Source organism: Paenibacillus thermotolerans, from assembly GCF_028745515.1.
Taxonomy (GTDB): Bacteria; Bacillota; Bacilli; order Paenibacillales; family YIM-B00363; genus Paenibacillus_AE; species Paenibacillus_AE thermotolerans.
Genome location: NZ_JAQZSG010000012.1, coordinates 1 through 57,671, shown reverse-complemented (window position 1 = coordinate 57,671; position 57,671 = coordinate 1). Strand labels below are relative to the sequence as shown.

Annotated in this window: 46 protein-coding genes and 1 other RNA gene (1 of these 47 running past the window's edge); 12 read left to right on the top strand and 35 right to left on the bottom strand. The window is 52.7% G+C overall.

Translation table 11 applies throughout. The features are described 5' to 3' along the window. From PT964_RS12060 to PT964_RS12050, 3 genes are all read right to left on the bottom strand, one after another. Positions 1 to 981, bottom strand: partial view of a glycoside hydrolase family 9 protein gene (locus PT964_RS12060; protein WP_274363602.1) — the 5' portion only. It extends 657 nt beyond the left edge of the window; the window shows 981 of its 1,638 coding nt (coding positions 1-981); it begins with the start codon at positions 979 to 981; the stop codon falls past the left edge of the window. 74 nt (positions 982 to 1,055) lie between these two features. Continuing rightward, positions 1,056 to 1,685 carry a ThuA domain-containing protein gene (locus tag PT964_RS12055; RefSeq protein WP_274363601.1) on the bottom strand — a complete coding sequence of 210 codons (630 nt, stop codon included), beginning with the start codon at positions 1,683 to 1,685 and terminating at the stop codon, positions 1,056 to 1,058. Between the two features lie 92 nt (positions 1,686 to 1,777). After that, entirely contained in the window at positions 1,778 to 2,725 is a 948-nt protein-coding gene (locus tag PT964_RS12050) for an aldo/keto reductase family protein (RefSeq protein ID WP_274363600.1), read from the bottom strand. Between the two features lie 221 nt (positions 2,726 to 2,946). Between PT964_RS12050 and PT964_RS12045 the strand changes: the two genes are divergently transcribed. Continuing rightward, a complete protein-coding gene (locus tag PT964_RS12045) occupies positions 2,947 to 3,660 on the top strand; it encodes an SDR family NAD(P)-dependent oxidoreductase (RefSeq protein WP_274363599.1) in 714 nt (237 codons plus the stop codon). An 8-nt stretch (positions 3,661 to 3,668) separates the two neighbouring features. Here the strand turns inward: PT964_RS12045 and PT964_RS12040 are convergent, their stop codons facing one another. The 4 genes from PT964_RS12040 to PT964_RS12025 form a co-directional block, all read right to left on the bottom strand. Further along, entirely contained in the window at positions 3,669 to 4,253 is a 585-nt protein-coding gene (locus PT964_RS12040; protein ID WP_274363598.1) for a CBO0543 family protein, read from the bottom strand. A gap of 110 nt (positions 4,254 to 4,363) precedes the next feature. After that, on the bottom strand, positions 4,364 to 4,648 hold the full coding sequence (locus tag PT964_RS12035) for a YciI family protein (protein WP_274363597.1): 285 nt from the start codon (positions 4,646 to 4,648) through the stop codon (positions 4,364 to 4,366). Between the two features lie 111 nt (positions 4,649 to 4,759). Continuing rightward, positions 4,760 to 5,851, bottom strand: a complete 1,092-nt coding sequence (locus PT964_RS12030; RefSeq protein WP_274363596.1) for a hypothetical protein — start codon at positions 5,849 to 5,851, stop codon at positions 4,760 to 4,762. 84 nt (positions 5,852 to 5,935) lie between these two features. Then, a complete protein-coding gene (locus PT964_RS12025) occupies positions 5,936 to 6,685 on the bottom strand; it encodes a pseudouridine synthase (RefSeq protein WP_274363595.1) in 750 nt (249 codons plus the stop codon). 119 nt (positions 6,686 to 6,804) lie between these two features. Between PT964_RS12025 and PT964_RS12020 the strand changes: the two genes are divergently transcribed. Together PT964_RS12020 and PT964_RS12015 are read left to right on the top strand one after the other, a co-directional pair. Further along, positions 6,805 to 7,365 carry a thioredoxin family protein gene (locus PT964_RS12020; protein WP_274363594.1) on the top strand — a complete coding sequence of 187 codons (561 nt, stop codon included), beginning with the start codon at positions 6,805 to 6,807 and terminating at the stop codon, positions 7,363 to 7,365. Then, entirely contained in the window at positions 7,362 to 7,835 is a 474-nt protein-coding gene (locus tag PT964_RS12015) for a PCYCGC motif-containing (lipo)protein (protein WP_274363593.1), read from the top strand. The genes PT964_RS12020 and PT964_RS12015 overlap by 4 nt, the downstream gene beginning before the upstream one ends. Positions 7,836 to 7,891: 56 nt before the next feature. Here the strand turns inward: PT964_RS12015 and PT964_RS12010 are convergent, their stop codons facing one another. From PT964_RS12010 to PT964_RS12000, 3 genes are all read right to left on the bottom strand, one after another. Continuing rightward, positions 7,892 to 8,329, bottom strand: coding sequence for a DUF309 domain-containing protein (locus PT964_RS12010; protein ID WP_274363592.1), 438 nt, complete (start codon positions 8,327 to 8,329; stop codon positions 7,892 to 7,894). Next, a complete protein-coding gene (gene yjbM, locus PT964_RS12005) occupies positions 8,326 to 9,132 on the bottom strand; it encodes a GTP diphosphokinase (protein ID WP_274363591.1) in 807 nt (268 codons plus the stop codon). The genes PT964_RS12010 and yjbM overlap by 4 nt, the downstream gene beginning before the upstream one ends. Before the next feature lie 66 nt (positions 9,133 to 9,198). Further along, positions 9,199 to 10,299 carry a quinone-dependent dihydroorotate dehydrogenase gene (locus PT964_RS12000; RefSeq protein ID WP_274363590.1) on the bottom strand — a complete coding sequence of 367 codons (1,101 nt, stop codon included), beginning with the start codon at positions 10,297 to 10,299 and terminating at the stop codon, positions 9,199 to 9,201. Between the two features lie 186 nt (positions 10,300 to 10,485). Between PT964_RS12000 and PT964_RS11995 the strand changes: the two genes are divergently transcribed. Continuing rightward, the gene (locus tag PT964_RS11995) at positions 10,486 to 10,629 is read left to right on the top strand and encodes a hypothetical protein (protein WP_274363589.1); all 144 of its coding nucleotides are present in this window, start codon (positions 10,486 to 10,488) and stop codon (positions 10,627 to 10,629) included. Between the two features lie 334 nt (positions 10,630 to 10,963). Here the strand turns inward: PT964_RS11995 and PT964_RS11990 are convergent, their stop codons facing one another. The 9 genes from PT964_RS11990 to PT964_RS11950 form a co-directional block, all read right to left on the bottom strand. After that, entirely contained in the window at positions 10,964 to 17,602 is a 6,639-nt protein-coding gene (locus PT964_RS11990; RefSeq protein ID WP_274363588.1) for a hypothetical protein, read from the bottom strand. Between the two features lie 60 nt (positions 17,603 to 17,662). Continuing rightward, entirely contained in the window at positions 17,663 to 18,250 is a 588-nt protein-coding gene (locus PT964_RS11985; RefSeq protein ID WP_274363587.1) for a FecR family protein, read from the bottom strand. A gap of 187 nt (positions 18,251 to 18,437) precedes the next feature. Further along, positions 18,438 to 20,024 carry a stalk domain-containing protein gene (locus PT964_RS11980; protein WP_274363586.1) on the bottom strand — a complete coding sequence of 529 codons (1,587 nt, stop codon included), beginning with the start codon at positions 20,022 to 20,024 and terminating at the stop codon, positions 18,438 to 18,440. 33 nt (positions 20,025 to 20,057) lie between these two features. Then, complete coding sequence (locus PT964_RS11975; protein ID WP_274363585.1) at positions 20,058 to 24,485, bottom strand: FecR family protein; 4,428 nt, start codon at positions 24,483 to 24,485, stop codon at positions 20,058 to 20,060. Positions 24,486 to 24,508: 23 nt separating this feature from the next. Continuing rightward, positions 24,509 to 26,332 carry a CHASE2 domain-containing protein gene (locus PT964_RS11970; RefSeq protein WP_274363584.1) on the bottom strand — a complete coding sequence of 608 codons (1,824 nt, stop codon included), beginning with the start codon at positions 26,330 to 26,332 and terminating at the stop codon, positions 24,509 to 24,511. 688 nt (positions 26,333 to 27,020) lie between these two features. Next, complete coding sequence (locus tag PT964_RS11965; protein WP_274363583.1) at positions 27,021 to 28,202, bottom strand: FecR family protein; 1,182 nt, start codon at positions 28,200 to 28,202, stop codon at positions 27,021 to 27,023. 290 nt (positions 28,203 to 28,492) lie between these two features. After that, positions 28,493 to 28,729 carry a ferredoxin gene (locus tag PT964_RS11960; RefSeq protein WP_274363582.1) on the bottom strand — a complete coding sequence of 79 codons (237 nt, stop codon included), beginning with the start codon at positions 28,727 to 28,729 and terminating at the stop codon, positions 28,493 to 28,495. A 117-nt stretch (positions 28,730 to 28,846) separates the two neighbouring features. Continuing rightward, the gene (locus tag PT964_RS11955) at positions 28,847 to 29,311 is read right to left on the bottom strand and encodes a P-loop NTPase family protein (protein ID WP_274363581.1); all 465 of its coding nucleotides are present in this window, start codon (positions 29,309 to 29,311) and stop codon (positions 28,847 to 28,849) included. Continuing rightward, the gene (locus PT964_RS11950) at positions 29,308 to 30,621 is read right to left on the bottom strand and encodes a DNA polymerase IV (protein WP_274363580.1); all 1,314 of its coding nucleotides are present in this window, start codon (positions 30,619 to 30,621) and stop codon (positions 29,308 to 29,310) included. The genes PT964_RS11955 and PT964_RS11950 overlap by 4 nt, the downstream gene beginning before the upstream one ends. A 207-nt stretch (positions 30,622 to 30,828) precedes the next feature. Between PT964_RS11950 and cimA the strand changes: the two genes are divergently transcribed. Beyond that, positions 30,829 to 32,451, top strand: a complete 1,623-nt coding sequence (cimA, locus tag PT964_RS11945) for a citramalate synthase (RefSeq protein ID WP_274363579.1) — start codon at positions 30,829 to 30,831, stop codon at positions 32,449 to 32,451. Between the two features lie 80 nt (positions 32,452 to 32,531). Here cimA and PT964_RS11940 read toward each other — a convergent pair whose 3' ends face one another. Beyond that, positions 32,532 to 33,065 (bottom strand): TlpA family protein disulfide reductase, encoded by a 534-nt coding sequence (locus tag PT964_RS11940; RefSeq protein ID WP_274363578.1) that lies wholly within the window; start codon positions 33,063 to 33,065, stop codon positions 32,532 to 32,534. A gap of 152 nt (positions 33,066 to 33,217) precedes the next feature. Between PT964_RS11940 and PT964_RS11935 the strand changes: the two genes are divergently transcribed. Next, a complete protein-coding gene (locus PT964_RS11935; protein WP_274363577.1) occupies positions 33,218 to 34,543 on the top strand; it encodes an MFS transporter in 1,326 nt (441 codons plus the stop codon). Between the two features lie 47 nt (positions 34,544 to 34,590). Here PT964_RS11935 and PT964_RS11930 read toward each other — a convergent pair whose 3' ends face one another. Genes PT964_RS11930 through PT964_RS11920 form a run of 3 tightly spaced genes read right to left on the bottom strand, consistent with a single transcriptional unit; the run spans position 34,591 to position 37,769 of the window. Continuing rightward, positions 34,591 to 35,328, bottom strand: a complete 738-nt coding sequence (locus tag PT964_RS11930) for an exonuclease domain-containing protein (protein WP_274363576.1) — start codon at positions 35,326 to 35,328, stop codon at positions 34,591 to 34,593. Continuing rightward, a complete protein-coding gene (locus tag PT964_RS11925; RefSeq protein ID WP_274363575.1) occupies positions 35,325 to 36,383 on the bottom strand; it encodes a DUF294 nucleotidyltransferase-like domain-containing protein in 1,059 nt (352 codons plus the stop codon). The genes PT964_RS11930 and PT964_RS11925 overlap by 4 nt, the downstream gene beginning before the upstream one ends. 33 nt (positions 36,384 to 36,416) lie before the next feature. Then, on the bottom strand, positions 36,417 to 37,769 hold the full coding sequence (locus PT964_RS11920; RefSeq protein ID WP_274363574.1) for an ammonium transporter: 1,353 nt from the start codon (positions 37,767 to 37,769) through the stop codon (positions 36,417 to 36,419). Between the two features lie 282 nt (positions 37,770 to 38,051). Between PT964_RS11920 and PT964_RS11915 the strand changes: the two genes are divergently transcribed. After that, positions 38,052 to 38,468 (top strand): MerR family transcriptional regulator, encoded by a 417-nt coding sequence (locus PT964_RS11915; RefSeq protein WP_274363681.1) that lies wholly within the window; start codon positions 38,052 to 38,054, stop codon positions 38,466 to 38,468. Positions 38,469 to 38,498: 30 nt separating this feature from the next. Further along, positions 38,499 to 39,188, top strand: a complete 690-nt coding sequence (locus PT964_RS11910; protein ID WP_274363573.1) for a zinc metallopeptidase — start codon at positions 38,499 to 38,501, stop codon at positions 39,186 to 39,188. A 314-nt stretch (positions 39,189 to 39,502) separates the two neighbouring features. On the opposite strand, the gene gltC is transcribed toward PT964_RS11910, so the two are convergent. Both gltC and PT964_RS11900 read right to left on the bottom strand, forming a co-directional pair. Beyond that, positions 39,503 to 40,411, bottom strand: a complete 909-nt coding sequence (gene gltC, locus PT964_RS11905) for a glutamate biosynthesis transcriptional regulator GltC (protein WP_274363572.1) — start codon at positions 40,409 to 40,411, stop codon at positions 39,503 to 39,505. After that, a complete protein-coding gene (locus tag PT964_RS11900; RefSeq protein ID WP_274363571.1) occupies positions 40,412 to 41,035 on the bottom strand; it encodes a rhomboid family intramembrane serine protease in 624 nt (207 codons plus the stop codon). Positions 41,036 to 41,397: 362 nt separating this feature from the next. On the opposite strand from PT964_RS11900, the gene tpx reads away from it, so the two are divergent. Further along, positions 41,398 to 41,916 carry a thiol peroxidase gene (gene tpx, locus PT964_RS11895; protein WP_274363570.1) on the top strand — a complete coding sequence of 173 codons (519 nt, stop codon included), beginning with the start codon at positions 41,398 to 41,400 and terminating at the stop codon, positions 41,914 to 41,916. A 43-nt stretch (positions 41,917 to 41,959) separates the two neighbouring features. On the opposite strand, the gene PT964_RS11890 is transcribed toward tpx, so the two are convergent. From PT964_RS11890 to cshA, 4 genes are all read right to left on the bottom strand, one after another. Further along, positions 41,960 to 42,349: a DUF1499 domain-containing protein gene (locus tag PT964_RS11890; protein ID WP_274363569.1), complete on the bottom strand. Its 390-nt coding sequence runs from the start codon at positions 42,347 to 42,349 to the stop codon at positions 41,960 to 41,962. A gap of 177 nt (positions 42,350 to 42,526) precedes the next feature. Continuing rightward, positions 42,527 to 42,710: non-coding RNA, 6S RNA (gene ssrS, locus PT964_RS11885), on the bottom strand. A 78-nt stretch (positions 42,711 to 42,788) separates the two neighbouring features. Then, a complete protein-coding gene (locus PT964_RS11880) occupies positions 42,789 to 43,622 on the bottom strand; it encodes a YesL family protein (protein ID WP_274363568.1) in 834 nt (277 codons plus the stop codon). Positions 43,623 to 43,760: 138 nt separating this feature from the next. After that, positions 43,761 to 45,377 (bottom strand): degradosome RNA helicase CshA, encoded by a 1,617-nt coding sequence (cshA, locus tag PT964_RS11875; protein ID WP_274363567.1) that lies wholly within the window; start codon positions 45,375 to 45,377, stop codon positions 43,761 to 43,763. 263 nt (positions 45,378 to 45,640) lie between these two features. Between cshA and PT964_RS11870 the strand changes: the two genes are divergently transcribed. Further along, entirely contained in the window at positions 45,641 to 46,462 is an 822-nt protein-coding gene (locus PT964_RS11870) for a YitT family protein (protein ID WP_274363680.1), read from the top strand. A 398-nt stretch (positions 46,463 to 46,860) separates the two neighbouring features. Here PT964_RS11870 and PT964_RS11865 read toward each other — a convergent pair whose 3' ends face one another. The 5 genes from PT964_RS11865 to PT964_RS11845 all read right to left on the bottom strand — a co-directional run bounded on the left by PT964_RS11865 (position 46,861) and on the right by PT964_RS11845 (position 53,027). Then, positions 46,861 to 47,814: an ABC transporter permease gene (locus PT964_RS11865; protein ID WP_274363566.1), complete on the bottom strand. Its 954-nt coding sequence runs from the start codon at positions 47,812 to 47,814 to the stop codon at positions 46,861 to 46,863. Positions 47,815 to 47,818: 4 nt separating this feature from the next. After that, positions 47,819 to 48,892: an ABC transporter permease gene (locus tag PT964_RS11860; protein WP_274363565.1), complete on the bottom strand. Its 1,074-nt coding sequence runs from the start codon at positions 48,890 to 48,892 to the stop codon at positions 47,819 to 47,821. Further along, positions 48,885 to 50,417 carry an ABC transporter ATP-binding protein gene (locus PT964_RS11855; RefSeq protein ID WP_274363564.1) on the bottom strand — a complete coding sequence of 511 codons (1,533 nt, stop codon included), beginning with the start codon at positions 50,415 to 50,417 and terminating at the stop codon, positions 48,885 to 48,887. Before PT964_RS11855 ends, PT964_RS11860 begins: the two co-directional genes overlap by 8 nt. Positions 50,418 to 50,523: 106 nt before the next feature. Next, positions 50,524 to 51,621 (bottom strand): BMP family lipoprotein, encoded by a 1,098-nt coding sequence (locus PT964_RS11850; RefSeq protein WP_274363679.1) that lies wholly within the window; start codon positions 51,619 to 51,621, stop codon positions 50,524 to 50,526. 233 nt (positions 51,622 to 51,854) lie between these two features. Then, entirely contained in the window at positions 51,855 to 53,027 is a 1,173-nt protein-coding gene (locus PT964_RS11845; protein WP_274363563.1) for an MFS transporter, read from the bottom strand. A gap of 192 nt (positions 53,028 to 53,219) precedes the next feature. Here PT964_RS11845 and PT964_RS11840 point away from each other — a divergent pair, with 192 nt between their 5' ends. Beyond that, positions 53,220 to 54,380, top strand: a complete 1,161-nt coding sequence (locus PT964_RS11840; RefSeq protein WP_274363562.1) for a putative glycoside hydrolase — start codon at positions 53,220 to 53,222, stop codon at positions 54,378 to 54,380. A gap of 106 nt (positions 54,381 to 54,486) precedes the next feature. On the opposite strand, the gene PT964_RS11835 is transcribed toward PT964_RS11840, so the two are convergent. Beyond that, positions 54,487 to 56,517: a beta-galactosidase gene (locus PT964_RS11835; protein ID WP_274363561.1), complete on the bottom strand. Its 2,031-nt coding sequence runs from the start codon at positions 56,515 to 56,517 to the stop codon at positions 54,487 to 54,489. Positions 56,518 to 56,637: 120 nt separating this feature from the next. Between PT964_RS11835 and PT964_RS11830 the strand changes: the two genes are divergently transcribed. Further along, positions 56,638 to 57,468, top strand: coding sequence for an AraC family transcriptional regulator (locus PT964_RS11830; protein ID WP_274363560.1), 831 nt, complete (start codon positions 56,638 to 56,640; stop codon positions 57,466 to 57,468). Positions 57,469 to 57,671: the final 203 nt, after the last annotated feature.

The following is a 57,671-nucleotide window of genomic DNA, read 5'->3' as shown; positions in this document are numbered from 1 at the left end:
CCGGTACAGCTCCGCGGCCGCCCAATATCGCTCGTCCTCGGTCATTCGGTCCCCGTATTCTCCCGTCGAAATTTCCGGCGGATTTTTGAAGCCTGCGGCGGACGGTTCCGTCTCCAGCCGCTTCCATGCCCGCTCCGCCGCCGCTAAACACCGCTCGGCGAACGCCGCATCAAACGGCTTATACATTCGCGAAGCCATTGCCGTCGCAGCGGCGAACGTACCGGCCGCCGTCGCGGAAACGGGGGAAAATACAAGCTCAGCCGTATCGTCCTCGGGCATTACGTCCAGACCCGGAAACCGTCTCGTCGTTACCTTGTGGAACACGGCTCCGTCCGAATCGCGCTGCATCTTGAACAACCATTCCAGCTCGTATTTCACTTCGTTCAAAATATCCGGAATACCGTTGCCCGATTCGGGAATACGGATCTCGTCTTCAAAGACGCCGGGAAAGCATTCGAAGGCGAGCAGCAAATCGGCGATCGCCTTCGCGGCCGGGACCGTATACTTGCCGTAGTCGCCCGCATCGTGCCAGCCGCCGCAGCTCGGGAGCCGCTCGTTCCCCGCGCCGTGTACGAGCCCTTCCGCCAAGTGGCATGCCTTGTGGCCCCACGGCCCCGCATATCGCTCCTCGAGCTCCGTGCCGCACCGCTGGAAGTAAAAGCTCTTGAGCAGCGCATGGTTTAGAGAACGGTACGGTCTTTCCGATATTTCAAAAGGATGGGACGTATCGCCCGCTGCCGTTCGTATGTAATAGACGCCTTCCTTGCGCAAATCGCCGAAATCTCCCTCGGCCGGCGTATCGCCGCTGATCGGATCGAATGGCTTGCTGCGCGTGAGCCCGGCATAGACCGCTTGGCCCGTCGACGCATCGATCACCTCAAAAGGACCCTCGGCTCCGTTTACGATAAATCGTTTGCGGTCCTTCGCCCGATAGCCGATTTGATTGATATGAACGTTTCCGTTCGCCGCCGCTTTTTCCATCTTCCCTGCTCCCCCTTAATCCGTTATGCCCCCATCCCATCCCGACCCGACCCGTTCTGGTCAGCCTGGACTGGTCAACCGACGATTACGGCCCGAAGCCAGCCCAGCTGCGTCTCGTCCATCAAAGAAGCCGACGTATGCCCGGGGGTATAGCAGACGACCGTACCCGCCCCGTGGCTATGCCGCCAGCCCGCCGGAGATTCTCCGTCCACCGACTCTGCGCGTAAAAACACGTTTGTATGCTCCGTATCGCATGCCACGAAATAATGCTCGTCCGGCGCGGAATACGTTCCGTCCAAAGCCTCCGAAAGAGCCGTATACGTTACAACCTGATGCTCGTTCGGATGATACTCGAAATATCCTTTAAGCAGCTTGTAATAGGCGCTTTCGGCCCGATAGCCCGCCAGTCCCGAATGCCATGCGACCCATTTGCCGCCTTCGCTTACATATCGTTCGATCGCTTCCTCGACGGCTTCAGTCATCCATTCCACAGGCTCCGGAGCCGTAGGATTCACTTTGCCCTCTTTGTAAAGCACGACCGCGTCCGGAGCGTCTTTCAATGCATCCGCCAGAAGCTCGGCGGGAATGACGCTCAGCTTTACGCTCTCCGACGCAAGCTCCGTCTTCAGCGCCGCCCGCAGCGCCTCTTCGATCGCCGCCCCGTCATGCCAATAATCGCCCGCTACCGCAACAATCGTCTTCATTCGCCCTCTTCCCCCATTTCGCAAAAAATCACCGGCTCCAGCGGCAAATGCAGTAAACCAAGCTGCCGGAGTCGGTGATGTTCTGCCATCGATTATGCCAAAATGCCTTCGATCTTCTCTACAACGTCCTGCGGCAGCACGATGCCGGCTGCCTTCGCGTTCTCAACGATTTGCTCCGGACGGCTCGCGCCGACGATCGCGCTGGCTACGTTCGGCAGACGAAGCACCCATGCGAGCGCGAGCTGGGAAAGCGTAACGCCGAGCTCGGCCGCGACCCCCGACAATTGCTCGACCTTGGCCAAGTAGTCGTCCGTCAACAATCCGCCGATCCACATATTTGCGGTAGGGTCAAGCGCCCGGCTTCCTTCCGGATGTGCGGCGCCGCGCTTATATTTGCCCGTAAGCACGCCTTGCGCAAGCGGCGAAAACACGACCTGCGAAATCCCGTTGCTCGCGGACAAAGGCACGATTTCTTTCTCGATGTAACGGTTAAACATATGATACTGCGGCTGGTTCACGACGATGCGGTCCAGCATGTAACGGTCGGCCGTGCCGAGCGCCTCCTGAATTTGTGCCGCCGTCCACTCGCTCACGCCGACATAAAGCACCTTGCCGGAGCGGACCAAATCGTCGATCGTCCGCAGCGTTTCGTCCACCGGCGTTTCCGGATCGTAACGGTGACAATAGTAAATATCGACATAATCGAGGCCCAGCCGCTTCAAGCTTGCGTTCGCCTGCTCCATCACATGCTTTCGGGATAAGCCGCGGTCGTTCACGCCGTCGCCCATCGGCCAAAACACCTTCGTAGCAAGAACGTAAGATTCTCTCGGGTACTTGCGCAGCGCGGCTCCTACGACTTCTTCGGCCTTGCCGCGCTCGTATACGTTCGCGGTATCGAAGAAGTTGATTCCAAGCTCGTATGCCTTGTCGATAATTTGCTCGGCTGTGTTCGCCGCTACGGAGTTTCCGTATGTAAGCCAGCTCCCTAAGCTGATTTCGCTTACCTTGAGACCCGTTCTTCCTAATTTACGATATTTCATCCGTTTTCTCCTCCTATAATAAAAATCTTTCGTAAGCGCATTCAATTTGGGCGGACGGCGATTGCCGCTCCCCATCGTTCGGTCCTTTATTACATCACTATTATAACTCAAGAGGGTTTCAAAGCAGCGACATATATGTGATACTATTGCTATATTTTTTATATATTCCTCGAATACGAATTCACGAAGCAGTCAAATTTTTGACAAAGGGATGATGTTGTATGGTGCAAACGGCACTCGTAACCGGAGCCGACCGAGGTTTAGGGAGAGCGCTTACAGAGATTTTGCTGCAGGAAGGGTTCCATGTGTACGCGGGACAGCATATGCCGCAGTGGGGGGAGCTGTCCGCGATGAAGGAAGCGTTCGGCGACCGCCTCTCCGTCGTGCCGATGGACGTGTCCGATCTTGAATCGGTTAGCCGCTGCGCAGAGCGGGTGGAGAAGGAACGCGGCAGTCTTGATGTGCTGTTCAACAACGCGGCGATCTTCATCGACCGATCGGCGGACTTATTCGGCAGCATCGACTACGATGCCGCCATGAAGATGTACGATATTAACGCCCTCGGGCCGCTTCGCGTAGCGCACCGGTTTGCTCCGCTGCTGTTGAAGGGCGAGCGCAAGGCGCTGGCCAACATATCTTCCGAAGCGGGCAGCGTCGGAGCTTGCTGGAGGACGAAGGAGTTCGGTTACTCCATGTCCAAATCAGCCGTCAATATGCTTTCCGCCACGCTGAAAAACTTGCTCGAGCCGATGGGCGTAACCGTATGGGCGTTTCACCCCGGCTGGGTCCGGTCTTACATGCTCGGAGTGCTGAACGAGGACGCCACGGTCGAGCCGCTCGACTCCGCCAGAGGGCTAATCGACATCGTCCTCAAAGGTAGATCGCCGGGCGATCCGATGTATTTGGACTATGAGGGCAACGCGCTCGTCTGGTAATTGTTCGCCTACACATAGGTGATGTTTTCTTTCTTTTCCGCCCAGTATACGAACAAGTTCGTGATCCATTTCGAAAGAAGCATAATCACGACGTATCCGGCAAAAAGAGTAAAGTAGTTAGTTCCGCGCATCAGCAATATAAAGTCGAAATACGAATAAATCGGCTTAAATCCGAACGCAAACGCAGCCGACAGCAAGCCGACATACAAATAGTAATTTTTTTGACGGGTAATCGTCCATTGATACGCAAGCATATAAGCGACAGGCACGAACGAAGTGTCCAGGCTGAGGGTGATCGGCATCGGCGCATACAATTGATACGGATACTCCCATAATCCGTATTTGACTCCAAGTACGTCTAAGTAAGCGTACCAAGCGTGGACGTTAAACCCGTAAAAGCCGATTTGCAGCGCTCTTCTTTTATCGATTGCAAAGAATAGAACGATCAGCGGTACGATCGTCATCGCGGCATGCACCCAAAACGGCCACGTCTGAAAGCCGGAATAACGGTTCCAATAATCGTTCCACAGGTTCGTATGTTCGATTTGCAAGTCTACAATGCGGTCTAAGGCCCTTCTTTGTTCTTCCGGCACACCGGTCACCATCCTTATATCGGTAATCTCCCCCTTACTAATTGGAAATATGTATAATAAAAGCGCCCCCGATCGCCGATCAGGGAGCGCTTTTTCGCTCAGGAGGAGGTTTACCCCTCCAGATTGCCTTTCGTCATCGCCCACTCGCGAATTTCGTAACGACGGGCGTTATGTACGATATACGGATCGTTCAGCACCCAGTCCTTCACCTGCTCTTCGCGATCGGCAATATAAATGACCATGCCGCCCCAACCGTCCAAAAACCGCCCATACGAAAAAATGTGCCCCTCATCCCGGAGCTTCGCCAAATAGTCCAAATGCGCCGGCCGGTATTCCGCGCTTTTCTGCTCATCCAGCATCGGTAAAAATACGACATAATACTTTTTGCCGCTCATTGCTGCAGCCCCTTCCACATCGGTTTACTACGGAATATACCGCATCTTCGGCCAAAAGAAAAGCTCGCCGGGCGTTTGCGTCGCCTCCGGCAAGCTTTGTTAACGGAGCAGTCAATGCACTTGTTCGCTTTCAAAATGCATCTCGTCGATCTTTTCATTCCGGTGAAGCACCGACAAGTTCAGCTCTTTGAAATCCTTCTCTTTGTCCAGCTCCCGCATCAGCAGCGTAGCGATCGTCTCGCGTTCCTCCTCGGAGCACAGCTCCCGGAAATCCATAAAGCCGGAAAGCTGCCGGTTCGCGATATCGACGGTAGCCGTTCCGATCGGCAAGCCGCCCTTCGCCTGATTATAAATTTCATACGTCAGCATGTCGCCGTCGTCCCTTGCCAGCGTCACCGTAAACTCGTCGCCCATCCGATCGCCGTCCGCTTCATACTCCTGCAAATCGAGCAAATCCTCGTGCGTCAGCTCGATCGTTTCGATTTCTTTGCCTTTATGCTTGACGCTGATCTTGAACTCGTCGACCTCATTTTCATCAAAATCGGAAACGACAAGATCGGTCACCGCTTCGATTTCTTCGTCGTCGGGATGGACCATGAAATTGATTTCGCCGGTACATGCCAGGCCGCGGAGCTTAAAGAACGCTTCCGCCACCCAAATCTTATTTTGGTCGTAAACGTGGTACTCCACTTTATTGCGCTGCTCCCCGACGATCACAAGCTCGTAAACCGCCGGCTGCCTCATCTCGATCCGGTCGATGTCCCCCGGATCGTCGCCGAGAACTTCATCGTCGTCATCGCCGTCATCGTCGTCGAACAGCAGCACGTCGCCCTCTTCCCAATCCTCCGCCAGGTCATCGAGCTCATAATCGGTTTGCGCGTCGTCGTCCATTTCCTTCGCTTGGCCCAGCTCGTCGCGGTCCGTCGCAATGATGTGATCGTACGGGCTGTTCGTGACGACAACGTCGCAATCGGCCGCACGAACGGCAACAATCAAATCTTGAATGTAGTTTTGCACATAGCGCACAACACGGTGTTTTTCCTTCGCAGAGATGGACGTACGGTCCAGCTGCACCGAGCCCCCGATGCGATCGCCTTCCCGATACACAAGGGTCATGCTGCCTGCGTACCGTCCGTTAATGAGAATATCGTGAATTTCCCCGCCCGCCGTTTTTAAATCCGGCCGCATTACAATATTGGTCACAGTTCGCACCCTCCAGCTCGTTAGACTAAAGCAAACAAGACATAGGGTTCCCTTATATTGTTAGAGGTATACTGAGCGTGATATTCATTTGCTTCCGTAGGTCAGGAGCGCGGCAAGCTCCTCTTCCGTCAGCTCCCGCACTTGCCCAAGCTCGAGCCGCTCGTCCAAGCGAAGGCTGCCCATGGACAATCGTTTCAAATAGACGACCTTCTTGCCGACCGCTTCAAACATTCGCTTCACCTGGTGAAATTTGCCTTCCGTAATCGTCAGCTCGATCCGCGACCGCCATGCCCCGGAGCTTTCCTCGACCGATAATATGCGAAGCTGCGCCGGCAGCGTTACATACCCGTCGTCCAGCGTCACTCCCCGCTCGAATGCGGCGCCGTCCTCCTCGGTTACATGGCCCGCCACCTCCGCGAAATACGTTTTGGGAACGTGCTTCTTAGGAGAAAGCAGCCGATGAGCGAGCTGCCCGTTGTTCGTAAGCAGCAGAAGCCCTTCCGTATCTTTATCGAGCCGCCCGACCGGGAACGGATCGAAGGCGGCCTGATCGGGCGCCAGCAGCTCGACCACCGTGCGGTCCCGCCGGTCCTCGGTTGCGGAAACGCAGCCCGCCGGCTTATTCATCATCAAATAAATAAACTCGCGGTAACGGATTCGCTCCCCGTTAAAGAGGATGACATCCTCATCCGGGTTAACCTGCATCCCGCTGTCCGTCGCAACCTTTCCGTTTACCGTCACCTCTTTATTTTTAACCGCTCTCCTGATTTCGCTTCTCGTGCCGCGGCCGATATGCGTCAATATTTTGTCAAGCCGCTGCTTGCCGTTTGCCATGCCGTTACCCTCCGCCATTTTGTCCGATTTTCATATTTCATCCATAGTTCCTGTCCGCTTGATGTAGTATAATAGTAACAATTTTGAGATAAAACATTCGCAGAAAGTGGGGGGACTTGATGAAATCTAACCCGAAATCCAACTCGAAATCAAAATCAAGATCAAAGCCGATTATTACCCGCAAATTGATCGTTTATGTAGTGGTGTTTGCCGTACTCGTCGGGCTGCTGGCGTTCGTTAACGCCCAGACGCAGCGCGCCGAGAGCGATAACGTCTACGGCATTCCTAAATCTCAGCTTTCGAGCGCGACGCGCAAGCTGTTGGACGACCCGAATTATCAGAACATTATTTTGCCCGCGCAATTGGAACAAAAAATACAAGACAAGGAATCGTTCTTCGTTTATTTCTTCTCGTCCACCTGCCCGTTCTGTCTTGAAACGACGCCCAAGCTTAAGCCGATGATCGCGGATGCCGGGGTGAACGTACCGCAATTCAACCTCGAGGTGTATCAGGATTCATTCGCCAAGTATAACATAGTGTATACGCCTACGCTGGTTTATTACGAGGACGGAGTGGAAAAGGACCGCATCGAAGGCGGTTTGATCGAAGGCAACGATACGAATACGGAAGCGACGTTTAAAGATTTCTTCGCCAAATATAAGGACAAGGCCTCGTCATGAGCAGCCGCAAAGCATGGAGCATCTTCGCTGTCTCGCTGATTGTCTTGTTTGTATTGTCGGGCTGCGGCAGCGGCTCCCAAGGCAATGCCGGCGAAAGCGGCGGCGGGCACGAGGGACATACGGAGGATGCCGAGAAGTACGAAACGACCGCTTCCATCGATGTGCTTCCCTCGTTCTTGGATCATTATTCGCCCACTACGAAGGACCTTTACGCCAAAGCCGCTCTTCATAAGGATTTGCTTTCCGAATTGTACTGCTACTGCGGCTGCATGGAGTACGACGACCCGCATGATTCGTTGTATAGATGCTACATTGCTGAGCAAACTGCGGACGGCGTCAAATGGACCGACCACAGCGCCATGTGCGGCGTCTGCCTCATGGAGGTGCGTGACGCGGTCAAGATGGCCGATGAAGGCAAAAGCGCGGACGAAATTAAAGCTTATATCGACGCCACATACGGCGGCGCATAATCAATAAAACGGCTCTCTCCTGAAAATAATCGGGAGGGAGCCGTTATTTTGTTCGTTTAGTGCCCTTCATCGCTTTCAGGAGGCACGAAGGCGGCCACCTGTTTGCTAAGAGACGGATCGGCAATTTCGATATCGAGGTCGCGAAACGGAAACGGAACGGTGTCGTGCCGCTTCAAATTTGCGAGATGTCGCCTTGCGTCCTGAACCAGCCGGTCTAAGCGGATGCCGAGCAGTTCCGGCTCCCGCTCCTCCAGCTTGGCGATCGCTGCGGTCAGCAGCTTGACGCCGCCGTCGATATTGCCTCCGCGGTGATGGTATAAACCAACGGCGACTTGAAGCAGGCCTTGGTAGAGCGGGTCCCGCCCCTCCTCGAGCCACAGCGCCTCCATCACCTCGTGACATTCGAAATAATCCCGCTCCACATTAAAGTAATATAAAAAAGCGACGTAAAGCGGGTCGTAATATGTTTCTTGCGTAGCAGCGGCATTCGTCACGTTCCACGGCTCTCCTTCTTGGCGGCCAACAGCGCGGAACGAATCTCCTCAGCCAAATCTCTCACTCTCCAGCTGTCTTCGGTTCCCCATAAATCCGTGAAGCGCTCTTGAAATTGGCTTGCTTCCTTGGCCATATTGTAAAAGTACAACTGCTGAATATCGTGCAAAATTTGGGCGACCAGCACCGATTGGTCTTCAAACAGCTTCTGCGCCTCGACGATTTCCTCACGGATGGACGACATTTCCTCATCCAGCCGAAATGCGGCCTCGGCGGCGCGCTGCAGCCGCTCTTGGATATGCTCCGGGAGGTTCTTCTTGAATTTGTAGCTGAGCGAATGCTCGATCGTAGCCCAGAAATTCATCGCCAGCGTCCGGATTTGAATTTCCGCCAAAATTTTCTTCATGCCGAGCGCCGTCTGCACCGGATATTCCACGATCATATGGTAGCTTCGATAGCCGCTCGGCTTGTTGTTGCGAATATAATCCTTCTCGTAGAGCACCTTCATATCCTTGCGCTCCCGGATCGACTGCATCATAATCTCGATGTCTTCGACAAACTGGCACATAATGCGGATGCCCGCAATATCTTCAATTCCTTCTTCGAGCTTATCCATCGGCACGTCGAGCCTCTTCGCTTTCTCCAATATGCTCGAAACTTTCTTGATTCGGCCTGTGACAAACTCGATCGGCGAGTATTCCTCACGCTTCTTCATTTCCAGGCGCATGGATTTAAACTTAACCTTCAGCTCTTCCACCGCTTGTTCATACGGAATCAAGAACTTTCCCCAATCTCTTCCGTCCATTGCGTTACCTCCAATTGCCGTCTGCCTTAAAACTAGTCCGTCCGGCCGGAGACAAGCCGACTGCGCTTAGGCGTCGCGCCCTACCGCTTCGGAAAGGTGCTTGAAGCCGTCCGCCTTCAGCCGGTTACGAAGACCGTCCGCAAGCGTGCGGACAAGCCCCGGACCTTCGTATACAAGGGCCGTATATACCTGAACCAGCGAGGCTCCGGCCCGTATCTTTTCATATGCGTCATCTGCGGTAAAAATACCCCCCGAGCCGATGATCGGCAGCTTTCCGTCCGTCAGCCGGTACACGTCGCGGATGATGGCCGTAGAGCGTTCCTTCAGCGGCTTGCCGCTTAATCCGCCCGATTCGCTTCGATTCGCGTGCGTCAGTCCCTCTCGAGAAAGCGTCGTATTAGTAGCAATGATGCCGTCTACTCCGGCTGCCATCACCGCTTCCACGGTTCCCTGCAGCTCCTCCGGCGTAAGGTCCGGCGCGATTTTCACAAAGATCGGCTTCAGCTTCGGCCCTTGCTCATGGCGCTGCGCTTGCACAGCCCGTTCTTCTACGACGGCTTCGAGCAGCCGCCGCATCTCTTCCCCGTGCTGCAGACTGCGCAGCCCGGGCGTATTCGGCGAGCTGACATTCACGACGAACGCGTCGCCGCGGTCGTACAGAATGCGCAAATTCGCCGTATAATCCTCATGCGCCAGCTCGTTGGGCGTTGTCTTGTTTTTGCCGATGTTGATCAGCAGCGGCACGGACAAGTTCGTGTGCGCCAAATTGCGCGCCATCGCTTCCGCCCCGACATTGTTAAAGCCCATCCGATTGATAAGGGCTTGGTCCGGCGGGAGGCGAAACAGCCGCGGCGTGTCGTTGCCCGGCTGCGCCTTCGGCGTTACCGTGCCGACCTCCACGAAGCCGAAGCCGATCGCGGCGAAGCCGTCCGCCGCGCTGCCGTTCTTGTCGAGCCCGGCCGACAAGCCGATCGGGTGCGGGAAGCGCAGCCCGCACAATGTCGATTCGAGCTCCGGCGAAGCCTCCGGAGCTCGGTATATGGCGCGAAGCGCCGCAAGCGCGCCCGGTATTCGCGCGGCGCGGCTTAATCCGCCGACCGTCAGGTGGTGAGCGCGTTCCGGATCGAGTTTAAACAGCAGCGGTTTCGCAATTTTCGTATACAGCATAAATTTGATTTCCCCGTTTCACCTTAAACAGTCAACAGTAATAGTGTAAATATTTTTCCAACAAAAAGAAAGCGAACAAACCGAAAATGGCCGCTCGCCCCCCAAAAACAAGCCGTTGATTGGGTGTAATGAAACGTTTACAATATAGGCATAGACGTTATCATATGCTGCAGGGAGAGATTATTTATGGCTAAGTGGAAAACGACTCCCCCGGTCCGCAAGCCGGATAAGAAGAACGAATCCAACAAGAAAGCGCTCCAATACACTGCCATCGCCGTCGGCGCACTTATTGTTATTCTTGCCGTGCTGGTCGTATTTACGAATAATTGATGCTATAAAAAACGGAGTGACTGCCGCAATGGCAGTCACTCCGTTTTTTATAACGAAAAAGAAGGCCCTCAGTTCTGTGAACCGAGGGCCGCAGATTAAACCTCCCCAGCTGAAAGCAGTAACACTACAGGTTGCTATTCGGCCCAAAACTGTGGTCTCAAATTTTTTAGCAACACCTGGAGTTGCTATTTCCCGATTTCTACCTCTTTGACCGAGCTTTTGGGGTCATTAGTAACTTATAGTATGGCTATTTTCCTGTACAACGCGAAAAACAAGCCATTAGCAACTCATAGTGTTGCTATCTCATGTGCATCGAAAATAGCTATCCCTGTCATCATAAATACATGGTCGGATAAGGGATGTGCGGCATTTCCGTTACAGCGGCCGGCATCGTACCGCCGTTCCACGCCTCGATTCTAATCATGTACATATGACCGAAGCTGACCCCTTCCAATTCGCAATACAAATTTGCAAGGTCGGTCACGGATTCATATAAAACGCCGTCGACAAACACTCGATATTCCGTTGCCCCCGAATACTCCGACCATTCAATATCCATCCATGAGTACGGTCCGTCACTGCCCGAATAGATTGCGACGTCAGGAACTTCGGCATAGCTTTCCGTCACCCATTGTTGCTTGTCTCTGGAAACAACGGCGCCATCGATGTCCAATGCAATAACTTCTATGGTGTTCGCCTGCCCATATTTCACATTTTCCAACGTCGTCGTAGTTAAGTTCGTTACGATACTGCTAATGCCATTGAACGTTACTTTATAGTTTACAGCGCCGGGAACGGCATCCCACGTTACATTGTAGATAAGTACGGGACCGAACGTTTCGTTATACCCATACGTCGCTTCCGTCACTGTCGGATTGGCCGTCGAAGGCGTTGTGAAGGCAATCGTTTTGGACTGTGTCGTGCCGCCGACCGATTCGATCACAACGGAATAATCGGTCTCTGGAATCAGGTCCACGAGCTCCCATTCCGATTTCCCAATTGTGAACGGCATACCGTTATTCACCGTCAAGCGATACGAATCCGCCCCGAACACCGGGTTCCACTTCACTACCGCGGACTTTGCATACACATCCGCCATTGCATGAATGTCGGAGCCGAATGTAAACTTCACGAATCCGCTGCCGATCGGCCTCATATAGTCGCTATCATTAAGACCATATGCTGTTACAACAAGTTTATATTCGACATTGGGGGCTAAAGTCGTGTCAAGTGCAATATCCCCGGCTTCAACTACAACCGCTGTCTGGTCCGACGGAGTAATTCGAATATCCGAATCCAGCATGACAGAACCTTTGTATAAATCAAGCCTATACTTCGTCTGCGGCTGATATAAATCAAATTTAAGCGCAATCGAGCTTAAATTTGCTCTCGTCACTTGAATGCCGGTTACGTTATCCGTTTTCGCCGGAACGATTAAATCTACAGTTGTCACATCGCTGTCTTGATTAAATACTAGCGGCTCCGCATCATAAGGGTTGGAAGTATAGCCTGTGCCGCTAGAAGTATAAAACCAAACGTTAGTTTCGCCTGCCATGTTATATTGCAGCGTGTATTCCGTACCGAATGGTACGACCATTGAATAATCAATCGGTTGTCCCGGCAGCACACTGAATGCCTTCGTCACATTCAGTTGTCCGTTATCGACAGTAACTACAACAACGGCTTCCGCATCAGGATCCCTGTATTGCGCAGACAGCTCAATTGTCCCGGAGACAAGCGCACCTTTCTGTACTGAAACGTTGATATCCGTCGAGTCAGGTGGGAATCGCAGCTCTACCCCATCCGAATCCAGCAAGACCCACGAAGCAACCCATCGGACTGGGTTAGAATCGGGGGACATCACCTCGTATCCGACGCTATAATTGCTGTAACCGTCAACGATGATGACCGAATAAGAAGCGGTGTCTTCTCCCGGTTTAATCCAAACATTATGGTATTCAGCGTTGTAGTCGGATTGTTTCGCTACGATCTTAATGATCGCCCCCTCGGGGCCGGAAGCCTCCGGTAAGGTAACCGTTCCGCTGATCGTTTTTACGGTGCTTTCCGCTGACAAAGTCCAGAATTTTTCGGACGGCACTGAAAGATTGCCATTCTCGTCTACCGCGATAAATTGATAACTGTCCCCTGCTTCAATTGCATCGGTGGGAATCGTATTTACACCTGCATCAACGTCTTTGAGCAATGTAAAAGCTTCTACGTTTTCCAGATCGCTCAAGTCAAATCCGTCACTTGCCATCTCATCGGAAATTACATCCGATCGTCCGACATACAGGCGGCCGGGCTCCGAAACGTACACATTCCACTCGTTTTTAACGACAACCGTCGATGTTCCCAAGTATACGACGGTCGGCGGCGTATGATCAGGCTCGACTTCAGGAACAGTAATGGTTGCCACACTACGTGCAATCACCAAATAATTTTTGATCAAGCTTACCTGGATATCGTACGTCCCTGGCGCCATTTCTCCAAGCGTGTAAGTTTGAGGGCCTTCTCCCGTTACCGGCTTGGCATTATAAAATTCAGGATAAATGACCTCAACCTTATCCTCGCCCATAGAAGTCCAACTGATCGTCGGATATTGTACTTGGAAATCCGTAATAAACCGCTGCCCAACGAACCAATACATACCTTCGGCAATCGTGGCGCCGAGGGCATCCACCGCTCCAATGTAGACCGAATACCCCGTTCCGACGCTTAGAGAACTTTCAAAATTATACTCATTCGCCGAAACTTCAACCGGAATGTACCCAATTGCATCGCTTTCGAGAACATATTTCACCGCACCATCGACTGGAGTCCACGCAATGGAGTTCTCCTCTGCGTGATACTCGAAGCCTTCAATCGAAGGAATCAGAAAATACGTAATCGATTGACTAGCAATAATTCCGCCGTTTTCATCTAACGCCTTGACATCAATTTGCTTTTCACCCGGCGATTGATTTTCAAACGAATAGAACGTGTATTCCGTCTCCGACTGTTTCAAGCCGTTTAAATATACTTCGTACTTCGCCGCATTCGTGATTCCGCTCCATTGGATTGTAATATCATTCGGAGTATCCCCTTGATAAGCATCCAGGGCAAGCCACTGGTTGCCGATACCCGCTCTGGCCTTTATATCGTAGTACGGTGCAACGCTTGTGCCGAACGACATCAATACATCGGGAGCATACATTCCTTCCGCAGCAACCCAAACCGATAAAGAATCGGGCTTAGCCGACATTTTCGTAACATAAAAATAAGTATCATATTCGCCATCGTAGAACGAAATATAGTAGTAGACGCCATCTACCTTCGCCCGAACGAACGTCTCGCCGATCCAGTTTATCAGGCGTGCATCCTCAATGACAGCATCTTTCACGTTGAAATTGATTTTGAAGCCATACTCCTCATCGTAGCCGACAATCACAGCGGAAGGCACCGGGGCTAGCGCATCGCTGATTACGAATCGAAGCACCCCAACGTTCCCTGCCGCGCCGACCGGCAGCAGCACGGTTTTTGCCTCCGAAATGTCGAGCTCAACCCCTGCTTTTACTACCAAATCCACACTATAGAACAATTCCGGCACAGGCGGACGGGAAGCTGTAAATACACCTTCAACCCCAAATGCGGCATCGAAAGCATCTTCGATAGCAGCCAAATTAGCGTCGTCCGTATAGTCGATCGAGTTGAAGTAAATGGAAACCTTGTCTCCACCAACCAGCTTTCCGTCTTCAGTGCTTGTTACTTGCGTCGCCTTCAACTCGGCTTCGAGCGTTACACTATTATCCTCTCTTGATTCCGAAGCATCGTCATAAATCGGCGAAACCCGCGGCACCGAGGCTTCGACAGAGTCTACAATCGGATATGCCAAAATGTTCGCCGCACCCGCCGGAATTGCCGCATCGTCAAGTGAATAATTCGTGTAATTGCCTGTTATCACCGTCTCGGCAATCATAGTTTCGGAAGCTTTTGTGTTCCACGGCGTACCCCAGTACAGTCTGAAGCTTGTCGCGGCCTGATCTTCAGCTCCGCGAATAATTTCAATATTTCCTGATAATTTTCCGGAGAGCGGGTTCGAATCACTCAGAGAAGCGCTCGTCTTCTCCAGTTCGACCAGATCGACAATCGTTTGGTAAACCGATGAAACGGATGTTTTCGGGCCGTTCACCGTGAACGCTACTAAGCTTTCGGCCCCTGTCGGAATCGTAACTGCCGGCAACAAATAAGACACGATTCCCGCACCTTGGATCGTTGCGATCGGCTCCATTCCCGGCAACTTGTTGCCTTCTCCGTCACCCCAATACAAAACGATGCCGGATTGAGCGAAGTTATTTCCTATAATTTTAACCGTCCCCGCGATTCTACCCGTTGCTGTGTCTATGTCGTTAAATTCGATCAAGCGTGGCTCATACGGATCGTAGAATTGTTTCCCGGGAACCGTTACGTCTAAGGTGACATCGTTTCCGGTCAAGCTCGGAACGGTCAAATCGCCATCATTTTTGCCGAAGCTGCTTTCTTCCGGAACGTTGTAAGATAGTTGATACCCGTCACCTTGCGGAACGACAAATTCATAATGAACCGGCGAACCGCCCGGCACCGCTTGCATCCTATGTCCTAAATCATAAGTTTCGTTGCGGATCCGCAGCACTACATACACCGGCTTTGTGCTGTCCCGGTTCTCTGCCGACACCGAAACATCGCCCGAAAGCTTGACACCCGTCACAATATTGACCTGTACCCCGCTGCTGCCCGCCGCGTACGTTCCGGCCAAAATATTGTAGGGAACCCAGCGCTCGGTTTCCGAGGTATATTCATACAGGAAGTATTGAAGCATGTAATTTGCATCGCCCGAATAGACAGGCAGCGTAAACGAAGCTTCCTTGCTCCCCGCCGGAACGATCACATAAACATATGATAGATAAGGAACCGAACCCGGCCCACCGCTGTTCAAATAGCCTTCAATAGCAAGGGTCACCGGGTGCGATACCGATTGCGGCAATGTTATCTTACCGGTAATGGAAGACAATGCTGCATCCTTGTCGACAACATAAAAATCCCTTGACGGGTACGAAATATTCCCATCGGCATCCGCCGCATAGATTACAAATCTGCCGACCGGAAGCGTCGGTTCGATGACCGTTCTGCCGGCCCCAACCGTTACCTTCGCTTTCGCTTGGACAATTAGCGTTTCTAAATTCGGCAAGACTGGGGAAGTCCCTATCAGATCGTCCATCGGCATAACATAAAGCGTAGCAGGCTTATTTACCGTTACCTGAAGGCTTACTTTTCCCTCTTTCATCAACGAGACGCCTTCATATGCAACGTAAGGATTGTACGCCCCATATACACTATCGTGAATGTCGATTTCCGCTTTCGCATCCAATCTGATGCTGCCATTAGCGGAGAACGCGATCAGCTTTTTCGCGCCGTTCGGAATCGTCAAGTCGCCCGGAATTTCGTAAATGGCATATTCGGCAGCCCCCGCCTTGTTAACAGACGCTATGAACGAGCTTGCGCCGAGCAGGTTTCCATTGGCGTCTCCCCAATGCAGCTCATAACCGGTAAGGTTGGATTCATCCAACGCGCGGAAAATGCGAACAGTGCCGCTAAGTTTGCCCTCTGCCGGATTCATGTCAATAAACTCGATTCCGCGAGGCGCCGATGGGTTTCCGGGAACCGGCTTCAGGTCAATCAACGAGGTCCATGCTGCGTTCACCGATTTCACAGCGCCGTTCACTGAGAAGGCCAAAATCGTTCCCGCCCCGGAAGGAATGCTTGTTCCGTTAGGAATTGCGTATTCCACATACGATGATGTTCCTGTCTTGCTGACATTCGCAATTAAACCGCCGGTCGATGCGTTGGCCAAAATGTCGCCGACGGCGTTTCCCCAATACAATTGATACCCTGTCACATACTTCTCGTCCATTGCGCGGGCAATCCGAACGGTTCCTCCGATTTTGCCGTCACTAGAATCCGTATCAACGAACGTAACTGATTCCGGCTTCGTCGGTACTGCCACTACCAAGTTATAAACAGAAGACTTCGCAGAAATTCCGTTTGCTCCGTTCGCCACTGCGAATACGACATAATTGCCCGCAGGCAAACCGGCCGTACTGAACGTTACGCTACTCGGAACCGATTGCTGAATGGCCTTCTTTGCCGTATTGGAGGATACAGCCGCTTCAAATGCCGATACGCTTGCATTTATGTTCTCCGGTACCAAATAGAGGGTACCCGGAAGGCTGCTTCCCGCAACGATGGAATCCCCGATATTTACATGGCCGGCAGGCGTCACCAATGTCACGACCGGCGGAACCGGCGTTACGACGGGCGGCGTTGTTACCGGTGGGGTCGTTACAGGTGGGGTCGTAACGACAGGCGCCGGAGTATTGATTTGCGTCTTGTTTTGATTAAACTGCTGCCTCTGCTCTTCGTTCAACCGGCTCACATAATTTTGTTCCGCCTGTTGGGCGATCCGGTTTTGCGCTTGCTGATTTTGCTGGCTTTGCTGTTGTTGCCGATTCGTAATTTCATTTAGCAATGTCTGATTTTGTTGTTGATTTTGTTGCAGCTGCTGCTGGGTTTGCTGCCTTTGCCGCTGCATTTGCTGCTCAAGCCGAGCCGCTTGCTGTTGCTGCGCAGGAGTCAGTGCAAGCGGGGCGGCGTTGGTGTTGATCGGAACGCCTGCTTGTCGTGAAATCTGGCTTACTTGTTGAGGAGAAAGCACGCCTTGCTGAACCGCCTGGGTCGCGACAACATCCGCGAGACGATCCACATTGCTTGCATACTGAGCAAACTCTTCATTGTTCGTTACGCCTAAATTGGGATTAGGCTGTCCGCTATATAAATTCGCTAGAAGCTGCTCATTCTCTTCTCTAATTTGCCCCGCATTCTGAAGCATGGCCGCCGTCGCTGCCGGGTCTACCGTTCCTACAAGTCTTGCCGGGTCCATGAACGAAACCGCACTGTTCACCATACCGCTCGCCGTATTTACAAAGAAGCTCCCTTGCTGCGCAGGATAAAGAACTACAGGTTACTGAGGAGTCGGCGTTGCAGAGCTCCCCTCTGCCCTCTGTGGAACGATCGTTGCTTGCACGATGCCCGATGCCACGGCGATATCCGTATTGCCGGTAATATTATTTACTCCGACCAAAAAGTTCGTTCCCCGAACGCCCATAACCGCCGTCGGTGTTTCAATCTCAAACGTATCTTTCTCTTTCAGCTTTCCTGCTTTTACATAAGCGGAACCCGAGACCATCGATACGTTGGTTTTCTTCCCGCCGCCGGAATCCTTTAATTTAGACAAGCACAGTTGAGCGTTCGCGCCTATGGTCATCTCGTCGTCATGATCGATGACCTTCAGCGTAACGCTTGACTTTTTCCCTGTTCGCAGGAAGTCTCCTTGATTCAAAGCCATGCTTTTATATGCTTTGAACTCTTTGGAGCCTCCCGATTTTTTTACAAACACTTCACCTGATAAACTGACAATTTGCGCAACTCTCGAGCTTTCGCTTGCAGCCGATACGGATGACGCGAAAGCGCCGAACACGGCGTGCGCAATAACAACAAAGATCAGTGCATGCGACAGCTTACGTAAGAGCCATCGGTGTCTCTTATTCACAAAAATACTCCCCTCAAAAGTTGTATCCACCCGTTCACGGTTAGGTACTGCTGCCCACGTATGTACCTTCTATCAAATAAGACAATTTTACCATTTTAGCATCGACATGTAATTAAAAAAATGCCTCTTTTAATAGATTCTCTCTACTAAAAGAGGCACTTATTTCTCGGGAAATAGTTAATGTGGTTTATTGCGTTTTTTCCCTAAGGATTACAGTCTGAGTTGCAGCATCCCACTCAACGTCTAAGCCGAACTGCTCGCTGAAAAAACGAATCGGCACGTACGTTCTATCGTCTTTTATATAAGGCGCTACGTCAATTGTCGTTACGACAGGCTCACCGTCACCGGTCTTGGAAGTAATCTCAGCCTTGCCCGGAATCAACTCCAGCATCGTATCGCCTTTTGTCATAGTGATGAAGCCTTTCTCATACACGACATCGTAGCCGAAAGCTTTACCTACCGCAGAAACCGGAACCATCGTGCGATAATTTTTCATTTCAAGCTTGGTGTCAAATTCCACCAAAGCTCCGTTGAAGGTTACGTGAAGCTCGCCGTCCTTCTCCAGCCCTGCAGGATGCTGATACAAAGCATAGGTGCGGATGACATTGTTAAGGCTGTCAACTACTAAAATTCGATCGTCGGGCAATACGGCGGAATCCGCCGGTGTATGGAAGCTGTTATAGCCTTCGATCCCGTTCGTTTCCCCAAACTCTCCAGTATTGTCGCCTGCAATCGTAGTCACATGGCCGTCAAGCAGGTAGCGGACCGTGTGGTTCAACGAATCGATGATGACGAGGCCGCCTTCTTTCGTCAGCGAAATGCCTCTCGGATAGTTAAACTCGGCCTCTTCCGCGATGCCGTCTGCGTATCCGGATGCGGCATATAATGCGTTACTCTCGTACATATTGTCTCTGACAACGCCGGCAACAGTCGATACGGTTCCGGCCTTCAAATCGACGTAACGGATCAACTGATTGCCGCTGTCGCTGACGTACAGGTTTCCTTTGGCATCCAGCGCAATCGAGGTCGGCTCGTTAAACTTCGCTTCGCTTAACGCTCCGTCCTTGAAATCGCCGGCGGTTTCAACCGCCCCAGGAATAACTTCCACTATACGATCGGATGCCGCGTTCAGTGTCGTCACGTTGCCTTCCGTATCAATTTTGCGGATCAGATGGTTCAGCGTGTCCGCTACATAAATCGTTCCGTCCTCCGCAACAGCTACATCTTGCGGACCGAACAAACGGGCCTTCTCGCCTTTGCCGTCCTGGGAACCTAGTACGCCGTCGCCTGCGATGGTCGTAACCCGGCCGTTCGCCGAAATTTTACGGATGGCATGGTTGCCCGCGTCCGCCACATACAGATTGCCCTTGGCATCCAGCGCCAGCCCCGCCGGCTTCTGGAATACGGACGTTTTCGCCGTGCCGTCTACCAGTGTGCCTTCAGGCAAACCGGAATCGTCGAGTGTTAAGGTAATGCCGGCATACGTCGTAACTTGGCCGTTCTTAATTTGGCGAATCAAATGGTTGATGGAATCGCTGATATAGACGGTCCCATCCGATGCAACCGCGATGCCTTCAGGAGCACGGAACGAAGCGGACAATGCGGCGCCGTTCAGCTCCTTGAAATCTCCGTTCCCGGCATACGTCGTAACCTGGGAGAGCACCTCTCCGTCAAGTCCGCGCAGCCCTTGGCTCGGGGAGGCGGCGAGGACTGCCCCCGCCGCGCCGAACGTGCCGACACTGAGAACCGTTAGGGATAAAAGAATACGTTTCATTGGTAATCTCCTTTTGTTTCTAGTTCACTGATGTCAAACCGGGTTGATAATGTAGAAGTAATGAAGCTCATTGGAGAATGGAAGTCTGCTGCCGCCTCCGTACATAAACATGATAGGAAAATAAACATCGTCCAACGGTTTAACCGTTACGACTCCGGAAGAAAGCTCGATGTTTGCAAAAAATCCTTCGCCGTATTCGGAGTCATGCAGCCAAATATAGTACACCAAACCGTTTTCCAATGTAACGCTAATATAGCTTCCACCAGATGTATCAACTACTGTGGCATCGATAATTTTATACCCAGCGTCCGTGAAGGAGAAGGAGAAGGTTTCGATATCGCCATATTCATTATCGGTGAAGCTTGTTGCAACCGACAATTCCTTATCCTTAATCACAAATTTAAGCGGCCTGCTGTTCGACGCTTCGGAAAGCGAGGTTACTGTACCCGCTGGCAGAATGACCGTTATAGGATCGGGAATTGCAATCTCGTCATTAACGGTAACTGAAACCGTACTATCGCTATCGAAGCTTGCTGCAAACTTACCCGTCGTTCCGAATGCGGCATCAAAGGCGTCTTCTATCGCTCTCAAAGATTCGGAATGTGAATAAAGATTCTCTGAAAACCGAATAAAAATTTTGTCATTCGCATTCAGCATTCCGTCGCCTTCGTGATACACGGAATAAGTAACTGTCTGAGACATAAATTCCGTTAATTCAAACGGTTCGCCCTCTAAACTGCCTGCATCGTTGAACAGGAATGCCGGTCCGGAAGCGGTATCGCCTGACCCATACACTCGAGACGGGACAATTGTGAAGGCTCCTTCCGGAATTTCCAAAGCGCTTAAATTAATATGGATATTTGCCCCGCCATAGAAGACATTATCACCGGTCCAAAACGGCTCACGCCCCGGAAGTTTATGTCCGGACATATCTCCCCAATAAAGCTCGTATTTTGCAACTTTTCCGTAATCATAAGGTTGGTATAACGAAATTACGCCTGAGAACGAACCGATTTCCGACCCGTAATCATTAACGTCGAGTCCCCCATACCACGGCAGATACACATCTGCATACGCCAGCGGACCAGATGTTTCGTAATCGTAATCGGCGGCATCGTACAGATTTATATCATACCATGTACCCAATTCGACTCCGTCAGCACCGTCTACAACGACCCTTCCGAACAGCTGTCCTTCAGGGATCGTTTGGTTCTCGACATGTACCGACTGTTCGTAGCCGTAAATATCGAAGTAGTACTCGCTCACCCCGGGAACGGCTGCCCACTGAATCTCGATCGAATCAGCCGAAACCGGCCGAGCCAATAGATCATGCCTGAACGAAGCTTCACCGTAATTGGTGGCTGTAATCGTTTGGCCGCTGCTGTTCATTTGCCATGTGGCCGTAACAAACAACGCGTACGCCACACCCGGCTCAATCGGTTCTTCAGGAATCAGTTTGAAAAGCTTCCCGCTGCCATACGAATACGACTCATTTTCAGGCATAGGCATTGTACTTTCAACTGCGGCGAGTTCAATGTCGCTTCCATCTCTGCGATCCTTGAGCACAAAGTCGAACTGAGCGCCGGTTCCGACATTTTGCGTATCTACATATGTCAGTAAATATTCCGGCGAGTAGTTATAGTTATCCATTAGAACAGGAATTTGCCGGATCATAGGTACCGCCAGATCGATATCGGACTGATCCGTCTGCGACAAATCCAACAGTTTTCCTAAATACGAACTGTTTCCAGTCAAATAATCGTATAAAGGCACATACCCGATGGCATCGTCCGAATACGACCAAATATTGTATTTCGCCGATTCAAGAAGTCTGGAAAGCTGATCGGGCGTGACGTTGGCATCTTGGAAAAGCGGCAGTGCCAAGTAAATAAGCTTGTAATCTTCAGCGGCCGGCACGACGACCGAGTATTGCTTTTCATCGCCATATCCGCGAAGGATTTGGTAATCCAATCCGATGCCGGCATTAATAACATCGCCGATATTAGCGGCATCCGGAATTTGGTCCACACCGTCGTTGAAGGCAATGACCGTACCGATATACGGATAAGGTCCCGACCAATTGTCGAGCTTGATCGTACCGCTCATCCGTTTGCCTTCCGTGATGGTAACGCCGACACTGCCGCCTCCAAGCGTTGCGATTTCGCCTGTGCCGTACGTTCTAACCCAGTGCGTCGTATCCGTCGAATCGGTTACCAAGTTGTACCAGATGGCATATTCACTTGTAGAACCGCTTGGGACCGGAATATCGAAGCCGGCGGAGGTTCCGTTTGCCGCAATTTTCGCCGTAAAGTAGTGCCCTTCGCCGAAAATACCGGTGTCGTCATTGCTTGAAGCTGCATAAACCTTAACGAATACGTCCCCGGCAACCTTACTATTTCCCGGTGTGGCAATCGTACCGTGCAGCACATCGAACGATTCCGTCGTCTCGGCGACCGTGATCGGCTCTGTAGGAAGCGAGATCAAATGGTTTCCGTAGCGCTCTACACCGTAAATTACATAGGATCCGGGTTCCAGGCCGAGTGACCCGACCGGAATGTCTTGAACGCCTTCTTTTACGATTCCCTTGTATACTTTCGCTCCCAGTTCCGGGCTGTCGAGATCCGCCTTAGAAACTCCGTACAAGAACGAAGAAATAAGTTGAACCGGGTTGCTTGCTTGCGTAGCTTGTCTTGCCTCCAATGCAGAAACCGGAGGCATTACAATATCCCCAATATCGATTAAGTTTTCAACGTTTACAATGTATAAGTCCAACGGTCTGTTGATATCGACCTTCCACGTATCAACCGCGCTTACTTTTACAGGCGATGCGCCTAAGTAAGAGACCGACGGCTCAATAAATAAGAGCTTCACTGCCGGAGAATGTTCCGATATGTTACCGTTGCTTACCGCGTATACGTAATAATCGCCGCCGCTCAAACCGTCAGTCGGAATTTGTATGTATGAGCCCGGATTTGTATACGAAACCTTTTTCCCCAGCCCATATCTCGTCATTCCTTCAAAATGCTCCACCGTAACAGTAGTGGTTGTCGGAACTAGGTATAACGTACCTGCCTTGTCGCTTTTCGCCTCAATCGGATCCCCAATATTTGCATTGGAGTACGTTTCCTTTAGAGTTACAACCGGTTTCGCCGGCGTTACCGGACCTCCGCCGGTATTACTCGGCGGTGTCTGTACCGGCGGCGTCTGCACCGGAGGAGCTCCGATATTCGTCCGATTCTGCTCAAACTGCCGCCGCTGCTCAGGAGTCAGCTGACTGACATATCTTTGCTCGGCCGCTTGCTGGTGCTGGTTCAACGCTTGCTGGTTTTGCTGTTGCTGCTGCTGCTGCGCATTTTGAATCTGATTCATAAGCAACTGGTTTTGCTGCTGCGCTTGTAGAATCTGCTGCTCTCTTTGCTGTGCCTGTTGCTGAGCCCGCTGTTGAACCTGCTGTGCTCGCTGCGCTTGCTGCTGTTGCGCCGGCGTCAGCTGAAAGGGAGCCGCGTTCGTATTGATCGTCGTTCCCGATTGCTGTGCGATTTGGTTTACTTGCTGCAGAGTAAGCGTTCCCTGCCGCACGGCGGCCGTTGCGACAACGTCGGCCAACCGATTCAGGTCGCTGGCATACTGGGCGAATTCCTCGTTGTTTGCCACACCGAGGCTTTGATTCGCCTGGCCGTTATTCAATGATTGCAAAAGCTGCCGGTTTTCGCTCTGAATGGCAGCGGCGTTCTGGAGCAACGCGCCGATGACGGACGGACCCATCGTACTCGTCAATTGAGCCGGATTGATCGGCGCAACGGCGCTGCTTACCTTACCGCTTTCAGTATTCGCAAAAAAGCTAATTTGCTGGGCCGGATATATCGGAACTGGCGGAGCGGGCGGAACGCCTTGGCCCGATGACTGTAGCGCTTGCGGTACAGCCTGCACGATCCCCGACGCAACCGCCACATCGGTATTGCCCGATAAATTGTCAACCCCAACCATAAAGTTCGTGCCGCGAACGCCCATGACCGCTGTCGGCGTTTCGATTTGGAACGTGTCTTTATCCTTCAGCTTGCCGGCTTTTACGTAAGCGGAACCGGATTGCATGGATACGTTCGTCTTTTTGCCGCCGTCCGCATCCTTCAGCTTGGAAAGATAAAGAGACGCGTTGGCTCCGATCGTCAGCTCATCCTCATGGTCGATTACTTTAAGCGTAACACTGGAGCTTTTGCCGGTACGCAGGTAGTCTCCCTGGTTCAGCGCCATACTTTTATATGCTTTAAACTCTTTAGAGCCGCCGGATTTTTTGACGAACACCTCGCCGCTTAAGCTGACGATTTGTGCAATTCGGGAGCTTTCGCTAGCGGCCGAAGCGAATGCCGCGCCGAACAGCTGCGAGACCAGGCTTACAATCAGCAAGCCGCAAACGATGCGGGACATTAGCGATAGCCTTCGCCGCAAATTACCTACGTTCATTGTCATCTCTCTCCTACTAAGAGTTATTGAGTCCCCGCCGCAGCTTCCGCCGCCGCAGAATCGCTTTTAAGGCCTAGCACTTCATACAGTTTTACGGCGACCGTTTTGCCCTTCATCATTCTTTCGCCTACACAGTTGTATTCAAATAGGTCTTTGGTGCGCTCGTAGGTTGTTTCGGATACAAGAATTTGACCTGCCGTCGTATTGGATTCGATTCTTGCCGCAATGTTGACATTGTCGCCAATCGCCGTGTAATCGACGCGAATGTATGAGCCGATATTGCCGACGACTACCTCTCCCGTATTGATGCCAATTCCGACATTGACCGTAACCTCGTATTTCTCAAAAATGCTGCGACGTACCTCCTCCATTCCTTTCTGGATGTCATACGCCGTTTTTACAGCGTAGTATTCGTGATTCGGCAAATCCAAAGGCGCATTAAACATAAGCATCGCCGCGTCCCCGATGAACTTGTCGATCGTACCTTTATTTTCAAGACATTTTTCCGTGATGAGGTTGAACATCTTGTTCAGGAAGTCGACGACCTCCTCCGGCTTCAACCGTTCGGATAAAGTCGTGAAACCGCGAATATCCAGGAACAGAATGGACAGCTCCTTATTCATGCCGCCAAGCTGGATTTCCTGATTGCTGGACGCAATCTCTTTAACGAGATCGGGAGAAATATATCTTCCGAACTGCTTGGTAATAAAATTTTTCTGCTTCTGCTCGAAGAAGGCTTTAACAGCGATGTTTGCGATGTATGTAAGTAGAATGATAGCGGCCGGATGTACAGTGTCGATAAAAATATTCGTAAATTTAAAAAGGTAATGCTGCCCCACCAAGATTGCGACAGCCCCGGCTAACACTAAAGACAAACTAAGGACGGTCTTAAATCTCCATGTAACGAACACAACGATGAGGAGCAGAACGAAGCCGATGACCAGAACGACCCAATCCGGGGGATATGTAATATAGGTGTTGTTTAACAATTGGTTGACAATGTTCGCATGGGCGTAGACGAGCTTCATTTCCTTCTCGATCGGCACGACGCCGATGTCGTTCTGGGAAAGGCCTACTGCGGTGAAGCCGACAAGAACAATGGCGTCTTTAAAATTCTCAAGCGGGAAATTGCCGTTAAGAACGTCTACGAACGGTACGGTAAAGAAGTCGTAGGATTCGGCGTCGTAATCGATCCAAATCTCGGTTTGCGGATTGTACTTCAGAAAGTGATCTACATCCGCACCAGCCATCTTTACGGATTGGAACGCCAGTGAATTTAGTACTCCGTCTTCCGGGGTTTGGAGTTGAAGCCATGTTCTGCGGATGGATTTATCGGAGTCATATACAGCATTAATGTGGGCATGCTTGGATACGTCATATAACGCAGGAATCGGGTTGATTACACCGTGAGCGGGAATTAACTTGTCCCTTTCGACCGTTGTCGTGCGGGATAGCTCATTTTCCATCACTGCGGTCGAAGGCAGTATTACGTTGTCATATCTCGATAATGCTTCCGCGAAGGCGGCATCGCTCTCCGGGTTCGATTCTGTGTCGAACATGATATCGAAGCCGATAACGCTTGCTTCGCTTCCCGGCTGATTCATGTTCTCGATCAGGGCTCCATATATTTCCCTCGGCCACGGAAATTGTCCGATTTGGTCGATCGAGTATTCGTCAATCGCAACGACAATAATCCTTTCATGGGGCTGTCCCGTATTCGTCTCATCCATGTCAAAATCGTATAGAGCGTTCTTTAACGGCTCCAATACCGAATATAACACTAGTATTAAAGCCAAGCCCATCACAGCGAAATTCACAAGGACGCCGTATACCCGCAAGTTTTTCATAGTTCCTCCGTACTATCAAATTTCCAATACATTACTATACTAAGTCCATAACCCTATAAACACAATAAAAAATTTGGCAGCGGAACGTTATTTTCTAGCATTTTTTGTCGAATAAAACTTAAGAGATTTTGAAAAAGAAACCATGGCGAGCGCCATCCGCGACCGTGTTGCGATTCGGTAGCAAAGGGCGATTATGATCGTGAAATTTGCGTGATGGCAGGTCGACATCCGGGGACTTCAGCCATGCGCCGAATAAAAAAGGGGGGTATACTTAGACGTGCGATTTCGAGCGGAGTTAGCGGAACACAATGTCCGCTAATTCGCGCCGAACGGGCAATTTCCCCAAGTTAGCGGAACGGTATGTCCGCTAATCGTCGAGAAAGTGGGGAAATCGGGGGAAATCGGCCGGTTAGCGGACAAGTGGTTCCGTTAAATCGCCGAATTATGTAAACTAGCCCATTTTAGCGGACATTCGTTTCCGTTAGGTATAGGTGTTGCCAGGCGAAGATGGCGGTCGGCATTAGCGGTGACCGGTGACCGGCCGGCCGGCTTCAACATCTTACCAAAAACAAAAACAAAACGGGGCGGAAGATGACCCTCCAACCCCGAAAAATTCTATAGAATTAAGAGAACCTCTCACTGATTCGTTCATAAAAACCTTCCAATGCGCAGAAAGCTTCCTATTCCTTTAATTCTTTCCGCCGCCGTTACCGGAATTGCCGCCGCTATGCCCGTTGTTGCCGCCGTTGCCGGAACTGCCGCCGTTACCGGAATTGCCGCTGCTGCCTCCGCTATTGCCGTTGTTTCCGCCGTTCCCGGAGCCGCCGCCATTACCGGAATTGCCGCCGCTTCCTCCGATATTGCCGCCGTTGCCGCCTTTGCCGGAGCCGCCGCCGTTACCGGAATTGTCACCGCTTCCTCCGCTATTGCCGCCGTTGCCGGAACCGCCACCTTTGCCGGAGTTGCTACCGCCGTTCCGATCATCCGTCTTGCCTGCGTTCTGCTTCGACTCTTCTTCCTTTTTCTTCTCTTCCATTATTAGTTCCTGCCGGTCTTCCTTCTTCTTCTTGACCTCTTCCCGCTTCTTCTCCTGCTTATCGGACAAAACAATATCCTGCGCCTTCACATCGAGCTTGGCGTTGCCCTTCTTGGCAATCTCCGCCAATTCCGCTTGCCCGACCTTGCCTTGTTCAACGGCTTCCTTCGCGATGACGTCGCCGATCCGCTTCAAATTGCTCTCATACAGCTGAATATCTTTTCCATCGATTAAATCAATGCCGCTCAGCCAAGTCGGGGGCTTCTCCGCCTTCAGCTGCTTCAAAAAATCGGCGTTCTCCTCGTCAAGAGCCTTCTTATTTCTGACGATCGCCTTGAGAATAGCCGCGTCGGAGGATGCTACGAGCTCCTCGACATCCACGAACGATACTTCTTTAAACAGCTTGCCTTGGCCTTCGCCATTGCCTAGCTGCAATTGCTGCATCGGAAAAACGTACGTGCTCGGAGCGGGCTTCAAGTTATGGGCGATTGCAGGGCCAGCTTTGGCAGTAACGATTCCCGAACCGACGGTTACGACCGTATCGTTCGTCAACGGATCGATCCCGGCAATAAATTGCGTGCCGCGAATGCCCATAACGGCCGTCGGCGTTTCGACTTCAAAGGAATCCGAACCCGTCAGTTTGCCGGCAGTCACGAAAAGCGACCCGGCCCATAAAGCGATATTGGTTTGTTTCCCTTTCGCATCTGATGTAAGCTTATTTAATTCCACATTCGCTTCGGCGCCGAGCGTAATTTCGTCGTCGCGGTCCGCCACCTTCAGCACCACGTTCGATTGTTTGCCCGTACGAAGCTTATCGCCCTGATTCAAAGCCATCTTGACGTAAGCCTTGTATTCCTTGTCGCCTCCCGCCTTGGTAACGAATACTTCCCCCTTCCATACTCTGAATCCGGGCTACACGAGAGCTTGCAGCTTCCGTTGAAGAAATAGGAAATAACAATAATACCAGCTGCAAAAGCATCATTGCCGATACAAATCGGCAAAGCGTTCTCATAAAAAGCCAGCCTCCTTAAAAAATGCTCGCCATCACAAAAAACTTCCACTGTAAATAACCGTAAAAAAACCTTCTCTCAGCTTTAGAGAGAAGGTGTTGTGTCTAGATGCGATTATTTGCCGAAAGGTTCGTCCGCAACTTTGATCGAATCTGTCGGACAGCCGTCGGAAGCGTCTTGAAGATCGTCGTACAAATCTTCCGGAATTTCCGTGATGCCTTGGTTGTTATCGCCGTCGTAAATCACTTCGGCCAAACCTTCGTCATCGTAATCATAAATATCTGGCGCCGTAGCGCCGCAAGCGCCACAAGCGATACATGTGTCTTTATCTACCCAAGTATACTTGGCCATGATCATTTTCCTCCTCTAAAAGTTCATCCCTTGGTTAATGCCTTAGGTTCATCATAATACATCGAAATTGAAAATTCAATGAAACGGGATCGTCAAGACTTTTCTGGACTAGGCTGTTCACGGAATGTTCAATTCCTTGAGTACAAACTCAAAAAGCTCATCCAATTCATGAAAATAAAAGATCGGGATGCCCGCATTATGTTCCTTCTCGAACGCTTGTGTCGTGACCGCAGCCTTAATCGGCTGAACCACTTCCGCGGCATAGCCCGCCTGCTCCTCGGTGCGGAATACGAACACCTTCGGGTGCGGAACACCGTCAAATCCGTCCGTTACAACGACGTCATATGCGCCGCTGCGGACCATCGCCCCGGCATAATTTGCACTGATTTCAAAATCGGCCGCCCCCGCTGCGGCAAATTCCTCCTCCAACCGAAGTCGCTTCTTTTCATCTCGAACGCCGCTGCGGAGCACCTTCACCTTTTTACCGCGGCTGTTGAAAAGCTTTGTAATTTGCGCGGCAAGAGTAGTCTTCCCGCTTTCCTCGTCGCCTACAAAACCTATGACCGGAATCCCCACGCTCATTGTGCGTCGTTCCGATCCAGATGATCCATTTGCAGAGACGTTCCCCGTTCTTTATGATTTCGGATTCGAGCGGAAGGGTCGTCTCCCAGCATTCCCGCCGTCAAAATGGCGCTCTCTCCGAACTTGTCCCGAATCCGGTCCATCGCGGAAAGCAGCTGCTCCTTTCGCGGCTGCTCCTCCAATTCGAACAGGTCGATTTGCATCGGCGTTTCTTTTTTGTCGGCCAAGTTTTGGCACGTGACACCCAGCAGCCGAATCGGCTTCCGATCCGGCCAATGCCGGTCGTACAAATCGCATGCGGTCTTATACACTTCCATCATATCGTCCGTTTGCTTCGTGAGCGTCTGCGACCGGGTGATCGTTCTCATGTCCGGCTTGCGGATCGTAATTTGCACCGTAGACGCAATCAGCCCTTTGCGCCGCAGCCGGCGGGTAACCTGATCGGCTAAGTTCAACAGTACGCGCTTCGCTTCGTTCGGGTCGGTAACATCGTGAGGCAACGTTACCGTATGTCCGACCGATTTCGCTTGCTCTCTTTCGGCGGTCACCGGGGAATCGTCAAGTCCGTTAGCAGCCCTCTTGAGCCAGCGGCCCATAACTCCGAAATGCTCGACCAGCAGCGCTTCGTCGCTTGCAGCCAGCTGCCCGAGCGTGCGGATGTTCAGCCGCTTGAGCTTGTCGCCGGTTTTGGCGCCGATGCCGTACAGCTCCGCGCACGGTCGCGGCCAAAGCACCGAGGGAACGTCGCGCAGCCGCAGCACGGTAAGCCCGTTTGGCTTCTTCAAATCCGATGCGGTTTTCGCGAGAAGCTTATTCGGCGCAACCCCGATCGAGCACGGCAACCCGAGCTCTTCCCTCACTCGCCTTTGAATATCCTGCGCGATCTGCAGCGGAGTGCCGAACGTTCTGGAGCCGGTTATATCGACATAGCATTCGTCAATCGACACGGCCTCGACCAGCGGCGAATAATCTCCCGCAATCGCCAGAAATCGCAAGGAAAAATCACGATATAAATGAAAATCAGGCTTGAGCAAAACCAACTCGGGACATAGCCGCTTCGCCTCCCGTACGGTCATGCCTGTCCGTACCCCGCGGGCGCGCGCCGGATAAGAGGAGGTGACGACGATCCCTTTGCGCAGCTCGACGCTGCCCGCCACCGCAAGCGGCTTTCCTTTATATTTGTCAGGTTCGGCCGCTTCATGCACGGAGCAATAAAATGCGTTCATATCCATATGAAGGATGACTCTTCCGTTTTTCGGATATGCGGTTTCCGACGATTCGTACCGGCTGCCCTCGCGGTCCTGTTTCATACGCTCACCTTCGCTGCATGGCCCATTTTTTCCCGTTCGTCCACTGTTTCATCATTGCTTCAAGCATACAATCCGGAACGAAACCGGTCAAGAAAACTTGAACCGGGTACAAATTGTTAGAAAAATTACGTTCTACTGCGGACGGAGCCGTGCTATAATTATGAAAATATTCATACAGAGAGAATTCGCATAGGAGGAAGACCTAGAATGCCGCATAACGTTACCATATTTGATACGACCTTACGAGACGGTACGCAAGGAGAAGGAATCAGCTTAACCGTTGAGGATAAATTAAAAATCGCCGTCAAGCTGGACGAATTGGGCATTCATTATATTGAAGGCGGATGGCCGGGAAGCAACGGGAAGGACATCGAATTTTTCCGCCGCGCCGCAAGCCTTCCTTTAAAACAAGCGAAAATTACCGCCTTCGGCAGCACTCGCCGCAAGGGGATCCCGGCACAGGACGACGCCAACCTGAACGCGATCGTCGAATCGGGCGTCAAGGTCGCCACCATCTTCGGCAAATCGTGGGATTTTCAGGTGACTACGGCGCTGCAGACGACCCTTGAAGAAAACTTGAATATGATTTACGACTCCGTCCGGTTTTTAAAGGAAAGCGGACTTGAAGTGATATACGATGCGGAGCATTTTTTTGACGGATATAAAAATAACCGCGACTATGCGCTCGATACGATTCGCCGAGCGGAGGCGGCCGGCGCGAGCTGGATCGTGCTCTGCGACACGAACGGCGGATCGCTTCCGGGCGAAGTGGAAACGATCGTTCGGGATGTGACCGACAACGTATCCGTCCCGATCGGCATTCATGCGCACAACGATTGCGAGCTCGGCGTCGCCAACTCGTTGGCGGCCGTTCAAGCCGGCGCGCGCCAGGTGCAAGGCACCTTTAACGGGCTCGGCGAGCGGTGCGGCAACGCGAATCTTTGCTCCGTCATTCCGAACTTGCAGCTGAAGCTCGGCTTCCAGTGCATATCGGAGGAGCAGCTTCGCTCGCTAACGAATACGGCACGCTATGTCAGCGAAATCGCCAACGTGCATTTGCCGGTCAATCAGCCGTATGTCGGAAGCGCCGCGTTCGCGCATAAGGGCGGCATTCACGTTTCGGCGGTGCTTCGCCACTCGAAGACGTACGAGCACATCGAGCCCGAGCTTGTCGGCAACCGTCAGCGCGTGCTCGTCTCGGAGCTGGCCGGACAAAGCAATCTGGTCTTCAAGGCGCAAGAGCTGGGGCTGGATTTCGATTTGCAGAACGAGGCTACGAAGCGCCTGATCAACCTCATTAAGGAAAAAGAACATGAAGGCTATCAGTTTGAAGGCGCCGACGCGACGCTGGAGCTGCTCATCCGAAGCCATCTCGGGAAGCAGCAGGAAATTTTCACGCTAGAGAGCTTCAAGCTGATCATGGAGAAAACGGCCGATCGCCCCGTCGTTTCGGAGGCCATTCTTAAAATCAAAGTAAACGGAGACATCGTCTATACGGCGGCGGAAGGGAACGGTCCGGTCAATGCGCTCGACAATGCGCTGCGGAAGGCGCTGGAAACGCACTACCCCGATATTCGGAACCTTCATCTTACGGATTACAAGGTGCGCGTCATCAACGACCGGGAAGCTACGGCGGCGAAGGTTCGCGTCCTTGTCGAAACGTCCGATTTCGACGCTACGTGGAGCACGGTCGGCGTCAGCGCCAACGTCATCGAGGCGAGCTGGGAAGCGCTCGTCGACAGCTTAAGATATGCGATGCTCGGCAAGGAAGCGCGGCATCTCGAGTCGAAAGAGGATGTTCGGGACCGCGCGGGCATTGTGAATTTGTAAATCCGCTAAAAGCTCAAAAACCGACCTTATCCTGTAGGATTAGATCAGTTTTTGAGCTTTTCTCATGTTGATCGCGTATGTCACCGAACCAGCTTCTTAATCTTCTTCTCAAATTCCCCGTGGTCCGGCAATCCGATCACAATATCCTTAATGACGCCGTTCCGGTCAACGAGCACGCTCGTCGGATACCCCGGCACCTTGTACAAATCGTATACGGCGCTTTTGTCGTCCAGCAAAATCGGGAACTTGTACTGATAAAGCTTGACGAAAGCTTTCACTCCGTCAAGCGAATCGAATTTGAGCGCATTTACTCCATATATCTCGAGCCGGTCGCCGTACTTCGCATGCAGCTCCGCCAGGAACGGCGCCTCCAGTCTGCACGGATCGCACCAGGACGCCCAAAAGTTAATAAGCAGCGCCTTCTCCCGCTCCCCTCGGCTTACGCCAAGCACACCCCCGTCAAGCGTCGAAAGCTGAAAGGACGGGGCAAGGTACCCGATCTTCGGCGCTTCCTCGCTCGGCAGAGCGTTGGTATGTGCCGTGGCAAACTGCTGAGCAACCGCGATTCCGGCAAGCGCAATGACGGCGATCAATGTGAACAGTGTCTTTTTCATTAGCGGCGCCCCCTTTTCCTATTGTATTGTACCCGTTTCCCGCTGCGGTTCTCAACTGGCCCGGCGCACGTTTTTTTCCAATGCGCGTATTCGCATGACAGCGGCCTTGAGGGGAATAGTAACATTATTCTTCTTAAGAGGAGCGGTTCCCATTGGAAAAAGCAAAGAAAAGGAAACTCAACATTTCGTTCCAAAGCGATATGGACGATCACTCCCAAGAAGTGCATAAACATAAAACAAATAAGTCAAGCGGAAAAGAGAAAGCCGAATCGGGGAGGCTGGTTTGGGAATTTATCGCCATCGCTTCGGTTCCGCTCGTTCTCGTGCTCGGAAACTCCATGCTTGTGCCCGTGCTCCAGGACATGCAAAGGGAGCTCGGCATCAGTAAAATGCAAAGCAGCCTCGTGATTACATTATTTTCCTTAACGGCGGGTATTTTTATCCCTGTCGTCGGTTTTTTGTCCGACCAATTCGGAAGGAAGGCCATTATCATTCCTTCCCTCATTGTTTACGGAGGAGCAGGTATTCTTGCCGGCTTCGGAGCCGTATGGGAGTCTTATCCGGTCATCATTTCCGCGCGTGCCATTCAGGGACTTGGGGCGGCCGGTACATCTTCGATCGCGATGGCGCTCGTCGGCGACTTGTACAACGGCGCAACGGAAAGTAAATCGCTCGGGCTGATCGAAGCATCCAACGGCTTCGGGAAGGTCGTGTCGCCGATTATCGGCTCCGCGCTCGCGCTCATCGTTTGGTATGCGGCATTTTTTGCATTTCCGATCTTTTGCGCATTGGCGCTTTTGGCCGTTATATTTCTCATTAAAGAGCCGAAAGAAAAATCAACGTCCAAGCAGCCGCTTGGCAAATACTTGCTCACAATCGGCAAAATACTTAAGGAAAAAGGCCGCTGGCTGGTCACCGCCTTTTTCGCCGGCAGCCTCGGTTTGTTTTCCTTGTTCGGCATTTTGTTTTATTTGTCGGAAATTTTAGAGAAAAAGCCCTACAGCATTGACGGAATCATGAAAGGCCTCGTGCTTGCCATTCCGCTCGCCGGACTCGTCATCACATCTTATTCGACGGGCAGCATTATCAAGAAGAACGGCTTGCTGATGCGCTGGCTGATGAATATCGGGCTAGCCGCTTCCGCTTTGGCGCTCGGATTGACGCTCATCTGGAACAAAGACCAGATCGTCGTCTTTATGGCCTTGATCACCGTCAGCAGTATCGGAACCGGACTGCTGCTGCCCTGCTTAAATACGATGATCACCGGATCCGTCGACAAAAAGCAGCGCGGCATGATTACGTCCATATACAACAGCCTCCGTTTTATCGGCGTTGCGCTCGGTCCGCCGCTGATCGGCTGGCTGATGGGCATCAGCGACGCGGCCGTGTTCATTCTGTTATGTTCCCTGGCGGCCATCGCTTTGGCGCTTGTGTTTTTCTTGATCAAGCCGGATAAAAATCTCGCCAAATCAAGCTGAAGAAAGCCTCCCGACGCACTTTCCGCGCGCCATAAGGGGGGCTTTCCTCAATCTTGGCTCAAATAGGCGTACAAATCGCCTAACGTATGAATGTTTTTTTGCTGCACCTGCTTTAATAACGAAACCCACAGCTTTGCCGTCGCAAGCGAATCGTCCAGCGCGTGATGCCGCCTTCCGATCGGAATTCGGTGGTCGGCCAGCAAGCTGTCGAGCGTGTAATTATCCCGCTGGGGTTCGAGCCATTTCGCCACCATCAGCGTATCAAGTACCCGGTGGGTCATATGCACCTTCGACGTGCGCCACAGCGAAGCGTTTAGAAACTTTTTATCGTGTCCCGACGCATGAGCGACCAGCATCCGCTTATGGGTGAACTCAAAAAATCGGCTCAAGCCTTCCGCAACGGTCGGGGCTTTCGACGCCTCCTCGTTGCTGATCCCGGTTAACTCCACAATATGGTCGGGGATCGGCCTCCCGGGGTTTACGACCATATAGAACGTTTCCTCCGGATGGATCTCGTGTCCTTTGACAGCGACGGCGCCGAAGGAGATGATCTCGTCTCCTGCGTTCGGCGAAAATCCGGTCGTCTCCAAATCGAATACGACGACGTCGAGCTCGGTCAGCTGCCGGTCCATGACGAAGTCGGTTCGCTGCTGTTTCATGACCTGGCGCATAAACGCCATATGCTGCGCATTTTGCGGATTGATCATCGAGCTGAGCGCGGGAGTAATGCCTCCCATCTTATAAAGCCGCCACATCCCCAGCGTCGGTCTGTCCGGCTGCTTCATAGAAGCCCCCCCGATACGAAAACGCGCTTCACATAACCTTGAAGCTCGCCTCCGACGCGCAATGCGTGTTTCAGCTTTGTTTTAATGTCTTTCGTAAGCAGATGCGCCGGGAGCTTGCCTCTGTTGGCGTACAACCCCTGTACCTCATAGCTTGGAATCATCGACCGGAGCTCCAAAATAATGTGGAATGCCTCCCGCCAATGTGCCGCCATTTCCGCCGGTACCGCCTCTCGCTGCTCTAACAGGCGGATTCTGTCCAATGTGGAGGATGCGCGGACGCGTTCTGCGAGCGAGAGCAGACGTATACCGTTTACCATCGGAATATATGCTCCGTATTTAATGTCGATTCCGCCCGAATCGACGCCGTAACGCTCCGTCAGCAGGTGGCCGAACACGCCGATGAGCATTTTGTGGCGCAGCGTGTTTTCAAGCATTCTCGGCAGCAGACTTTCTTCATTCTGCTGTATGGCCATATCCCTTATATTGTGAAACCGTTCCGCCAGCGACGTCTCACCCGCGATCGGCCTGGCGTCGGCCGTAATCAGCAAACGGCGGACCGACTCGAAATCGCGAACGGACGCCCAATGCTTGATGACTCGCTCCCAGCCGGGAAGGTCGTTTCTCCATAGCGGATTGCTTCCGAGCACGTCCCCGTCGCAAGGAGGATAGCCGACCCGTTCCAGACAGCTTCGAATTTGCAAGCCTAAGGCGGACGCATAAGCGGAGACCTCTTCGGGAGAAGCTTGCGGGTAAGGCTCATATACAATGCAATGATCCTGATCGCTGGAAAGCATCTGCTCCCGCCTTCCGCCGCTGCCCAGCAGCAAAACGGCGTATGCGGCGGAAGGAGCGCCGGCCGACTGATCGGCCAGCTCGATCGCGCGGCCGATAATCGTATCGTGCATGCGGTTGATAAGCTCTGTTGCCGAAGCGGGATCAGCCGTTAAGGGGAAGGCGCCGGCCAAGCGGTGGAAATCATCCCGCAGCTGCCGCAATCGCTCCGCGCTTTCCGCGGACCGAATTTGCCGCTCCAGACCGTTCCACCCCTCGACCATGCTTGCCGCCCCCTTTTTTTTCCAACCGATCCGTTATGCAGAAATATTGCCCTTGCTCATTTGCTCCGGATATCCGTACGCACCGTGCTCGCTAAGATCAAGACCGATGATCTCTTGCTCTTCCGTCACGCGAAGTCCCGTCACTTTCTTAATAATCGCAAGCAGAACAAAGGATACTACAAATGCGTATACGCCGGAAGCGGCAACTCCGTAAAACTGTACCCATAACTGGTTCAGGCTGCCCGAGTAAAACAGTCCCGCTTCGCCGATGCCGACCTTCTCAACCAGCGCGGGAGCGGCGAACAATCCGTTGGAGAGCGTTCCCCATACGCCGACGACGCCGTGCACGGACAATGCGTAGATCGGATCGTCGATTTTCATTTTTTCGAAAAACTTCATGCTGCCGAATACGAGAGCTCCGGCAATCAAGCCGATGACAACCGCCGCCCACGGCTCCACGAAGGCACAGGAGGCCGTAATCGCCACAAGACCGGCCAAGCAGCCGTTCAGCATCGTCGTAATGTCGCCCTTGCCCGTGAAAATCCATGCGGCAAACAACGCCGTTACAGCAGCCGCGCCGGTAGCAAGCATCGTCGTGAATCCGACATATCCGAAAAAGCCGTCGCCGACCGACAACGTGCTGCCCGCGTTAAAGCCGAACCAGCCGACCCAAAGCAAAAGCACGCCGAGCGCGGTAAATACTTGATTATGGCCCAAAATTTCGTTTACCGTACCGTCTTTATTGAATTTGCCGATTCTCGGCTTAAGCAGAAGCGTTGCCGCAAGCGCCGCGCAAGCGCCTGTCAAATGCACGACCGTAGAGCCGGCGAAATCTTGCTTATGTCCGAACAGCCAGCCGCCGCCCCAAATCCAGTGTGCAACGACCGGATAAACGAGAGCAACGAACAGTACCGAGAAAATGACGTACACCGAAAGCTTCGCGCGTTCCGCGAACCCGCCCCATGCAATGGAAAGCGATACGACGGCGAAAGCGAGCTGGAACAGGAAGTTAATGGTGGACGGCAGCCCTTCTTCCGAGGAAATTGCCGGGGAGTAGAAAAAATCGCCCCAACCGATCAAGGAATTCAGACCGCTGCCCGGGCCATAAATCAATCCGTAGCCAACCGCCCAAAATACGATGGCGCCGAGTCCAACCGTGAAAATCGTCTTGCCTGCAACGTGTCCGGCGTTCTTCATGCGGGTCGAACCCGTTTCTAATAAGATAAAGCCGCCTTGCATTAAAAATACCAATATAAATGCCAGCATGACCCAAACCGCGTCTAACCCCATGTTCAGCGCAGCACCGCTCGGTTCGTCGGCGGCCAAAGCGATAGCCGGAAATGCAACTGCAAGCACGAGCAACGAAGACAGCACCTTCTTCATCACAAGCAACCACTCCCTCTTTGTGTTAATATACATTACATAATGTGATAATGTTATTGTCATTATAAGGGTGAGGTAGCATATTGGCAATGTGTTTGTGATATATAATCTTACATTATTTCAACGATCATTGCTTTTCGTCCCTTTTTCCTGCGCCAATAACCAGGAAAACGAGACTCAAACCATTACGTTTGACTGTATGGTTTTAAATTTCGTATCATAGGGGTAAGAACGACAATACGTTGAGTGAGGTGAGCCTAGCATGGGGATACGAAGCTTTTAAAAATCGGGGAAATTGCGGCGTTATCCGATGTCAGCCCCCGAACGATCGATTATTATACGAAGCTCGGCCTCATCCAGCCGGCCAAGCGTTCCAACACAAACTACAGATTGTACGGCGTTGAAACCTTGCAGCAAATCAAACGTATAGAATGGCTAAAGCAGCAGAAGCTGACGCTTGAAGAAATTAAAGAGCAGCTGCTGCAGCTTGGCAAAGTAACCAGCGACGAAGGCATGTCCGACCGTTTCCTCTCGTTCCGTCTGCATATGCAGAAGCTGGAGCGGGAAGCCAAGGAGATTTTACCGATTATTGAGCAGTTGAAGCCGAGCCAAGCGCGCAACCTTCTCAAATCGATTTCCCCGCAAACGGCCGCATGCATCGAAGCCCTGCTGCTGCTTCTTGGCAAAGGGCCGCTGTATTGACATTCTTTATGTAACGGAGGGTATGGAACCATGCTTTTTTTTCATCCGATGGACTTCCTGATTTTGATCGCATTCGGCATTTCGCTTTGGGCGCAGTTCCGCGTTAAGGGTACGTTTAACCGATGGAGCAGCGTCCCGGCGGCCAGCGGCATTACCGGATATGATGCCGCGCGCCGCATGCTTGATAATAACGGTTTGTACGATGTAGCCATTGAAAGATCCCGCGGCGGGACGCTGTCGGACCATTACGACCCTTTGAAGAAAGTTGTCGTATTGTCCGATGAGGTGTATTACGAAAACTCCATCTCGGCCATTTCCGTCGCCTGCCACGAGGTCGGCCACGCCATTCAGCACAGTCTGTCTTATCCGATGCTCGTCCTGCGCCACCGTATGTTTCCGCTCGTAAGCATCACATCGGGCTTGGCGCCGATCCTGCTTATCGCCGGATTTTTGCTCCATGCTTCCGGACTTATCCTTGCAGGCATTTTGTTCTTCTCGGCGGCCGTCGCCTTCCAGCTCGTTACGCTGCCGGTCGAGTTTAACGCAAGCTCCCGCGCCCGCGAGCTGATGGTTTCCGAAGGCTTCATTACGAACGAAGAGGAACGCGGCGTCGCCAAAGTGCTGAATGCAGCAGCGTTAACCTACGTTGCGGCCGCTTTGATCTCGCTGCTGGAGCTGCTCAAATTCATCATGATCTTTACAAGCCAGAACGACGAATAATGAAGCTTCATTTTCCATTTGAAAAGCCGCCGGGACTAAGGCTCTCTAACCTTGTCCCGGCGGCTTTTTTTGCTCCTGGTTCACTCTAACGGACGGGTATGCAGTTATTCGGCGTTTTGAATGGAGTTTTCCGTTGTAACGGACACCACAGCAGTTATTGCCTCGAAAAAGCAGGGATCGGCGCCAAAAATTGGAGATTAGCGCCCGTGGTGTCCGTCAGCAGTGTGGCGGCAGGCAAAATGGCAATATAACGTCTGTGGTGTCCTTTAGCGCCGCAGGGGGTAGAAGGGAGCGAAACAATTCCTGGGCTCTTCTTATGCTTTACGGCCCGGGCCAGTACGGCCGAAATAATCGATCAAGTATTCGCGGAACGCCTCCGCCACGAGCGGGAGCTTTTCCCCTTTGCGGCGAAGCAGCCCAACGGTGCGAATCACCTTCGGCTCGCTGACGGGAATGCTGACCGGCATCATCGGGCTCGTTTCGCTGAGCGCCATTTCGGGCAGCAGGCTCACGCCTAACCCCGCTGCCACCAAGCCGCGAATCGTGTCCGTCTCCTCCCCTTCGAAGCCGATCTTCGGGGTAAACCCGACTTCTCTGCATGCATTCAGCACGATCGCACGCAGCGAATAATGCTCGCTAAACATGACGAACGGCTCATCCCGAAGCTCCCGAAGATGAATTTCATCTCTACCCGAAAGCGAATGACCGTGAGGTAAAATGACACGAAGCTGCTCCGTAAGCAGCACTTCCCCTTCCAGGTATTGGTTGTTTTCCGGGAACGGGGAAATGAATGCCAGATCGATCTCTCCTTTCAGCAGCCCGTCGATTAGCACAAGGTATGTGCCTTGCTTCAGCCGAAACTTCACATTGGGATATTTTTTCCTGTAATCGGCGATGACCGAGGGAAGCAAATGAATTCCCAAGCTGTGCGGAAAGCCGATGCGGATTTCCCCGGATTCGGGATCCATAAATTCCCGAATCTCCATCACCGTATGCTCCAAATCGTACAGTAGAGCTTCCACCCGCTCCAAAAACAATTTGCCAGCCGGGGTCAACTGAAGATTCCGCCCCATTTTCGCAAACAGCTCCACACCCAGCTCTTGCTCGAGCTGATTCATCTGCCGGCTGATGGCCGATTGCGCCACATGCAGCGACTCCGCGGCTTGTGTCATATGCTCAAGACGGGCGACGGTAACGAAATATTGTAATTGGCGCAGCTCCATTTATACGTACCTTCCCCGCAGAAATACGGAATATAGGGCGACGATTACAAACCCGCCTATAAATCCGCCGAGATGAGCGAGCAGATTGATGCCCGGAACGGCTACCGAATAAATGACTCCGACGATAATCATTGCGTACAGCGTTTTGCGGGAGTTGTCGTCGAGCAGCCGTTTCCGGAACAATGCGATAAACAAGTACGCGCCAAAAATGCCGTAAACGGCTCCGCTTGCCCCAAGAGACGCTACGAGATTCGGGTACAAGTTCGTAAATACGTTTCCGATGACGCCGGCAAAAAGGAACATAAACAAATACCGGATTTTCCCGAGTATTCTTTCCATCGGCGGCGCGAACACGAACACCGTAAACGAATTGAACAATAAATGAAGGAAATCGTTATGAAGGAATATGGAAGCTACGTATCTCCAAAGATGATCCACATCGTTGAACGGCGGCTGATTAATAAACAAGCCGAAATAAACCTTCCATTCCTCTGCCGGAATTCCCGTTGCCAGCGATGCAATGTATATGCCCGCGTGGACGGCAATCATTAGAAACAGAAGCAGCGTGGTCACCGGATAATATTTCAAATAATCGCGAAAGCTTTCGTATCGAAGAAACAGCATGAGGCGCAGATTCCTTCCGTATGAAATAATGAAAAACGGGCGAAGGCCCACACCTTATTATAAGGAAAACTTCCATCGAAGTACACCAAGGAAGAACGACCGCGAAATTGCTGAAGTTTTCCATGGTAAAGAACGGTCTTGTCACAGATGTTTGCTCCATGAACTTGAACGTTCTTTAGCGTTAAGGAAAACTTCCATCGAAGTACACCAAGGAAGATCGACCGCGAAATTGCGGAAGTTTTCCTTGGTAAAGAACGTTCTTGTCAGATGTTTGCTTCAATCCGCAATCATTCATCGCGCCGCCGAATTATGCTATACTAAAGAGGCTTGGCAAATTATGAATTTAAAGGAGGACATCTATAATGGCTAATGAAAGAACCGGCGTCGCAACGTTCAAAGGCAACCCGCTTACTTTGATCGGACCGGAGTTGAAAGCCGGCGACAAGGCTCCCGACTTCAAAGTGAATAAAGATCTTCTCAATCAAGTTTCCCTTGCCGATTATGCCGGCAAAGTGAAGCTGATCAGCGTAGTCCCTTCGATCGATACGGGAGTTTGCGACGCGCAAACGCGCCGCTTCAACGAAGAAGCGGCTAAGCTGGGTGACGACGTAGTCATCCTCACGATTTCCAACGACCTTCCTTTCGCCCAATCCCGCTGGTGCGGCGCTGCAGGCGTAGACAAGGTCGTCATGCTTTCCGACTACAAGAACGTTTCGTTCGGCGATGCATACGGCGTACATATTAAAGAATTCCGCTTGCTCATGCGTTCGATCTTCGTCGTCGATAAGAACGATAACATCTCGTATGTCGAGTACTTGAAGGAAATGACGGAGCATCCGGACTACGAGAAAGCGATCGAAGCGGCGAAAGCGGCTTTGTAAGAAAAAAAGCAGCGTTCACGGGACTTCCCGGACGCTGCTTTTTTTAGTTCGTAATTTTATGCTGGGCAAGCTTCTTGTCCAGCGTATTGAAAATGTCGAGAATGGTGCGGTAATTCGAGCCTAAATCCCCAAGCGATCCTCTGGAGGCCGAATATACGTCGATGGCCGACTTCAACGGATTAATGGAAAATACCGTTACCGTTACGTCCTGCACTCTGCCCGTCATCGTACGCTTCTCCATGACGATTTCGCCAACGCTCTTCACTTCATGCAGGAGCTTATAGCCCGGCTTCTTCTTAAAAATTTGAATGACCTCATCCCACAGCTGATCCTTCGGAAGCTTGTAATATTTCGTGCGCAGTTCAGGTTGAGTCGCTTTCTCTCCCGTCGATTCGTGGCTGCGGACCAGCCCGATCAGCGTTCGTTTCAACAATGACGGTCCCCCCTTGAAGTACTTCCGCATCCCGCTTCATTTTTTCTCTACCCAACATCTTACCATTGACCCGACTCATGGGCAAACCGATTTTTCCCAATTGCGCAAAAACTTCTATGATAAGAACGTTAAAAAGACGACCCGTAGGCCGTCCGCTTTCATTGTTATTCATAAAGAAAAAACCCCGCCTATGCCGTCCGGTATGTTTGTTTCTGAACCTGCACCTAGCAGGTGGGTGTCCGCAGACTTGCATTTGACGTCCCTTCGCGAGGGCATGCCAGCTGCAAATCAATGTGAGACTCCCTTGAAACAAGCATTGGTTCAAAACAAAGGATAACCGTTACGTACATCGCAGGTGTTTATAGTCTTATTATATCCATCCCGCCAAAGGAAGTAAACTGCTGTTGCCTGGTTGGTTCGGCAACGTTTGCTAGCCCGCTTATTTCTCGCGCCCGGAGCGGTCAGCCTGCTCGCTGCGCTCGGCTGCTTCGGCTTCCGGAGCTTCCGGAGCCTCCATGGTCTCGCTTTCCTCTGCCTCTTCATCGCCGTTCTCCGCCTGCTCGCGGGCTTCCTTTGCTTTTTCCTGACGCTCCACGATTTTTCGGAAGCCGTTATGAAAGTGCCAGAACGTCATAAAAGCGACCAAGCTGCCCATAAAGAACGGTATTAAGAACGTAATGTACGTAAAGCTGATATACACGATGGCTGCATTCGTCGCTGCGATGAGAATAGACCGGATCGGCTGGCCGATGGTCAGCAGGAACGAATTTTTGATGACCTGCCACGTATTCATATGAAGATGAACCGTTATGCAGAAAAAATTAAACACGGCAACGATCACGATCAGGAATAGAGCGATAAACAGATAGGTCAATACGGACAAAAAGCCCGCTTGTCCGCTGTAGAAATGTAAATTGAAATACATTATCCCGATCACGACGACGAAAAAAAGACCGCCGAGCATGCTCTGCTTGTAGTTTTCTTTATAGCCTGTGAAAAAGGTTTTCAGCAACGGTACGTCCCCGTCACCCGTCACCCATTTGCGGGCCAAGGCGAACATAGCCGTTGTGGAAGGAAACAGCAGGAACGGCGATAACACCGAAACGAGCAGGAGCGTAAACCGTACTTGCGCTTCATCCGTAGACATAAGCAGCGAGAAGCCGAAAAAGAAGACGGGGAGCGCTCCCACGATCCACAAAATATTCGTTACAGAAAAACGCATGATCCATTCCGAAATTCGGTAAAAACCGCCCATAAGTCCGCGAAATTCCATTCAATTCCCTCCAGAGTCCGGTTATCTCGTAATAGCTTGCTGCAAAGATGGTTGTCTCATCTTACTATAATACAGCTTTCCCCGCACCGGAAGCAAAAAGAAAGACCGCCCGAATTTTCCAAGGCGGTCTTCCGAACATTATTGTTTCAAATCCCCGTCTTCCGCGTTCGTACGAGAGGACGTTCTCACCCCGCCGCCAGTGCGCGGACGGCTGTTATACGACGGTCTGTCGCCGTCTCTGCGGCCATAACGGCGTTCGCCGTCTCCTTGACGGCCGCCTCCGTCATAGCGGCGCTCGCCGCCGTAACGGCGCTCACCGCCGCCGCCGCCGCGGTAATCGCGTCCGCCGCCGCCAGGTCCGCCCTTCGCGAAGCCGCCGCCGGTGCCGAATCTCCGTCCGGACGAACGGACGTCCGGTTTGCGCTTCTTCGCGCGGATCGGATCCTCCGGAGTAAGCTCCACCTCAACGCCCTTCTTCTCTCCTCCGGTAAGCAGCTTAATCGCCGCGGCCAGCAGGTTAACGCTGTCGTGATTTTCAAGCAGCTGCAAAGTAATGGCTTTATATTCGTTATATTCTTCGTTTTGCACCGTTTCAAGAATGCGCTCGGCAACCACCTTTTGCTTGCCTTCTATCGCTTCTGCAAGCGTAGGCAGCGTGCGCTTCGGAATCCGGTGCCTTGTCACCTTCTCAATGAAATGCAAATGGTCGATCTCGCGCGGCGTTACGAACGACCAAGCGGTGCCTTCCTTGCCTGCGCGTCCCGTCCGGCCGATCCGGTGAACGTAAGACTCCGGATCCTGCGGAAGGTCGAAGTTCACTACGTGCGTTACGCCGGATACGTCCAAGCCGCGCGCCGCCACGTCCGTCGCTACAAGGACGTCGATGCTGCCGTCGCGGAACTTGCGCATTACGGTGTCGCGCATATTTTGGGACAGGTCGCCGTGAAGCCCGTCTGCGGAATAGCCGCGCTTCTGCAAAGCTTCGGAAAGCTCGTCGACGCGGCGCTTCGTCCGCCCGAATACGATCGCCAGCTCCGGAGATTCAATATCCAGCAAGCGGCAGAGCGCTTCGAATTTCATCTTCTCGTTCACTTCGATGTACGATTGCTCGATGGAAGGCGCGCTGACTTGCTTCGGAACGACGGATACGTGCTCCGGATTTTTCAGGAATTGCTGGGCAAGCTTCTGGATATTCGGGGGCATCGTAGCCGAGAACAGCATCGTTTGGCGTTCATCCGGCACGGAGCTCAGAATCGCTTGGATATCTTCCAGGAACCCCATATCGAGCATTTCGTCGGCTTCGTCGAGTACGACGAAACGAACGTCGTCCAGCTTGATCGTCTTGCGGTTAATATGGTCCTGCAAACGTCCCGGCGTGCCGATAATGACATGCGGACGTTTCTTCAGTGCGCGAATTTGCCGGCCGATGTCTTGTCCGCCGTAAATAGGCAGGCTCCGAATTCCTTTAAAGCGCGCCAGCTTTCCGATTTCTTCCGCAACTTGAATGGCAAGCTCCCGGGTCGGCGTCATGACAAGAGCGGAAATTTTCTCTTCCGACGTATCGATATTTTGAATTAACGGAATGGCGAACGCCGCCGTTTTTCCCGTACCGGTTTGCGCTTGACCGATCAGATCCTTTCCTTCTAATGCGAACGGGATGGCTTTCTCTTGGATCGGCGTAGACTCCTCAAAGCCCATCTCCGTAATGGCTCGAAGTACTTTCTGCTCCAAGCCGAACTCGTTAAAATTTTTCAATCTCTTCATACTCCTTCAACTTTGGTCTTGAGTAACGTACTCTTAAGCCGCTTCAGACCAAACATCCGCACCCTCATGGAACCGCACAATTCCGATCATGTTGATACATCCTGTATCTTAAAAAAAGCATTTTCCATTCGGAAAATACTAGCGTACTTAAGAATATTACGCTTATTATAACACATGAAAACTTTTCATTTCCAGTTTGGGCAGATTCGCAAAAAGCCGTATAATACATTTGAGGTGACACATACGTGAATGCATTGTTACGAAGCTTGCGCGAATATGTTTACATTATCGGTGGCGCGGTCCTTGCGGCGGCAGGCTTCAACGCTTTTTTAATTCCGCACCAAATTCTCTCCGGAGGCGTTTCCGGCATTTCCATGCTGATCGGGTACGTGTCTGGATGGAATATCGGCTTCCTCTATTTTGTGCTAAATGCCCCGCTTTTTATTTGGGGCTGGATCATACTAGGCCACCGGTTTGTAGGTTTAAGCTTCTTGTCGGTAACCGTCACAACGATTGCCATGCAGCTTATTCCGGAAATCCGGTTTAACCAGGATCCGACGATCGCTTCCGTGTTCGGAGGCGTCTTGATCGGCATCGGTACCGGGCTTTCGTTTCGCGCCGGCGGCTCGACAGGGGGCTTTGACATCGTCGGCTCGATTGTTACCCGGAAGCGCGATTTCCCGCTCGGAGGGTTTCTTTTTGCCCTGAACGGCTTTGTAATCGTTGCGCTCGGGCTGTCCCAGAACAATTGGGACTTGGCGCTTTATTCGATGCTCAGCATCTTTGTCGCCGGCCGTATCATCGACGTCATCCATATCCGCCATATCAAAATAACCGCCTTTATCGTAACCGCGAAAAAGGAAAAGATGCTGCAACATCTGCTGAGCGTGCCTCGAGGTGTTACGGTGATCAAAACGCAAGGCGCATATACTCAAAAGGAAAACCACATGCTGATGACCGTGACGACGAAGTACGAGCTTGCGGAGCTGCAAAAAAGCATTCGGGAAGTCGATCCGAACGCGTTCGTCAACGTCGTCGAAACGGTCGGCGTCATGGGGCTGTTTAGGCGGGATTAAGCCGGTGCCATGCGGATACCACCAGGAATGAAAATGTAAAGGAGCTGACGCTAATCGCTTTCGCGCTAACGGAACCGGATATCCGCTAATTTTGTCGAAACCGGGTAAAAGGGCTCATTAGCGGAACCGGATGTCCGTTAATTCGCTTGAATCGCCGGTAATTGGCGGTTTTCGGGCGATTAGCGGACAACGTGTTCCGTTAATTCACAGCTTTTAGGGGTGAGGCGGTTTTTAGCGGACATTTCGTTCCGTTAACTTCGGCGGCGCGAACCGGATAACGGGGACGCCCCGGCGTCAGCACCAAAAGTTGGTGCTATCGCCTGCGTGCAACACACCAAACAAGCACAGCATATAAAAACGCTTCACTGCCCCGAAGAGCAGCGAAGCGTTTTTTATGCCTACCTTTTCCCCGGATCGAACGGCTCCCCGGCTGCCTTAGGCGCCTGGGACGACTTCGAGAAAAGAATGAGCGCAATGAGCGTCACCACGTACGGGAACGCCTTTAAAATAAACGGCGGTACGACGGCGAGCGACGGTATGACTTGCGACACGTTCGCGATCGTGCTGGCGATACCGAAAAATAACGTCGCTCCGAGCACGCCCAGCGGCCTCCACTGCCCGAAGATAAGCGATGCCAGCGCGAGGAAGCCGAGGCCCGCGACGGTGCCTGTAAACTCGCCGGAGTACGTCACGATGATGATGGCGCCCCCAAGCGCGGAGAATGCGCCTGAAATCATGACGCCGATATACCGCATCCGGCTCACGTTGATGCCGGCCGCCTCAGCCGCGTGCGGATGCTCGCCGCATGCTCTGAGGCGAAGCCCGAACGGCGTTTTGTAAAGCACGAACGTACTGACGACAAGCAGCGCAATAACAACCCACGTTGTCATATACGTATTCGTAAAAAACAGTTTGCCGATGATCGGAATGTCGGACAATAACGGTACATTTTTCCGCATAAATCCGGTTTGGATGCGGATATTGCCGCTTCCGGTCATATTTCTGGAGAAGAACACCGTGATCGCTCCCGCAATCATGTTGATCGCCGTACCGCTGATAACCTGGTTGGCGCTCAAATTAATGCTCGCGAAAGCATGCAGCAGCGAAAACAAAATGCCGATTACGACGGCCGCCAGCAAACCGAGCCATAAAATAAACGGTTTCCCGGGATACAATACCTGCAAACGGTAAATGACGAATGCCCCCGCAAACGCTCCGACGACCATAAGTCCTTCCAATCCGATATTGACGATTCCGCTTCGTTCGCTGAACAATCCGCCTAGCGCCGTAATGAGGAGGGGAATCGTAAAGACGATGGCGTAAGGTATAATTTGTTGAAATACCGTCCACATGTGTTTATTCCCCCTTCGCGGCGCGTGCCGGATCGGCCGCTTGCCGAGCTCTGCGGCCTCTGAACCGGCGAATCAGCCGTTCGATCAGAACGCTGGTAGCGGCAAAGTAAATGATGATCGCAATAATGGAATCGGCAATTTCCGGCGGCACCTCGGTCATAGCGCTCATGAAGCCGCGGCCCGAGTACAGAATGCCGAAGAAGATCGCCGCAAGCAGCACCCCGAAAGCGTTATTCGCGCCAAGCAGCGCCACCGCGATGCCGTCAAAGCCTTGGGACGGCAAGATGCCGATCTGAATGTTGTTTGCGTTGCCCGCATATTGCGCCACTCCGCCAAGGCCGGCAAGCGCGCCGGCGATGACCATCGAGATGACGACGCTGCGGTTTACCTTGATCCCCGCATATTCCGCCGCGTGCTTATTGAACCCGACGGCTTTCAACTCGTAACCGAGCGTTGTCTTATCGATGACGAAAGCAACGACGATTACGGCGATGATGGCAAGAAATAGGCCGAGGTTGATATAGGAGCCGCCGAACATCTGCGACAGGAAAGGCACTTTCAGGGATGCGGCTTCCGACAGCGGCCTCGATTCCGTTTCGAGAAATTGTCCTTTAAAATAGCCCGGTACCGCGTAATACACGGTCCAATATGCGATCCAGTTCATCATAATGGTCGAAACGACCTCGTGCACGTTGAATCTCGCCTTTAACAAACCGGGAATAACCGCCCACAACGCGCCGCCGGCAATTCCGGCCGCGATCATGATCGGCAGCAGCGCCGCCTTCGGCAAATCCAGCGTCAGGCCGACGGCCGTCGCGCAAAACCCTCCGATCAAAAATTGGCCGGCCGCACCGATGTTGAACAGTCCCGTCCGGAAAGCGAAAGCGACGGAAAGGCCGGTCATGACGAGCGGGGTGGCCGTCGCCAGCGTATTGCCGATCCGTTCGGCATTTTTGAGCCCGCCTTGGAGCAAATACCCGAAGCCTTCTATCGGATTATGACCGGTGATCGCCATCAGGAGGGCGCCGGCTACAAGGCCGAATACGACGGCCAAGAGCGATACGATTGCGTTATTCATGAGCGACTTCTCCCTTTCTTACACCGGCCATCATAAGGCCCAGTTCGTTCTCGTTCGTCTCGTCCGCCTGCACGATGCCGACCAGCTCGCCTTTGTTCATGACCGCGATCCGGTCGGAAACGTTCATCACTTCATCCAGCTCGAGCGAGACGAGCAATACCGCTTTCCCTTTGTCCCGCTGCTCGATGAGCCGTTTGTGAATATACTCGATCGAACCGACGTCCAAGCCGCGAGTCGGTTGAACGGCGATCAGCAGGTCCGGATTCAGCTCGATTTCCCGGCCGATGATCGCTTTCTGCTGGTTTCCGCCCGACAGCGACCGTGTAATCGATACGGCGCCTTGTCCGGAGCGAACGTCGAAGCTTTCCAGAATGCGCTTCGCGTAGTCTTGAATGGACTGCTTGTTCAAGAAGCCTCCGCTGCTGAACGGCTGCTTGTAATACACCTCAAGCACCATATTTTCAGCGAGCGTGTAATCGAGCACAAGTCCGCGCTTTTGACGGTCCTCCGGTATATGTCCGACGCCCTTCTCGATTCGCTTTCGAATCGGCAAGCGGGTCAAGTCTTGTCCGTTCAAATATACCGCTCCGGAATCCGCCTTGCGGAGCCCGGTAATCGCCTCCACCAGCTCGGATTGCCCGTTGCCGTCCACTCCCGCAATGCCGACAATTTCGCCGGCGCGGACTTCAAGCGAAAAACGGTCCAAAGCGATGCTCCTCCGGTTCGTTACTGTAAGCGATTCCACCTTGAGAACGGTGTCGCCGGGAGCCGCCTTCTTCTTCTCCACCTTAAAGGTAACGCGCCGGCCTACCATCATTTCCGCCATAGTCGCTTCGTTCGTCTCGGCCACCTCTACGGTTCCGATCGTCTTGCCGCGGCGAATGACGGTGCAGCGGTCTGCGTACGCCTTAATTTCCTTCAGCTTATGAGTGATGAGAATGATGGATTTGCCTTCCCGGATCAAATTGCGCATAATGGCGCCGAGCTCTTGAATTTCCTGAGGCGTAAGCACGGCGGTGGGCTCGTCGAATATCAATACCTCCGCATCCCGATACAGCATCTTCAATATTTCGACGCGCTGCTGCATGCCTACGGAAATGTCTTCGATCTTGGCGTACGGATCGACATCGAGGCCGTACTGCTTCGACAGCTGCTCGATTCGCTTGCTTGCGGTGTCCACATCCAGCTTCAGCCCGAACCACCCTCTCGGCTCGCTTCCGAGAATAATGTTTTCGGTCACGGTAAAGTTTTCGACCAATTTAAAATGCTGGTGAACCATGCCAATGCCCAGTTTATTCGCTACGTTCGGGTTTCCGATCCGGACTTCCTTGCCGCTGACCTTAATCGATCCTCGATCGGGCTGATACATACCGAACAGGATGCTCATGAGTGTCGACTTGCCCGCGCCGTTCTCTCCCAGCAGGGCGTGGATTTCGCCGCGCTTCAAACGGAGCGTAATATCGTCGTTGGCGACGATACCCGGAAATTCCTTCCGAATCCCAAGCATCTCAACCGCATAATCCATGGAATGATTCTCCCTTGCCGATAATTAATGGTGATCTCAGCCTGAGCTTCCGAATACAAAAAAAGACGGTGAGACCGTCTTTTTTGTATTCGGTTGTTCCGCTTTCTTACTTAATCAAGCTTCCTTGCTCCGCCGCAACTTTAATGTCGCCGCTCTTAAGCTTCTCATATACTTCTGCAACCTTCGATTTCGTATCGTCGCCGAGGTTCGGGTTTTCCGCCGGAAGGCCGATGCCGTCGTTCTTCGCGTCGAACGTCAAGATTTGGCCGCCAGGGAATTCGCCCTTGCTTTCTGCGATAACCATGTCATATGCAGCCGTGTCGATTTTCTTCGTCGCGGAAGTCAAAATAACCGATTTGTCGCCGTCATAGATGCCGTCTGCGTATTGGTCAACGTCAACGCCGACAACCCATACTTGCTCGCCGTTCGTTGCGCGGGTTTTCGCTTCGTTGATCGCGCCGACGCCTACGCCGCCTGCAGCAGCAAAGATGACCTTCACGCCGCGGTCGTACATTTGAGCCGCCAATTGCTGGCCGCCCGCCACGTTGTCGAAGCTGCCTTCATATACGACGTTTTCTTTCTTAATCGTCATATTCGTGCCGTAGTTTTCGTTCGCGTAAGCAAGACCTTGCTGGAAGCCCCAGTTAAACTTCTGAACGGCCGGAATTTCCATGCCGCCGATGAAAGCCGCTTCCCCTTCTTTCAATTCGACCGCAGCCGCAACGCCCGCAAGGAAGCCGGACTCATGCTCTGCGAAGAAGATCGATACCGTGTTGTCTTTCACTACCGGATTGTAGTCGCCGGAGTGCGGATTTCCGTCGATAATGACGAATTTCGCGTCAGGATATTTGTCTTGGGCATGGAAAATAGCCGTTTCGAATTTGAAGCCCGGCGCGCCGATGAATTTGAAGCCCGCATCGTACAGGTTGCCGATTTCCTTCATGTAGTCCGCTTCGGTCGTGCCGGCCGGCTTCAAGTATTTTTTGTCGATGCCAAGCTCGTCGGCAGCCTTCTTCAAGCCTTCCCATGTGCCTTGGTTGAACGATTTGTCGTCGATGGTGCCGGAGTCCGTAACCATTCCGATCTTAAAGTTAGGCTTTTCTCCGCCTGCGCCGCCTTTGTCGCCGGCTTCCTTATTTCCGCAGCCTGCGAGCAAGCCGAGAACAAGCGTGAACGCCGCAAAGCCCAGTAATCCTTTTTTCAATTTACCTGTGTTCAAATTACCCATGCCCCCTATGGAATGTGTATATGTCCAAACCTTTTTTATTATAAACGAAACAGGTCGATTTGTGGACTTATTTTTACAACAAAACGGGTTTTTCGTCATAAAATTTGTCGAACTTTTTGGAATCACTACGGACGAAAGGCCTAGCTCCCTTTATTTGGGTTCGAACCTTTCGTTAGTATGCACGGAAACGGACAATCTTACCCTGCATTTTACAAGCTTTCCTCTCCCGCCCGCGAACCGCCCCTCCGGGCCGCCGCATGCGTAGCGAGGAAGGCGATGCCCGCAACGCCCGCCAATACGGCTCCCGCCGCATAAGCGGAAGGATAACCGCCCCACCGCTCCAACCAGCCTCCGAAAATACCGCCGGTGATGCCGGAGAGTCCGATAAATACCGCAGAGAGCAGCGATTGGCCTGTCGAGCGCAGCTGAGGCGGCACGACGCGAACCGCATAGGCGACCGCCGTTACCCAGAAGGCGGCGAACGTTACCGAATGGCCCAGCTGCATAATAAACAGCACTTCGGGACGATCCGTTACGGCGAACAGCCCCCATCGGATCACGAACAGCAACCCGACAATGCCCAGAAGCGCAAACTCATGGATATTGCGCATATACCGGTGCAGCAGCGCAAAAACCGGCACCTCGCTCAAAGCGGCCAGCGCCCAAGCCATGCCGATCAGCTGCTCGCCGGCTCCAAGCTCCTTCATATACAAGCCGAGAAAGCTGTCGTTCATCCGGTGCGGCAGCATCATGACAAACACAAGCAGCAAAAACCACAAGAACGACTTGTTGCGAAGCATGGCCGACAGAGACGAGAGCGTAATCGGGGGCGCGCCGGTCCCGACGTCTTTCAGTAATAGCAGCAGCGCCAGCGGAAAAATCCAGACGGTGACATAAATCCATTGCAGCTTCCCTACTCCGCCGATTAGCATAAGAATGACTCCCGTAAGCACTGCCGCCGCCGAAAAGCCGATCGAGCCCCACAGCCGAACGGCGCCGTAACTGACCCTCGACATTTCCGCCGTTCGAATCGTAAGTGAGTCTAATAGCGGGGAAGACGGCATAACAAAAAAGTAATGGAGCGTTATAAAAAGAAATGCGGCGGCAAACCCGTTCGATACGAACACCCCGAGCCCGCTCAGAAAAGCCAATACCCAAAGAATCGCAACGATGTTTCGAACCGTTTGGAGCTTGTCGCTGACAAACCCCCATACCGGCTGCGCAAAGACGGCGACGAACGGGCCCGCCATCATCATGACTCCGATCTCCGCCGCCGAAAATCCTTTCGCTGCGAAATAAAGCGGCAAATACGGAAGAAAGACCGCATTTTGCGCATAGTAGAACGCTTGTAGCCCTTTTACAACATTCAATTGTTTGATCATTTGGCCGCTCCTAATCCGAATCAATGAATGATTTCATCTAATAAAATCTAATCGTACTCAAATCCGATCATGTACACAACGAGCATATAAAATTTTACGACAAATACCGACAACTTGGGACTAAAATCCACTGTAAGGCCTATGAAACTTGTCATATAATGGTGATAGATTGCAAGAAAAGGGGAAACGTGTATGGAAAGTATTTTGGCAGCGCTGCTGCTGCTGGTCGGCGGATCGACAACCGCAACGGCCGATGTGTCATGGGACGAAATCATGAAGGCTTCGGAGCAGGCCCGGCAAGCCGCCGTCTATGCGCAAACCGGATCGTCCGGCATTCCGATGGTGGAGAAGGCCGATCCTCAGCCGGACGCCCCCAAAGTCAAAGGCGTCTACGCGACGGCGCACAGTGCCGGCGGAGCCCGACTCCAGACGCTGCTCAAGCTGCTCGACGAGACGGAGCTGAACAGTTTGGTCATCGACGTCAAAGACGACTGGGGGTATATTACATACCCTACGAACGACCCGGAGCTCCAGCGGCTGGATACGACGAAAAAAATCATTAAAGATCCCGCGCAGCTGATGGAAACGCTTAAGGCGCATGACGTTTATCCGATCGCCCGCGTCGTCGTGTTCAAGGACAGCGTGCTCGCAGCCAAGCGTCCCGACCTTTCCTACAAAAAACCGGACGGCACCGTATGGGAGAACGGAAAGGGAGATTCCTTCGTCAACCCGTACATGAAGGAAGTGTGGGACTACAACGTCCGTGTGGCGAAAGAAGCCGCGGCGCTCGGCTTTAAAGAGATTCAATTCGACTACGTCCGTTTCCCGGAAGGCTTCGAGAAGAAAGCCGATACGCTCCAGTATGTCCACGACGAGCGCAAGCGGATCGAAGTCGTCGCGGACTTCGTCAAATACGCCAAAGAGCAGCTCTCGCCGCTTGGCGTTAGAGTATCGGTCGACATATTCGGCTATGCGGCGTCCGTGCCCGCAGCGGAAGGCATCGGCCAAGATTTCGAGAAAATTTCCAAATACGTCGACGTCATTTCCCCGATGATTTATCCGAGCCACTATACGACCGGCTGGTTCGGCTCCAAGGTGCCGGACGCAGCTCCTTATACGACGATTGCGGGAGCGACGAAGGATACGCATAAGAAGCTGGAGCCGCTCGGCGATTTCAAGCCGCTGGTCCGGCCTTGGATCCAAGATTTTACCGCCTCATGGGTAAAAGGGTACATCCGTTACGGCAAGCATGAGATCGAGGAGCAAATCCGCGCGCTGAACGACAACGGCGTCGACGAATATTTGCTGTGGAACGCGGTCAACCGGTACACGGAAGGCGTTACGTACAAATAATGTTCTGCCGCTCGATACGAAAACAGAGCCCGGACGAATCCGGGCTCTGTTTCGTTTACTGCCTTCGGGCTCTGGATCTCGCACGTTGATCGGTCCCACTTCTTGACTATTCGGACAAAATCATGACTCCTCTGCCCGGGACTTCCGCTTTACCCTCTACGGTTCGACCGGTCAATAGGTCGGTATAACGCGTTCCGCCGGAAAGCAGCTCCGCCGTAACGGACTCGGGGTTATGATTCAGCAGGAACAGCAAATGTTTGCCGTCCTTCGTCCTTCGGGACGCCTCCAAGCCGGCAACCGGACGGAGCAGCGGCTGAACGCCCTTCTCCCGGCATATGCCGCCGAGCAGCCCTTGCAGGAATGACGGCTCCGGACTGGTCGCGACATACCATGCCTGCCCTTCCCCAAACCGGTTGACGGTAACGACCGGCATCCCTTGGTAAAAATCGGCTCCGTATTCGGCTACCGCCTCCGCTCCCTCCAGGTGGATCAAATCGCACAGCAGGCCGCATTCGTATGAGCCGTTTAAGGTGCCGAGCGGGCGCTTCATGACGATTTGATTCCGCTGATCCGGCAGCAGCGCGTCGATTTCCTCCGCCCATATGCCGAGCAGCTTGCGAAGCTCGCCCGGGTAACCTCCCGTCGTTACGAGGTCGGACTCGTTCACAATGCCGCTGAAGAACGTCGTCAAGAACGTCCCTCCGCCGCGGACGAAACGCTCCACCTTCTTCGCATAGCCGGGCTTGATCATGTACAGCACCGGGGCGATCACGACGTCATACTGGCTCAGATCCGCCTCCACGCCGATCATATCGGCTTGAATGCCCTGCTGAAACAATGCGTCGTAGTATTTGTACACTTCATTCACATATTTGAGCGCCACGGACGGTCCGCTCGAAAGCTCGACGGCCCACCGGTTTTCCCAGTCGAATACGATCGCAACCTTCGCTTCCACTCTCGCATCCAGTATGCGGTCCGACAGCCTTTGCAGCTCCGCCCCCAGCTCGGCGCATTCCCGGAACACGCGGGTATGCTCGTGCCCGACATGCTCGATGACGGCGCCGTGATATTTCTCGCATGCGCCGATCGAGCGGCGAAGCTGGAAGAACATGACCGTATCCGCGCCGCGCGCAACGGCCTGATAGCTCCAAAGCCGCATAACGCCCGGACGTTTCAGAGAATTGTACGGCTGCCAGTTTTGCTGGCTCGGCGTTTGCTCCATCAGCATGAACGGTTGGCCTTGCTTTAAACCGCGCATTAGGTCGTGCACCATCGCCGTATAACTGAACGGCGTATCGACGGACGGGTAATTGTCCCACGACACGACGTCCATATGCTTCGCCCATTCGAAATAGTCGAGCTCCGGGTACGTCCCCATCAAATTCGTAGTTACCGGGATGTTTGGGGTGATTTTTTTCAGCTCGTTGTACTCAAGCTTATAGCATTCTAGCAGGCTGTGAGACATAAAGCGGCGGTAATCGAGCGAAATTCCTTGGAAATTCGTCCGGCTGCCGCCCCATTCCTCGCTCAGCTCGTTCGGGACAACGATCTCGTCCCAATCGTAGAACGTATGGCCCCAAAAACGGGTGTTCCAAGCTTTGTTCAGCTTCTCCAGCGTGCCGTAACGCTGCTTCAGCCAGCCGCGAAACGCCTCTTCGCATCGTTCGCAATAGCAATAGCCTCCGTACTCGTTCGAAACGTGCCAAATAAGGAGGCCGGGATGATCCTTATAACGTTCCGCCATCTTAGCCGCCAGCCGCTGCGCGTATTTCCGGTAGGTCGGGCTGTTCGGGCACGAATTGTGGCGGCCGCCGAACTTCCGCTTCCGTCCCTGATAGTCGACTCGGAGCACGTCGGGGTATTTTTTGGCCATCCACGCGGGATGAGCTCCGGTGCCGGTCGCCAAACAGATGTAAATCCCATTGTTATACAGCCTGTCCATCGTTTCGTCGAGCCATGCGAAGTCGTAGCTGTCTTCATTCGGCTGATTCAGCGCCCAAGAGAACACGTTAAGCGTTGCGACATCGATGCCGGAGAGCTTGAACATCCGGATGTCCTCGGCCCACACGTCCGCCTCCCACTGCTCGGGATTGTAATCCCCGCCGTACCAGATCTTCGGAAGTTTATCGTTAATCATTTGACAGCAACCCCCTTGTATAAATATAAGTTCATTGTAATATTGAAAAAAGACGCGATAAATATAATATTATTCTATAGGAGTATAAGAATATGGAACTGGAGAGGGAGCCGGACAACGATGGACAAGCCTCACCGCAGATTCGCTTTAACGCCTTCCGACGCCTACTTGCTTCCGATCATCGTGGAAAGCGTCGGCCACAATCCGAATCAAGAAACGATCGTCCGTCCCGACGGCTACCCGTACTTTCATTGGTTTCAAACGGAGGACGGCGAAGGCAGCATCGCCTTCGGCGGCAAAACGTCGCCGCTGCCGTTCCGTACGGGCGTGCTGCTGTTCCCTCGCGTTCCTCATGCTTATGCGGCCCAATCCGGCGTCTGGGGCACGAAATATGTCACGTTCGGCGGGCCTGCGGTAGAAAGCATTCTTTCATCCGTCGGCATCCACGAATCGACCGTTTTCCACTGGCGGCAAGACGCGCCGTTAACCGGGTGGATCGATCCGCTGCTGGACCGATTGGAGTCGGGTGACGACATATTCGGGATCGACGTGTCCTCCGAGACGTACCGCTTTCTGCTGCTGCTGAGCCGGTACGGGCAGCTCGGCGGCCGCGCCGGGACCACCGCGAATTTGGAACAAATCAAGCCGCTGCTCGAATGGATGGAGCTTCATTACCATGACGCCGGAATCGGCCTCGGCACGCTCGCCTCCGTTATGCAGCTGTCGCCGCGGCGGGTGAACGCGATTTTTCAAGAGACGTTCGGCCTTTCGCCGTACGCGTATCTCATTCATCTGCGCATCCGCAAAGCGAAGGAAATGCTTGTCGGCTCAAGCGAATTCACCGTCAAGGAAATCGCGGCGAAGGCCGGGTTTCGCGATCAAAGCCATTTCGTGGCGACATTCCGAAAGCATGTCGGCATTCCGCCGGACCGGTTCCGCAAGCTGCATTAACTAAAAGATGCGGAGGAGTCGAGAGTGAAGCGGCCGTTGAAGCAGCCGGCCGATTTTTCGGCGACTGTGCCGAAGGCGGGAACAGCATCTCCGCTTCGGCGGAAGGGCGTGGATCCGCTGTACTTTTATTAGCCGGACCGAAAATAGCAACACTACAGGCACTAGCCTTGCATAAAAGTTGGGGAGAGCACGATGGTGGATCT

Bases quoted from the DNA above. Each gene is read 5' to 3' on its own strand.
- PT964_RS12055 (WP_274363601.1), bottom strand. From the start codon at position 1,685: ATGAAGACGATTGTTGCGGTAGCGGGCGATTATTGGCATGACGGGGCG.
- PT964_RS12050 (WP_274363600.1), bottom strand. From the start codon at position 2,725: ATGAAATATCGTAAATTAGGAAGAACGGGTCTCAAGGTAAGCGAAATC.
- PT964_RS12045 (WP_274363599.1), top strand. From the start codon at position 2,947: ATGGTGCAAACGGCACTCGTAACCGGAGCCGACCGAGGTTTAGGGAGA.
- PT964_RS12035 (WP_274363597.1), bottom strand. From the start codon at position 4,648: ATGAGCGGCAAAAAGTATTATGTCGTATTTTTACCGATGCTGGATGAG.
- PT964_RS12025 (WP_274363595.1), bottom strand. From the start codon at position 6,685: ATGGCAAACGGCAAGCAGCGGCTTGACAAAATATTGACGCATATCGGC.
- PT964_RS12020 (WP_274363594.1), top strand. From the start codon at position 6,805: ATGAAATCTAACCCGAAATCCAACTCGAAATCAAAATCAAGATCAAAG.
- PT964_RS12015 (WP_274363593.1), top strand. From the start codon at position 7,362: ATGAGCAGCCGCAAAGCATGGAGCATCTTCGCTGTCTCGCTGATTGTC.
- yjbM (WP_274363591.1), bottom strand. From the start codon at position 9,132: ATGGACGGAAGAGATTGGGGAAAGTTCTTGATTCCGTATGAACAAGCG.
- PT964_RS12000 (WP_274363590.1), bottom strand. From the start codon at position 10,299: ATGCTGTATACGAAAATTGCGAAACCGCTGCTGTTTAAACTCGATCCG.
- PT964_RS11995 (WP_274363589.1), top strand. From the start codon at position 10,486: ATGGCTAAGTGGAAAACGACTCCCCCGGTCCGCAAGCCGGATAAGAAG.
- PT964_RS11980 (WP_274363586.1), bottom strand. From the start codon at position 20,024: ATGAAACGTATTCTTTTATCCCTAACGGTTCTCAGTGTCGGCACGTTC.
- PT964_RS11975 (WP_274363585.1), bottom strand. From the start codon at position 24,485: ATGAACGTAGGTAATTTGCGGCGAAGGCTATCGCTAATGTCCCGCATC.
- PT964_RS11970 (WP_274363584.1), bottom strand. From the start codon at position 26,332: ATGAAAAACTTGCGGGTATACGGCGTCCTTGTGAATTTCGCTGTGATG.
- PT964_RS11965 (WP_274363583.1), bottom strand. From the start codon at position 28,202: ATGGCTTTGAATCAGGGCGATAAGCTTCGTACGGGCAAACAATCGAAC.
- PT964_RS11960 (WP_274363582.1), bottom strand. From the start codon at position 28,729: ATGGCCAAGTATACTTGGGTAGATAAAGACACATGTATCGCTTGTGGC.
- PT964_RS11955 (WP_274363581.1), bottom strand. From the start codon at position 29,311: ATGAGCGTGGGGATTCCGGTCATAGGTTTTGTAGGCGACGAGGAAAGC.
- PT964_RS11950 (WP_274363580.1), bottom strand. From the start codon at position 30,621: ATGAAACAGGACCGCGAGGGCAGCCGGTACGAATCGTCGGAAACCGCA.
- cimA (WP_274363579.1), top strand. From the start codon at position 30,829: ATGCCGCATAACGTTACCATATTTGATACGACCTTACGAGACGGTACG.
- PT964_RS11940 (WP_274363578.1), bottom strand. From the start codon at position 33,065: ATGAAAAAGACACTGTTCACATTGATCGCCGTCATTGCGCTTGCCGGA.
- PT964_RS11930 (WP_274363576.1), bottom strand. From the start codon at position 35,328: ATGAAGCAGCCGGACAGACCGACGCTGGGGATGTGGCGGCTTTATAAG.
- PT964_RS11925 (WP_274363575.1), bottom strand. From the start codon at position 36,383: ATGGTCGAGGGGTGGAACGGTCTGGAGCGGCAAATTCGGTCCGCGGAA.
- PT964_RS11910 (WP_274363573.1), top strand. From the start codon at position 38,499: ATGCTTTTTTTTCATCCGATGGACTTCCTGATTTTGATCGCATTCGGC.
- gltC (WP_274363572.1), bottom strand. From the start codon at position 40,411: ATGGAGCTGCGCCAATTACAATATTTCGTTACCGTCGCCCGTCTTGAG.
- PT964_RS11900 (WP_274363571.1), bottom strand. From the start codon at position 41,035: ATGCTGTTTCTTCGATACGAAAGCTTTCGCGATTATTTGAAATATTAT.
- tpx (WP_274363570.1), top strand. From the start codon at position 41,398: ATGGCTAATGAAAGAACCGGCGTCGCAACGTTCAAAGGCAACCCGCTT.
- PT964_RS11880 (WP_274363568.1), bottom strand. From the start codon at position 43,622: ATGGAATTTCGCGGACTTATGGGCGGTTTTTACCGAATTTCGGAATGG.
- PT964_RS11865 (WP_274363566.1), bottom strand. From the start codon at position 47,814: ATGTGGACGGTATTTCAACAAATTATACCTTACGCCATCGTCTTTACG.
- PT964_RS11860 (WP_274363565.1), bottom strand. From the start codon at position 48,892: ATGAATAACGCAATCGTATCGCTCTTGGCCGTCGTATTCGGCCTTGTA.
- PT964_RS11855 (WP_274363564.1), bottom strand. From the start codon at position 50,417: ATGGATTATGCGGTTGAGATGCTTGGGATTCGGAAGGAATTTCCGGGT.
- PT964_RS11845 (WP_274363563.1), bottom strand. From the start codon at position 53,027: ATGATCAAACAATTGAATGTTGTAAAAGGGCTACAAGCGTTCTACTAT.
- PT964_RS11840 (WP_274363562.1), top strand. From the start codon at position 53,220: ATGGAAAGTATTTTGGCAGCGCTGCTGCTGCTGGTCGGCGGATCGACA.
- PT964_RS11835 (WP_274363561.1), bottom strand. From the start codon at position 56,517: ATGATTAACGATAAACTTCCGAAGATCTGGTACGGCGGGGATTACAAT.
- PT964_RS11830 (WP_274363560.1), top strand. From the start codon at position 56,638: ATGGACAAGCCTCACCGCAGATTCGCTTTAACGCCTTCCGACGCCTAC.